Origin of the sequence: Ramlibacter sp., from assembly GCF_041916345.1 — a bacterium.
In the GTDB taxonomy this organism is placed as follows: domain Bacteria; phylum Pseudomonadota; class Gammaproteobacteria; order Burkholderiales; family Burkholderiaceae_C; genus Ramlibacter.
Map to the genome: position 1 here is coordinate 1 of NZ_JAYRZR010000013.1, position 45,674 is coordinate 45,674.

The window sequence follows — 45,674 nt, forward strand, 5'->3', positions numbered from 1 at the left end:
ATTCTAAGGGGCGGCCCGCCTGCGGGCCGCGCGTCCGGTTCAACGGCTGGCGTAGAAGATGGGCGCCCAGCTGTGGCCCCAGTCCGTCAGCTTCTGCACGTAGGCCTGCCTGGCGGGATCGGCTTCGATGCGGGACTTGTGCCATTCGCTCGCGGCCCAGCTGGTGGCGGCACTTCGCTGCCCCTCCTCGAGCGGGTCGAAGTAGTAGAACACCGTGGCATGGCCGCGCGGCGTCGAGCGATGGAACCCCACGTTGATGAAGACCGAAGAGGCCTGGATGCCACGCTGCTCCAGCTCGAGCTGCGCCGACCGGAACAGGTTGTGATCGCCCCAGATGCTCGTGGCATGGTTGATCCACCAGCACTGCGCCATGTCGGCGCCGCCCGTGGGATTGCTGTTGAACAGGATGTCCTGCCGCACGCAGGATCGCGGCAGCGCGGGGCGTGTCCCGGGACCCGCCTGCGCGACCACCAGCCGCCGAAGCGTCTTGCGGGCAAGCTGGCCGAGCACCATGCTGTCCAGTTGGCCGCCCGCGCCCCCCTTGAAGTGGGCCAGCACCGTCCAGGGGCCATCCGGCAACGGCACGCTCTGGCTTCCCACTTCCACCGATCCCTGCATCACCTTGCCGATGAGCGTGTCGATCGGTGGCGGGGCCGCGGCTGGCATGGCCCGCGCCGTGGCAGGAGCCACCGACGTGGCACCTGCCGCGATGGCGCGACCGGTGGTGCCATACGAGTCGAAGCCCGCCGGCAGGGCGTACTTGAACTTCTGCCCGCCGAAGTTGGCGATCCAACGGTCGCTGTCCGGCGTGCCGTCGCGGCCCGGCTTGGCAGCCTCTGCGAACGCGAAGAACTGTTCGCCGGGCGCCAGCTTCATCTGCGTGCCACCCGCCTCCCCTGGCACGCCGTTGCGCCACTGGCCGTTGTGTCCCCAGAACATCAGCCGCTTGTCGACATCGAGCGCGAACATCAGCACATCGCCGTTGACGATCGACCGGTCGCGGCCGGGCGTGATCTGGAACACCGTCGAGGTGTCCCGCGAGCCCTTGATGCGGAAGATGAGGTCCCTGGCCTCGTCCTCGGGCTTGCGGGCCACGACGCCCGCGGCGGTCCATGTCGAGGCGAAAGGCTCACCGGGCTGCACCGCGAGCATCACCTCCCAGTAGTGGCGGCCCGAGCTCAGGCCCTTGGTGGCGACCGCCGGCGCGGAGCCGCCGCCTGGCAGGCTGCTGGTGATCAGGCCACCGCCAGAGATCGGCGGTCCGCCTATCGGCCCCGTGGACATGGCCCACACGACCGTGCTGGGCGATTGCCGCTGGGCCGTCACGGGCGGCGGCACGGCCGGCGCGGGCGTCGGTGAGGGGGCCGGCGTGGCCGGCTGCGCCACGCGAGACGGTGCCTGCGCATCAGAGCCGGCCGCCTGCGGTGACGTCTGCGCTGGTGTCACGGCCGTGGACGTCGGCGCGCCCGCGCCCGGTGGCGGCGCCGGGGCGGCCGGTGGTGCATAGGTGGCCGGACCGCCGGACGTGGGCACGTTCGCTCGCCAGGGCGACCCCAGCAGGCCCAGCCCGGCGGAGACGATGGCGAGCACGACGATCCAGCGCCACGAGGACGCTTCGCGCCAGAGGCTCGCGCGCGGCGTCACGGACGGGGCTTCGCGACGGGCTCCGCCCACGCGCGCGCCTTCACCTTGCCGTCCTCCATGCGCAGCTCGATGGTGCGGTAGCCGAGCTGCTTGGCCTTGATCAGCGAGTCCGCAATCGACTCCTCCAGGGCCCGCACGACATCCCGCGAGGACGCCGCGGTGCCCATGCGCCGGTAGCGCTGCATCAGCTGCACGATGATGTCGGGGTCGACCCCGCCGCGCGCCACGTCGAGCCCGTAGCCCCGGATCATGGCCTCCATCTCGAGTGCGCAGACGCGGGCGACGTCCAGGCCCGCCAGCGGCGCGAAGACGAACAGCCGGTCGATCCGGTTCAGCACCTCCGGGGCGAAGCCCTGCTCGCGCAGCGCGCTCACCGATGCCATGCGCAGGCCATCCGGATCGGAAGCCAGGTCGCGCTGGAGCTGGGACAGCGCATCCGTCGCGGCGTTCGACGTCAGGATGAAGATCGCGTGCGTCGTCGGGATGTGCTTGCCGTCGGAGGCCTCGGTCACGAAGCCGTCGTTCCAGGCCGTGAGGAAGCCCTTCAGGACCTCCGGGTGCGCCTTCTCGATCTCGTCGAGCAGCACCACGGCCGCCGGATGGTCCCGCAGGCCGCCGGTCAGCTTGCCGTAGCTGTCGCTGCCCACGTAGCCCTTGGTCATGCCGAACAGCTGCGTGGCCGAGTGCGACCCCGCGGCGAACTGCGTCATGTCGAAGTGCAGCAGCTTGCGCGACAGCTCCGCGGCCAGGACCTTGGCGAGGTAGGTCTTGCCCGTGCCGGGCGGCCCGGCGAACAGGAACACCCCGATCGGCTTCGAGCGCTGCAGCAGGGCCATGCGCCGCCGCACCTGCTGGGCCAGGTCTTGGCAGACCGCGTTCTGGCCCACCACCTTGGCCTGCAGCGACGCGGCCAGGCTGTCGGCGTCGATGACGAGCGCCTCGTCGTCCATGCGCGCGGCAGCCTCTTCCACCTGCTGCTTGTTGGTCAACCGGTCCAGTATGTCCATGGATATCACCCGATAAAGCCAGGCGGGCGCCTTGCCCTGCCAATGCACGCGACAGGCCCAGGCCAGCGCGCCGAGAAGAAGGCCGAGCGCGAGGAAGTACCACCCCCACGCATGCAGGAACGCCCGCATGGCCGCGAACGCGCTGGCCGAGGGCCAGACCTGCCTGAGGAGCTGCGCGATCATCAGCAGCACGCTGATGGCGATCAGGAGCGGCAGATTCCGGCTCAACCAGGCCCGCATGGAATCATCCTACCGGAGGCGGATGCCGAGGTTCAGCACCTGGCCCGGGCTCATCACCGGCATCAGCATGGCATTCTGCGGGCCGCGAACGCCCAGGGTGATGCCACCGCCCCCGTCATGCACACCCTGGATCTGCAGCACCCCCGAGCCATCGACAGGGACGAACACCACCGTTGGCGTCCTCGACAGGACGACATCGCGGCTGAAGCCGGCGCTGCGCACGCGCACGACATCGCCATCGGGCGAGTGCGTGTCCCACAGCACGACCTCCACCAGCTGGCGGGCGCTCGGATCCGGCGCCAACTTGGCGGTCGGCGCTGGCGCTGGCACCTGGGCCTGGGCAGGCAACGGGGCCGTGGCCGGCGCCGTCGCGATCCCGAGGTCACTTCGCAAGGCGTCCTTCTGCGCGGCCGGCATGTCCATGGCCGAAACGACGGCGTCCGCCTTGTCACGCGGGATCGACTGCAGCAGCAGGGGCTGCGCCCGGGCGAAGTCCTGCAGGCGCGCGTCGGCCTCCTGGGGTGTCACCCGGTCCGCCGCGGAAGGCGGGAAGAAGAACGTCAGGCCGAAGCCGGCGCCACCGGCCAGCAGGATGATCAGGGCCGCCAGCTTCCAGAGGGAGGGCTTTCGCGCCGGCTGACGCTGCCGGTCGCGCCGCTCGCGCGGCTGCATTTGTTGGGGTTCGAGGTGGCGCATGCCGTCAGGATTGGGCGGGATTCTGCCATGCATGAATGCAAAGGTGCTCGAAAGCAGGCCCGCAGGCGTTCGTATACTCGCGGCCGACCCGCGGCGCCGCCGCATCCACCCACTCCCGCGTGCACGCCCTGCTCCCCGCCATCACCGCGCTCATCCAGGCCGGACGACTCGACGACGCGCGGGCGATCTGCCTGCAACTCGTGCGGCAGGAGCCGCGTGCCGCCGAGCCCCGCACCTGGCTGGGCACGCTCGCCGCCCAGGCCGGCCGCTACGAAGAGGCGGTCACCTGGTTCGAGGCGGCCGTAGCCCTCGCGCCGGCGCAGGAGCAGATCCGCAACAACCTCGGCGTGGCGCTGCGGCGGGTGGGCCGCATCGACGACAGCATCGGCCACCTGCAGGCGGCCGTGGGCCTGCGCCCCTCGTACGCGGAGGCGCACGTCAACCTGGGCAATGCCCTGCGCGACGCCGGCCGGCTCGAGGAAGCGCGCAGCGCCTATCGCACCGCCGTCGGCCTGATGCCACCGCATGCCGGCACCTGGAACGCCATCGCCCGCGTCTGCCTGGATCTGGGCCGCCCCGACGAGGCACTGGACGCCGGCCTGCGCGCCACCACGCTGGCGCCGGGCGATGCCGACACGTGGCTCAACTTCGCGGGCGCGCTGGGGCAGTGCGGTCGCCACGAGGAGGCCTTGGCCGCGCTCGACAGGGCCCTGGCGCTGCGGCCGGACGACCCGGCGATCCATGCCGATCGCGGCAACGCGCTGATGGCCTTGCAGCAGCACGCCCGCGCCATCGAGGCCTTCGACCGCTCGCTCGCCCTGGCTCCCCTGCAGCCCGACGTGCTGGAGGCGCGGGCCGACTGCGCGCTCAAGGCCGGCCAGCCGGATGCGGCGGCAGAGGGCTTCGCGCGGCTGCTGGCCGTGGCGCCGGATCAGCCCAGCGCCGCCGGCAACCTGCTGCACGCGCGCATGCTCGGCTGCGACTGGCGCGACCATGACGCCACCCTCGCCGCCATCGACACCGCGCTGCGCGAGGGCCAGCCCGCGGCAGAGCCCTTCGGCTACCTCGGCATCGCGACCGATGAGGCGCGGGCACGCACCTGCGCCGAGCTGTTCAGCACGCGCGAGTTTCCGGCCCGTGCGCCCCTGCGGACCACGCGTGCCAGGCCCGACGCGCCCCGCATCACCATCGGCTACCTCTGCGGCGAGTTCCGGCGTCACGCCACCACGCTGCTGATGTGCGGCGCCTACGAACAGCACGACCGCGGCCGCTTCCGGCTCGTCGCGCTCGACAACGGCTGGTCCGACGGCAGCGACGAGCGCGCCCGCGTGGAGGCCGCCTTCGACGAGATCGTGCCGATCCGCGCGCTGAGCACCGACGAGGCCGCCCGCCGCATCGCCGGCCTGGGCGTGGACATCCTGGTCAACCTGAACGGCTACTACGGCGAGCACCGCATGGACGTGCTGGCGCGGCGGTCGGCGCCCATCCAGGTGAGCTACCTGGGCTTCCCGGGCACGCTGGGTGCGCCCTACATCGACTACGTCATCGCCGACCGCGTGGTCCTGCCCGAGGCCGCGTGGCCCCACTTCAGCGAAAGCGTGGTCTGGCTGCCGGACAGCTACCAGATGAACGACGACCGGCGGGCCGTCGCGCCTTCGGCCGGCACCCGCGCCGACCACGGGCTGCCGGCGCAGGGCCTCGTGTTCGCCTGCTTCAACAACAGCTACAAGGTGACGCCCGCCACCTTCTCGGTCTGGATGGGCATCCTGCGTGCCGTGCCGGGCAGCGTGCTGTGGCTGCTGCAGCCGCCGGGCTCGGGCGCGGCCCGCCTGCGGGCGGAGGCCGCGGCACGCGGCGTCGACGCCAGCCGACTGGTGTTCGCCACCTGGGCGCCGCCGGCCGACCACCTGGCGCGCATCGCCCACGCAGACCTGTGCCTCGACACCCTGCCCTACAACGCGCACACCACCGCCAGCGACGCCCTCTGGGCCGGGGTGCCGTTCGCCACCTGCGTGGGGACCACCTTCCCCGGCCGGGTCGGCGCCAGCCTGCTCGGCGCCATGGGCCTGCCGGAACTGGTGGCGTCCGACCCCCACGCCTATGAACGGCTGGTCGTGCAGCTGGCACTGGACCCAGGTCGCCTGGCGGCACTGCGCGAGCGGATCGGCGCCTTGCGTCGCACCAGCGCGCTTTTCGACACCCGCCGCTCGACGCGCCACCTCGAAGCCGCCTATCAGCAGATGGTGGATCGGCTCGCCGCCGGCCAGCCGCCCGCACCCTTCGCCGTCGCTCCGGCCTGAGCCCCGGCGCAGCGGCGGCCCCGGCGGTAGAATGCGCGCTGACGGGCCTCCTCGCATGGTGAAGCGGCCAACCGGGTCAGGTGGGGAACCAAGCAGCCCTAACTGTGGAGCCAGTGCCGGGGGTAAGGCTCGTCAACTCCCCCTTCAGCATCCTTGCGCCGTCCGCCGTGGCACGGCCGCATCAGCCCTGAGCGCGTCCACGCGCCCCTGGGCCACAATCGGCCCATGGCCGACACGCCCACGCCGACCGATCCCGCCTCCCCCGCCACGGCCCTGGTCGTGGAAGACGACGACCACATCGCGCACCTGCTGCGTTTCATGCTGGAGCGCGCCGGCTGGCGCGTGACCCTGGCGCGCGACGGGCGCGAGGCTCAGGCCTGCATCCAGCAGCTGGCCCCGCCCGACATCGTGCTGCTTGACGTGATGCTGCCCTTCATGGACGGGCTGGCCCTGCTCGCCCTGCTGCGCCGGCAGCCGGGCTGGGCGCAGGTGCCGGTGCTAATGCTCACCGCCAAGACGCAGGAGCGCGACATCGTGCGCGCGCTCGATGCCGGCGCCAACGACTACATCCTCAAGCCGTTCCAGCCGGAGGAGCTGCTGGCGCGCGTGCGCCGCTTCGCCCGTGCCCGGCCCGCCAGCGCATGAAAGCCCACACACCGTTCCACCCTCATGCGCGCCGTTCCGCCGCGGCGCTTGGCCTGGCGGCCGCGCTGGGGGCCACCCTGCCCGCCACCGCGGTGGCGCAGGCTGCCGCCGGGCCAGCCTGGCGCGCCACGGCCAGCACCGAGTACAGCCTCCTCGACCGCGGCCTGCCCGCGTGGCAGAGCCAGACGCTTCGCCTGGGCCGTCACTGGCAGGCCCGGCAGTGGGTGGAAGTGGAGGCGACGCACACCCGCCGCTACGACCAGGACGACACCGAACTCGCGCTGGCCGGCGCCGTGCCGGTGGGCGACACCCTCACGGCGACGGCGCGGGTCGCGCACAGCCCCACGCACCGCGTGCTGGCCCGCGACACGCTGGCGGCCGGGCTGCAATGGGCCGTGGCGCCCGCCTGGCTGGTGCACGCCGGCCTGCGCCACACCCGCTACACCGACAACCGCGTCGAGCAGGCCACGCTGGGCGTGGAGCACTACTTCGGCGCCTTGGGCGCGACGCTGCTCGCGCACCAGTCCCGCGGGCTGGGCCGAAGCACCGGCGCGGGCGAACTGCGCCTGGCCTGGTACTACGCCGACGCCGCTTCGGTGACGCTGTTCGCCGGCAGCGGCGACGAAGCCACTGCCGTGGGCGCCGGCGCGGTGGCGCTGGCGCGCGTGCGTTCGCTCGCGCTGGCGGGCCGCCACCCGCTGGCGCCGGGCTGGTCGCTCGAATGGGGCCTGCACCGCGTGCGCCAGGGTGACTTCCACCGGCGCGGCGGCGCCACGCTCGGTGTTCAGCACACTTTCTGACCCCATCCTGCGGCTGGCGCTGGGCATCGGCCTCGTGGCCGTGGCCCTGACGGGCCTGCTCACGCTGGCCATTGTCTTCCTGCGGCTGCGCCTGACCGTGCGCGAACGTCGCTGGGAGGCATTCGTCGCCCGCTGGCGCCCCCCCTTGCTGCAGGCCGCCCTGGAGGGGCCGGATGCCGCGTCGCTGCCGGCGCTCGCCGCCAGCGAGCACGGCCTGTTCCTCCGCCTGTGGACTTACCTGCACGAGTCCTTGCGTGGCGAGGCCGCCGACCGCCTGAACGAGACGGCCCGGCGCCTGGGCCTGGACGCCAGCGTGCGCCATCTGCTGCTGCATGGCTCGCGGGCAGAGCGCCTGCAGGCCACGCTGGCGGCCGGCTACCTGCGGGATGCGGCGGCCTGGGACGCCCTGGTGGCGCTGGCGCGCGAGCGGGACGCGCTGATTGCCGTGCATGCCGCGCGGGCCCTGGTGCGCATCGAACCCCTGCGGGCCGTCAACGGCCTGCTGCCGCTGCTGCTGGATCGCGTCGACTGGGACTTGAGCCGCGTCGCCCTGGTGCTGGCCGAGGCGCGCCAGCCGTTCTGGCTGCTGCTCGCCAAGGTGCTGCCGCGCCTGGCGCCGGAGCGGTTGCCGCGCGCGCTGCAGCTGGCCGAAGCCGTGCGGATCCAGCCGCCGGCGGCCACGCTGGCGCGCCTGCTGCAGCCCGCGCAGCCACCCGAGGTGCTGCGCGCCGCGCTGCGCCTGTGCGACAGCCCCTCGCTGGGCAACGAAGTGCGTGCCTGCCTGACCCATGCCGACGCCGGCGTGCGCGCCGAGGCGGCGCGGCACATGGCCCGCCTCGGCGCGCCGGGCGACGTGGCGCGGCTGGCCGCGCTGCTGGACGACGCCGACTGGGACGTGCGCATGGCGGCCGCCCAGGCGCTGGGCCGCCTGCCTTTCCTCGCCGACACGGAACTCGCGCGCCTCGCGCATTCCCATCCGGCGGCCGAGCCGCTGCTGCGCCAGGTGGCGGCGGAAAGGGGCCTGGGATGAGCGTGCAACTGGCGGTCGAACTCGCGACCTGGTTCATCCTGCTGTACTTCGCGCTGCTGAACGGCGGCTACCTGCTGCTGAACGCGCTGTCGCTCACGCGGCTGGCACGCGGCCTGCAGGAGCAGGTGCTGGACGAGCTGCCGCAGGCCTTCAGCGGACTGGAGCCGCCCATCAGCATCCTGGTGCCGGCCTACAACGAGGAGGCCTCGATCGTCGCCTCGGTCGGCTCGATGCTGCAGCTCGCCTATCCGCAGTTCGAGATCATCGTCATCAACGACGGATCGAGCGATGCCACGCTGGAGCGCCTGCGCGAGGCCTTCGACCTGGAGCGCTTTCCGCAGGCGGTGAACGAGCGGCTGCCCACCCAGCCGGTGCGCGCCATCTGGCGCTCGCGCACGCACGCCCACCTGCGCGTGATCGACAAGGCCAACGGCGGCAAGGCCGACTCGCTGAATGCCGGCATCAACCTGGCGCGGCACCCGCTGTTCTGCGGGGTCGACGCCGACTCGGTGCTGGCGCGCGACAGCCTGCACCGCGTGGTGCGCCCGTTCCTGCGCGATCCGCGCGTGGTGGCCAGCGGCGGCACCGTCCGCGTGGCCAACGGCTGCGACATCCAGGGCGGCTTCCTCACGCGCGTGGGCCTGCCGAGCAACCCCTGGGCGCTGTTCCAGGTGGTGGAGTACCTGCGCGCCTTCCTGTTCGGCCGCCTGGGCTGGTCGCAGCTCAATGCGATGCTGATCATCTCGGGCGCCTTCGGGCTGTTCCGCACCGACGTGGTGGTCGCCGCCGGCGGCTACCGCACGCGCACCATCGGCGAGGACATGGAGCTGGTGGTGCGCATGCACCGCATGCTGCGCGCCCAGGGCACCGACTACCGCATCGAGTTCGTGCCCGATCCGGTGTGCTGGACCGAGGCGCCGGAGGACCGGCAGACGCTGCGCAACCAGCGCATCCGCTGGCAGCGCGGCCTGTCCGAGAGCCTGGCCCCGCACTGGGGCCTGGTGTTCAGCCGCCGCGGCGGCCCGCCCGGCTGGCTGGCGTTTCCCTTCATGGTCGCCTTCGAGTGGCTGGGCCCGCTGGTGGAACTGGGCGGCTACCTCTTCATGGCCTTCGCCTACGCCACCGGCCTCATCTCGTGGCAGGCGTTCGCCGTCTTCCTGTTCCTGGCCATCGGCCTCGGCATCCTGCTGTCGGCCTCGGGCCTGCTGCTGGAGGAACTGGCCTTCCACATCTACCCGCGACCCGCGCAGCTCGCCATGCTGGCCGTGGTGGTGGTGGCCGAGAACCTGGGCTACCGCCAGCTCAACACCTGGTGGCGCCTGATCGGCCTGTGGCGCTGGGCAACCAACCGGCAGTCGACCTGGGGCGCAATGAAGCGCAAGGGGCTCTAGGCTTCGCCCTCGCCGGCCAGCGGCAGCCTGAACCAGAACTCGGTACGCACGTCCGGCTCGCTCAGGAAGCCGACGTTGCCGCCATGCGCCTCCACGATGCTGCGGCAGATCGAGAGGCCGAGGCCGGTGCCGCTCTTCGCGCGGCGGTCGGAGCTGTCGGCCTGCGCGAAGCGTTCGAAGATGCGGTCCCGGAAGGCCGCCGGAATGCCGCTGCCATGGTCGATGACGGCCACACGGGCCATGCCGTCGCGCAGCCCGATCTCGACCTCCACCGCGCCGCCCCGCGGCGAGAACTTGGCCGCGTTCGAAAGCAGGTTGACGCACACCTGCACGATGCGGTCGCCGTCGGCCAGCACCTCGGCTTCCGGGCCGTCGGCCAGCACGAGCCGCACGCCCAGGCCCTCCGCATAGGCGGCCGTGTCGCGCAGCGCCTGCGCCACCAGGGGCCGCAGCGGCTGGCGTTCCAGCCGGTAGTCCAGCTTGCCCGAGGCCATCTTCTCCAGGTCCAGCAGGTCGTTGATCAGCCGGATCAGCCGCTCCGTGCTCTCGTGCGCGATCGCCAGCAGCTGGCGCGCGTCCGCCGGCAGATCCCGCGCGAGCGGGCCGATCAGCAGATCGAGCGAGCCGTAGATCGAGGTGAGCGGCGTGCGCAGTTCGTGCGACACCGTGGAGACGAACTCGTCCTTCATGCGCTCCACCTCCTTGCGCTCGGAGATGTCGTGCACGAAGGCACCGAAGAACTCCTCACGGCCGGTGGCCACGTAGCCGACCTTCACCTCCACCGGGATCTCGCGCCCCTGCCGGTCGACCATGAGGCGCTCGATGGGCCGGTGCAGCATGTCACCCTCGCGCGCCTGGCGGAAGCCGCGCAGCGCCCGCTCGAAGGCTTCGGCATAGCGCGGCGGCACCAGGGTCTCGCCGACGCGGCGGCCGAGCACCTCTTCGCGCGCCCAGCCGAACACGATCTCGGCCTGCGTGTTCCAGTCGGTGATGCGCCCATCGAGGTCGACGCCGATGAACGGGTCCTGCGCGGCCTCCAGGATGGTCTGGATGCGCTGCTCGTTGGCGCGCACGCGCTCGAAGGCTTCCTGCAGTTCGTGCGTGCGGTCAGCCACCCGCTGTTCGAGGTCCACGTTCAGGTCGCGCAGCGCCTGCTGGTTGACATGCAGCTCGCGCAGCAGGGTCGACAGCGAGGAGGCCAGGCTGTCCACCTCGCGATACGCGCCCGGCTGCTCCACCAGCTCCCCTTGACCGGTGCCGACGGCCCGCGCCGAATCGGCCAGGCGCTTCAGCGGCCGCGTGATGCCGTGCGCGGCGAGCAGACCGACCAGGCTGAACAACGCCGCCAGCACCAGGCCGGCGGCCCACACCTCGTGCTTCAGCGCCAGCAGCGGCGCATTCGCCTCGGCCAGTTCCTGGCGCACCAGCACCGTCCAGCCCAGCCCGGGGGAGTCCTGCCAGCCGCGGCTGCGGGCGAAACCCACCACATAGCGCTCGCCATCGGGCCAGGTCTCCACCTCGAAGCCGGTCTCTCCGGCCAGGGCCCGCCTCACACTGGCCAGATGCAGCCGCTGGTCCATCACGTCGCGCGGCCCCAGCAGCACCACGCCGGCGGACGACAGGATGAGCGGGTCCACCTCGTGGGCGCGGCCGATGGGCCGGAAGACGGCGGCCCGGACATCCTTCGCCCAGTCCCAGTTCACATGCGCGCCGAGCACACCGCCGTCACGCAGCGGGAAGGCGATGTCATAGAAACGCGGCGGCTCCTCGCCCGCGCGGCCCATCAGGCCGGCGAGCAGCTTGGCCTCATGCACGTCGCCCAGGTGCACGCCCCGCAGCGCCTGCTGGAACCAGGGGCGGCTGCTGACGTCCGCGCCTGCCAGCAGGCCGCCGCTGGCCGCCCGCACGCGCCCCTGCGCGTCGGTCACGCCGATCCAGGCGTAATAGGCATAGCTCGCCTGCACCGTGTCCAGCTCGGCCTGCAGGGTCCGGGTGTCGGCCAGCGTCTCGACGCGGCGGGCCAGCAGGCGGATCTCGCGGTGGCGCTCATGCATCGAGCGATCCAGTCGCGTCACGGTCTGGTTGGCCAGCTCCGCCAGGTAGGCGCCGGCATCGCTGCCGATCTGCACGCTCGCGCGACGGTCGATGACGAGCGAGAGCACGAAAGCCAGCAGCACCGCCAGCATCGAGAAGGCGAAGGCCAGCAAGGCCCCCAGGCCGGGCCGCAGGACAGAGGGCTCGCGCGGCGGCGTCATTCGATCTCCAGCCAACGGCCCTGGCCGTTGATGAAGGCGGCGCGCACCACGCCGCCCTCGAGCGCTGCGCCCACCGCCTCGCGGTAGCGGCGCAGCTGGTTCACCAGCGCCACGTCGTCCTGCGGACGCAGCGCCGACTTGTAGTCGATCACCCACCAGCCGCCGTCGTCACGCCGCCGCACCAGGCGATCCAGCCGCAGCAGCGTGCCGGCGTGATGAAGCTCGACCTCGTTGCCATGCCAGTCGATGACAGCCGGGTCCCACGCCCACGCGGCTTCGCCGTGCAGGATGCGACCGGCCATGTCGGCGGCGCGGCGGATCGCCACGGCGTCCAGGCCGAACTCGCGCTGGGCCTGGCGCAGCCGAGCCGGTGACTGCGCAACGCCCGGGGCGTCGGCCCACTCCAGCAGGCGGTGCAGCGCGCTGCCAAAACGCGCCGCCTCGGCATCGGCGGTCTCCCCGGCATCTGCTGGCGGTGGCGCGGGCGGCGGTGTCCAGGCCGGCAGATCCGGCATGGGCCAGGCCGCGTCGGACTGCGGCGCGCGGTCCGGGGCCGCTGCGGGCTGCGTCGGCGCGGCGTGGGGTTGCAGGCGCTGCCACCAGGTCACCGTCGCGCGGCGATGCGGCTCCAGCGACGACAGAACGAGCCGGCGACGGGCGCGCGTGAGCGCCACGTACAGGGCATTCAGCTCCTCGCGGCCGCGCGCCTCACGCTCGGCCGCGAGCGCCTCGGCGCAGCAGGCGGGCGGGCGCTGCTCGCTGGCCAGGAACACGAAGCGCCGTGGCGCGGGCGCCTCCACCGGCCAATCGCACAGCACGCCCATGGACTCGGTGGCTGGCGGCGGTGCGTCGGTGTCCAGAAGCAGCACCACCGAAGCCTCCAGGCCCTTGGCGCGATGCACGGTCAGCAGTTGCACGGCGTCCGCCGCGCGGCGCGCCGGCGCCTCGATGGGCGCGGTCTTCAAGGCCCGCACCAGCGCATAGGCCGTGAGCTGCCGGCCCCCGCGGATTTCCAGCGCAGCACCCGGCACCGCGCTCACATGGGCGGCCACCGCGGGACGCAGGGCAGCCGGCGCGGCGGCGGTGAAGCGCGCCACCACGTCGCCATCGCGGTAGATCGCCGCCAGCGCGTCGTGCGGCGGCAGCTCGTCCAGCCAGGCGCGCCAGCGCAGCAGCCGCTGCGCCACGGCCTCGAACTCGCGCGGCCCCTCCCGCGCATCGGTGAGCACCTCGAACCAGCTGCGGCCCGGCGTCGCCTGTGCGCGGACAGCGGCCGCGAGCCGCGCGAGCGCCGCGTCGTCCAGCCCGAACAGCGGCGAACGCAGCGCGCGCGCCAGCGACAGATCGTGCCCCGGCGACACCAGCACGTCGAGCAGTGCGACCACGTCCTGCACGGCCGGCTGCTCGCGCAGCAGCGCTGCATCCGGCTGCTGGGCGGGGATGTGCAGGGCGCGCAACTCGGCCTCCATCTCGGCCAGGCGATCACGCCGGCGCGCCAGCACGAGGATGTCGCCCGCCCGTGTGCCGGCGGCGATCTCGCCGGCGATCCACGCCGCGGCCTGCCGGGCCTCCACCGTCACCAGCCGCTCCTCCTCGGTCTCGCGCGGGGTCGACAGGCTGTCACGCCACACGGGTGCGGCGTCGGCCGCCGCTTCCCGCTCAGGCCGGGGCACCTGTGGCAGCGCGAGCACCTCGCCCGCCTCGTCCGACTCGGTCGTGTGCACGCGGAAGCCGAGGAACAGGCCCTCGCCCTGGGCGACACCGAAGACGGCGTTCACCGCGGCCAGCACGGCCTGCGCATTGCGCCGCGTGTGGTCGCAGGCGAGGTGGTCGCCGCCGAGCGCCTCGCGCACGAAGGCCTGTGCCTGGCTGAACACGCGCGGCTCGGCGCGGCGGAAGCGGTAGATGCTCTGCTTCGGGTCGCCGACGATGAACACCGCGGGCGCACCGGCGCCCGCGCCCGCGTAGGCCGCCAGCCACTGGGCCAGCGCCTGCCACTGCAGGGGATTGGTGTCCTGGAATTCGTCGACGAGCAGGTGGCGCACGCGAGCGTCCAGCCGCTCCTGCACCCAGCCGGAGACGACCGAATCGCCCAGCAGCGTGAGCGCGCCGTGCTCCAGGTCGTTCATGTCCACCCAGCCGTGATCACGCTTGAGGGCGGCGTACTCGCGCAGCAGCAGGCGCGCCAGGCGCGCCATGCGCTGCTGGTGCAGCCAGCCCTCGTGCTGCTGCACCGCCGCCGCGAGCTGCTCGGCCAGCGCCTGCGCGGCGCGCACCGTCTCCAGGCCGGCGACACGGTCGCTGAAGCGACGGGGCTCGCCCTTGTCGGTGAAGAGCGCGCCGCGGACGGCGGCGAGATCGCCTGCGCTCACGCCCTGCTCCAGCTCGACACCCTTGGCCGAGAAACTCGCTTGCGACGCGCGCCCCAGCACCAGGGCCGCCGCAAGCAGCGGCTCGCGCACCTGCGGCAGCGCCAGCAGCCCTGCCGGCTCGCCCACCCCGGCCCAGGCGGGAAACCGCTGGGCCATCGTCTCGACGGCATCGGCCACATGGCCCTGCTGGTCGGCCAGCGTGAATTCCACGCGGCGCTCCAGCGCCGCCGCCAGCGCCTTGCGCGTCAGCGTGCGCCCGTGCGTGGCGACGCAGGCCTCGAAATCAGCGCGCGCCTGTGGCTCGGCGGCCAGCGCGCGGTGGAAGCGGCGCCACAGGCGATCCGTCGCCTCGGTGTCATCCAGCAGCAGCTGGTAGTTGGCGGGCAGGCCCAGGCGCTCCAGCACCGCCAGCGGTGCCGCGCCCAGCAGGGCGCCGAACCAGCCATGGAAGGTGCGGATCTGCACCGTCTCGCCGCTCACGAGCAGGCGGTGCTGCAGCGTGCGCAGGGCCTCGGCCTCGGCCGGGCCGGCCGCCAGTCCGCGCTGCCGGAGTTCGTCCACCAGCCGCTGGGGGGACGCGTGCGCCCATTCGCCCAGCCAGTCGTCCAGCCGCTGGCGCATCTCGCCGGCGGCCTTGCGGGTGAAGGTGATGGCGAGGATCTCACCCGGCAGGGCACCCGCCAGCAGCGCCCGCACGATGCGCGAGACCAGCATCCAGGTCTTGCCGGCGCCGGCACAGGCCTCCACCGCCACGCTGCGGCGCGGATCGCAGGCCACGGCGTAGAAGGCCTCGCGGGTGACCGGGCGGCCGTTGTGCTCGTAGGCAGCCGCAGGATTGCTCATGCCCAGAAGTCCTTGCGGCAGAGTCCGCGGGCGGCGCACAGCTCGCACGTGCGGCCAGCGCCGATGGCCCGCAGCGGCGTGCCGGCCGCCACACGGGCCAGGTCATCCGCGATACCCACGGCGAGCGCTTCGCGCGCGGCCTCCAGCTCGCGATGCGGCACCAGCACGGTCTCGCCCCGTTCGCCCAGGTTGAGATAGGCCGCCTGTACCGCCTCGCCAGGGAACAGCAGCGCGTAGAAGGCGAGCTGCGTGTCCTCCAGCGGATCGCGCAGGCGGTCCCGCGTGGCCTGCAGGGCTTCCGTCTTGTAGTCGATCAGCAGGCGGCCGCCGGGGGCGCGGTCCACGCGGTCGATGCGGCCCTTGAGCCGAACCAGCCCGGCCGGCTCCTCGCGGGCCTGCTCGCCGGCCTCGAAGGCGTGGCCCGAGGCCTCGTGGCGACCGAGCCACGCGAGATAGCCGTCGCGCACGGCCGGCCAGGCGGCCTCGAACGGCAGGAAGTCACCGCCGGCCAGCCGCAGCCGCGCGACCTCCGCCTTCGCCAGCTCGTCCAACAGTGCCGCGCGCCCCGCGGCCGGCTCGCCCTGATCCCGCAAGTGTTCATGGAAGTGGCGCAGCACCGCATGCAGCCAGTCGCCGAAGTCGCGCTTGTCGGCCTCCGTCTCCAGTTCGTCCTCCTCGCGCAGCCCGAGCTGGCGCAGGGCATGGAAGCGATAGGGGCAGCGCCGCAGGTCCTCGTAAGCACTGGCCGACAGCGTGGCGGGCATCAGCGCCGAGCCATCGGCGCACGGCGGTGCCACCGGCGCCGGCGTGACGGCGCGCGGCGGTCGCGGGTCCGCGGCGCTGGCGACGCCATCGCCCGCGAGCAGCCGCACCAGCGGGCTGGCCAGCACCGCCTCCCCCTGTGCGTCGGTGGCGCGCCAGAGCACGTCGACCTCCGGCGTGGCCAACGCCTGCTGCCAGGCCGCCTGCTGCGCCTGCGCCAGCCGCTCGCGCGTGGGCAGACCGAGGGCCAGGCGTTGCGCCGGCGTCCAGTCACCCGGCGGCTGCGGTTGCGCGGGCAGGCGGATCTCGTCGCAGCCCGGTAGCACGGCGGCCGCGAACGCACGGCCCAGCATCTGCGCCAGCGGCAACACCACCACCTGCGCACCGGGCGGCGCTGGCGGCTGGAAGCTCGCGGCCTCCAGGACCTCGTCGACCCAGGCGCGGAAGGCGGCCGGCCGCAGGCGACGGTCGGCCTGCGGCAGGTCGCGCAAGTCGTCCGGGCCGCGCAGGCGCAGGGCCTCCAGCATCTGCACCCCCGCCGCGTCGCGGGCCAGCTCGGTGGCCAGGCCTGTCTCGTCGAGCACGCCCCGCAGCGCGTCGAGCCAGCCTGCGAGCGGCATGGCCTGCTGCAAGGCGCCGCGCCACGTCTCGATGCGCGCGTGCCAGGTGGCCAGCGATCCGTCCGGCTCGCCCAGATCCGAAGGGCGCACGGCCTGCCAGTCGCGCAGGCCGGCCCTGCGTGCGCGGCGCTCGATGGCGATGGTCACCCCTTGCGGCACCACGGGCAGGTTCTTCAGGGCGTCCAGCACCGCGTCGGTGGGCGCCTCGCGCTCGCTGGCGGCCAGCAGGGCCGCCAGCCGGGCCGCACTGCGCGTCGTGGAAAGCTTCCAGCCCTGTTCATCGTCGAGGGTCACGCCGGCCTGTCGCAGCAGCGCCGCGATGCGCCGCGTGAGCGCACGATCCGTCGCCGCCAGCGCCACCGGCAGGCGCCCCGCGGTGAGATGACGCAGCACGCAGGCGGCGGCGCGCTGGGCTTCGTCGGCCGCCTCCGCGCAGGCATGCAGCCCGATGCGGCCGTGCGCGGGCGCATCCTCCGCCAGCGGGAGCCGCTCGCCGCGCTCGCCCGCGGTGGCCAGCAGCGCGTCGTGCAGGGGCGGGTCGTGCAGGCCCTGCAGCACCACCAGCAGATCCACGCCGTCCAGAGCCTGCGGCTGCAGCAGCACGTCAGTGGCGTAGCCCGAGGCCGCCGCCCACTCCACGGCCACACGCGCCACGGCGGCCTCCAATTGCACGGCATCGGCTTCCATGCCCAGCGCCGCCGCCTGCCGGGCACGGGCAGCCCAGGCACCGCGCGCCGCTGGCGCCACCGCCGCGGCCAGCGGCGCCAGCTGCAGCGTGGCATCGAGCAGGCGTGCGGCCAGCACGTTCGCGCGCTCGCCGAGCCCGGCACGCGACAGCAGCGCCTGCGCGGTCAGCAGGTCACGTGCGCGGTCGAACGCGAGATCCAGCAAGGCGGGCTCGAAGGCCGCCGCGGCGGCCCAGTTGCGCGTGGTCTGGAACCGCGGCGCGAAGCCGCCCGGTTCGTGGCGGCCCCAGGCGGCGCGGCCGGCCGCCATGAGCTGCGCGTAGGGCACCAGCACCACCACGCGCGAAGGGTGGACACCCCGCTCGCGCACCCGCTCGCGCAGGCGCCCGATGGCGTGGTCCCACAGGGCCTCGGCTGGGTGGGCGGGGCCGGCGTCTAGCATGGCCCGGGACACTCGTCCCGCCTCCGGCGGGGACATGGGGTTTCTGTCACAATGCCTCGACTTTAGCGGGACAAGCACCGCCCCAGACGAGGAAATCATGGCCAGTGACCTGATCAAGCACATCTCCGACGACACCTTCGAAGCCGACGTCCTGAAGTCCGGCAAGCCGGTGCTGGTGGACTACTGGGCCGAATGGTGCGGACCGTGCCGCATGATCGCGCCCATCCTCGACGAGGTGTCCGAGACCTACAAGGAAAAGCTGCAGATCGCGAAGATGAACGTGGACGAGAACCGCGACATCCCCGCGAAGTTCGGCATCCGCGGCATTCCCACGCTCATGCTGTTCAAGGACGGCCAGCTGGCCGCCACCAAGGTGGGCGCGATGAGCAAGGCGCAGCTCACCGCCTTCCTGGACCAGCAGCTCGCCTGAGCACGCCCGCGCGGCGGGCAGCATGGGGCCCCGCGGGGCCCCTGCTTTTTTGCTCTATACTTTGACGCAGTTCACCGGTGCCCGGCCACGGGCGCCCGGTTCGATTTCCGGTCTGCAGGGCAGCCTCGCCCCGCATCAAGCCACCCCCCGAAAAGCCAACCAAGAACTCCCTGGAGGAGTCCCCCCATGCACCTGAACGAGCTCAAGGCGCTGCACGTTTCCGAAGTCCTGAAGCAGGCCGAGGAACTGGAGATCGAGAACACCGGCCGCATGCGCAAGCAGGAGCTGATGTTCGCCATCATCAAGAAGCGTGCGCGGGCGGGCGAACAAGTCTTTGCCGACGGCGTGCTGGAGATCCTGCCCGACGGCTTCGGCTTCCTGCGCAGCCCGGACACGAGCTACACCGCGAGCACGGACGACATCTACATCTCGCCCTCGCAGGTGCGCCGCTTCAACCTGCACACCGGCGACATGATCGAGGGCGAGGTCCGCACGCCCAAGGACGGCGAGCGCTACTTCGCGCTCACCAAGCTCGACAAGGTCAACGACGGCCCGCCCGAGGCGAACAAGCACAAGGTGATGTTCGAGAACCTCACGCCGCTGTTCCCGCGCGAGCAGATGCGCCTGGAGCGCGACAACTTCAAGGGCGAGGAGAACATCACCGGCCGCGTGATCGACATCATCGCGCCCATCGGCAAGGGCCAGCGCGCGCTGATCGTGGCGCCGCCCAAGAGCGGCAAGACGGTGATGATGCAGAGCATCGCCCACGCCATCGCCGCCAACCACCCCGACGTGCACATGATGGTGCTGCTGGTGGACGAGCGCCCCGAGGAAGTGACCGACATGCAGCGCTCGGTGAAGGCCGAGGTGATCGCCTCCACCTTCGACGAGCCCGCCGCCCGCCACGTGCACGTGGCCGAGATGGTGATCGAGCGCGCCAAGCGACTGGTGGAGCTGAAGAAGGACGTGGTGATCCTGCTGGACTCCATCACCCGCCTGGCCCGCGCCTACAACAACGTGGTGCCCTCCTCCGGCAAGGTGCTCACCGGCGGCGTGGACGCCAACGCGCTGCAGCGGCCCAAGCGCTTCCTGGGCGCGGCGCGCAACGTGGAGGAAGGCGGCTCGCTCACCATCATCGCCACCGCGCTGATCGACACCGGCAGCCGCATGGACGAGGTGATCTTCGAGGAGTTCAAGGGCACCGGCAACTGCGAGCTGCACCTCGACCGCCGCCTGTACGAGAAGCGCGTGTTCCCGTCCATCCAGCTCAACCGCTCGGGCACCCGCCGCGAAGAGCTGCTGCTCGCCCCCGAGATCCTGCAGAAGACCCGTATCCTGCGCCAGTTCATGTACAACATGGACGAGATCGAGGCGATGGAGATGGTGCTGAAGTCGATGAAGGCGACCAAGACCAACGTCGAGTTCTTCGACATGATGCGCCGCGGAGGGTGAACCCCCGCGACGCCCTGCGCCGCCGCCTCACGAACCCCCTCACCCCGGCCCTCTCCCCCGACGGGGCGAGGGGAGCCTGCGCCGCGCTGGCGCACCATGACCGTGCATGCGCGCGCACGATTCTTGCGTGTCAGCACGCATGGATCCCCGGCTGTCCAACGACTTCTCGACCCTGTTCGACCTGCTGCCCATCGGGGCCTACCGGGCCGGCGCGCAGGGGCAGCAGTGGCGCGTGAATGACGCGCTGGTGCGCCTGTACGGTTTCGCCTCCGAAGCGGCCGCCCTGGCCGCCTTCAATGACCCCACGACCCGCTGGTACGTGGAGCCGGGCCGGCGCGAGACCTTCCGCGCCCAGCTGCGCACCCACGGCAGCGTGCGGCACTTCGTCTCCGAGGTGTACCGCCACGACAGCGACGAGACGCTGTGGGTGGCAGAGAACGCGCACGTGGTGCGTGGCAACGACGGCGAGATCCTCTACTACGAGGGCACGGTCGAAGACATCACCGAGCTGCGCCGCGCCGAACAGGCACTCGTAGCAGCCCGCGACGCCGCCGAGGCTGCCGGCCGCGCCAAGGCCGAGTTCCTGGCCAACATGAGCCACGAGATCCGCACGCCGATGAATGCCGTCATCGGCATGAGCGACCTGCTGCTGGACACGCGCCTCGACGAGACGCAGCGCGAGTTCGCGGAGACCATTCGCACCAGCGGTGACCAGCTGCTGGCGCTGATCAACGACATCCTCGACTTCTCCAAGATCGAATCCGGCTTCATGCAGCTCGAGCGCGTGCCGGTGGGCCTGGCCGAGTGCGTGGAGGGCGCATTCGACCTGACCAGCCGCACCGCCAGCGCCAAGGGGCTCGACCTGCTGTACTGGATCGAGGACGAGGTGCCGCGCACCATCTACGCCGATCTCACGCGGCTGCGCCAGGTGTTCATCAACCTCGTCAACAACGCCGTCAAGTTCACGCCCCAGGGCGAGGTGTTCGTTCGCCTGTCGCGACGGACCGGCGAGGACGGCCAACCCCTGCTGCACGCCAGCGTGCGCGACAGCGGAATCGGCATTCCTGCCGCCGCGATGGACCGGCTGTTCAAGGTGTTCAGCCAGGTGGACGCCTCCACCACGCGCCACTTCGGCGGCACCGGCCTGGGCCTGGCGATCTGCAAGCGCATCATCGACCTGATGGGCGGCCGCATCTGGGTCGAGTCCGAGGAGGGCAAGGGCTCCAACTTCCAGTTCGAGATTCCGCTGGAGGCCGCGCCCACGCCGGCGCTGGCCCCGCGCCGGCCGGTGGGGCTGGCGGCCCGCCGGCTGCTCATCGTGGACGACAACGCCACCAACCGGCGCATCCTCACCTTGCAGACGCAGCGCTGGGGCATGCGGGCGCAGGCGGCCGGATCGGGCGAGGAGGCCTTGGCCTGGCTGGACGCCGGGCAGGCCTTTGACGCCGCGATCATCGACGTGCAGATGCCGCGCATGGACGGCTACATGCTCGCCGCCGAGCTGCGCAAGCGCCTGCCGGCGCGCCGCCTGCCGGTCCTGGCGCTCACCTCGCTCGGCGACCCGGGCCAGCGCTTCGCCGGCCTCGGCGTGGCCCAGACGCTGACCAAGCCGACCAAGGCCTCGGTGCTGTTCGACGCGCTGTGCGACCTGTTCGAGCACACGCCGCCGGCCCCCGCGCCGGCTGCCGCCGAAGAGGGCAAGCCGCGCGAACCGAAGCTGGGCGAGCTGATGCCGCTGAAGCTGCTGCTGGCCGAGGACAACCAGGTCAACCAGCGCGTGGCCCTGCTCATGCTGCGCGGCCTGGGCTTCGACGCCGAGGTGGCCGCCAACGGCGTGGAGGCCGTCCGTGCGGTGGATCGCGCCATCGATGAGCGGGCCCCGTTCGACGTGGTGCTGATGGACGTGCAGATGCCCGAGCTCGACGGCCTGGCCGCGACGCGCCAGATCGCGGACCGCCACGATGGGGCCGATCGCCCCTGGATCGTCGCCATGACCGCCAATGCCATGGAGGGGGACCGCGAGACCTGCCTCGCCGCCGGCATGGACGACTACCTGAGCAAGCCGATCCGCGCGCCCCTGCTGGCCGAGGCCCTGCGTGCCGCGGCCGGCGAGCTGGACCATCGGCGCCCCGAGCGCCAGACCCGGCGCTTTCACGCTAGCCAGGCGGCTGACGCCTCGCTATAATCGCGCCTTTTGCGGAAAGTACGCCGGATGTCCCGGCGCGGCTGCCGCGCACGCAGAGGCATATGAAAGAAGGCATCCACCCCAACTACCGCGAAGTGCTCTTCGTGGATCTCTCCAACGGTTTCAAGTTCGTCACCCGCTCCTGCGTGGCGACGCGCGAGACGGGCAAGACCGACGACGGCCGCGAGCTGCCGCTGTACAAGCTGGACACCTCCAGCGAGTCGCACCCGTTCTACACCGGCACCCAGAAGTCCGTCAACGACATGGGTGGCCGCGTCGACAAGTTCTTCAAGAAGTTCGGCAAGACCGGCGCCAAGTAAGAAAACGCGTTCTCCAGTCCCTCAAGGCCGCCCGCAGGGGCGGCCTTTTTTTTCCGTGACGCCAACTGCCGTGCCGCGCCGGAAACTGCGGCACACTCCCAGCGCGTGAACCAGCCGACGCCCGCCATCGTTGCCCAGAGCGCCGTGCGCCGCCTGCCGCGCACGGCGCTGCTGCTGCTGTGCGCGGCCTACGTGCTGGCCGGCTTCATCGGCCGCGGCCCCTGGAAGAACGCCGACATCGCCACGCTGGGCTACATGCTGGAGCTGGCCGATGGCCGCGCCGACTGGCTCGCCCCCACGCTGCTGGGTCTGCCACCCGAGTTCGACGCCCTGCTGCCCTACTGGCTGGGGGCATGGGCCGTGCAGCTGGCCCCCGCCGGTCTCGACGCAGCGCTCGCCGCCCGCCTGCCCTTCATCGCCCTGCTGGTGGCCACCCTGCTGGCCACCTGGTATGCCGTCTACTACCTCGCGCGCACGCCCGGCGCCCAGCCCGTGCCCTTTGCCTTCGGCGGCGAGGCCCACCCCACCGACTATGCACGCGCGCTGGCCGACGCCGGCCTGCTGGCCCTGGTGGCCTGCTTCGGCCTGGCGCAGCTCTCGCACGAGACCACGCCTTCGCTGGCGCAGCTCGGCTTCACCGCCCTCGCCTTCCACGGGCTGGCCGCGTTGCCCTATCGAAGCGCGGTGCCGCTCGCCACGCTGGCCGCGGGCCTGATCGGCCTGGCCTTGAGCGGTGCGCCCGCCATGGGCACCCTGTTCGCGCTGGGCGGGGCCCTCACCCTGCTCCTGGATCCGCCGTCCGACGCCACCGGCCTCACGCCCCGGCGCGCCGCCGCGGCCGTGCTGGCGGTCGCTGCCGTGGCCGCGCTGGCGGCCGTGGCCACCGACGCCTGGCACTGGCGCCTGGCCAGCATCAGCGGCCCCCCGCGCGAGTGGCAGTCGCTCGCGCGGCTGCTCGTGTGGTTCACCTGGCCGGCGTGGCCGCTGGCCCTGTACACGGCCTGGCGCTGGCGCGGCCAGCTGCGCCGGCGCCACCTGGCGCTGCCGCTGTGGTTCGCGCTCGTGGCGCTGGGCACGGCGTTGCTGTCGCCCAGCCCGGACCGTGCGCTGCTGCTGGGCCTGCCGGCGCTGGCCACGCTGGCGGCCCTGGCGCTGCCCACCTTCAAGCGCAGCGTGTCGGCCCTGATCGACTGGTTCACGCTGCTGTTCTTCAGCTTCTGCGCGCTGGTCATCTGGGTGATCTGGATCTCGCTGCAGACCGGCGTGCCGGCCAAGCCGGCCGCCAACGTCGCGCGGCTCGCCCCCGGCTTCGTGCCGGAGTTCGCCCTGCTGCCCTTCCTGCTGGCGCTGGCCGCCACCCTGGCCTGGCTCTGGCTCGTGCGCTGGCGCACCAGCCGCCACCCCGAGGCGCTGTGGAAGAGCCTGGTGCTGCCGGCCGGCGGGGCCACGCTGGGCTGGCTGCTGGTGATGACGCTGTGGCTGCCGGTGCTGGACTACGCGCGCAGCTACCGGCCGGTGGTGCAGCGGCTCGGCCAGCTCATGACGCCGCCAGGCTGCGTGGAGGTGCTGGGCCTGTCCCGCGCCCAGCTCGCCGCGCTGCGCGCGCATGCCGGCCGCGAGCTGCACGCGCCCTCGCGCACGCCGCGCTGCCCGTGGCTGGTAGTCACGCCGGATGCGCAGCCGGCCGTCGCCGCCGTGCTGGGTGCCGACACCTGGCTGCCGGTGGCCACCGTCCGCCGCCCCACCGACGCCTCCGACAACCTCGTGCTCTACCGCCGGGCGGCACGCTGATGTCGGAGCGTGGGGTGATCGCCCGCCACGCGGGCACGGTCCTCGCCGGTCAGCTGGCCGTGATGGCCTACGGCATGACCGACACCATCGTCGCCGGGCGCTATGCGCCCGAGGCCCTGGCGGCCCTTTCGGTGGGCTCGGCCGTGTACATCACGGTGTTCGTCGCGATGATGGGCATCCTGCAGGCCCTGCTGCCCGTGTGGGCCGAGCTGCATGGCGCTGGCCGCGGGCACGAGGCCGCGCTCGGCCGTTCGGTCCGGCAGGCGCTGTACCTGGCCGCCATCGCGTCCATCGCCGGCGTGGCCGGCCTGCTGGCACCCGGCTTCCTGCTCGACGCCACCGGCGTGCCGCTCGCGCTGCAGGGCGAGGTACGCCGCTACCTCGCCGTGCTCGCGCTGGCCCTGCCGGCCGCGCTGCTCTTCCGCATGTACAGCACGCTCAACCAGAGCCTGGGCAAGCCGAAGATCGTGACCTGGCTGCAGATCGGCTCGCTGGGCCTGAAGGTGCCGCTGACCATCTGGTTCGCCTTCGGCGGGCTGGGCCTGCCGGCCATGGGCGCCGTGGGCTGCGCGTGGGCCACGGTGGTCGTGAGCATCGCCCTGCTGGTGGTCGCCGTCTGGCTGCTGCGCACCGATGACCTGTACCGGCCCTACGCCATCTGGTCGCGGATCGAGCCGCCGGACTGGGCCGCCATCGGCCGCTTCGCGCGCATCGGCGTGCCGGCCGGCCTGACCATCATGGTGGAGGTCACCTCGTTCACCCTGATGGCGCTGTTCGTCTCGCGCCAGGGCACGGTGGCGGCCGCCGCGCACCAGATCGTGAGCAACCTGGCCGCGGTGATGTTCATGACGCCGCTGTCGCTGGCCATCGCCACCAGCGCGCGCGTGAGCTACTGGCTCGGCGCCGGCCAGCCCAAGCAGGCGCGCGCGGTCATCCGCACCGGCTTTCGCATCGGGCTGACGCTGGCGGTGGCGATGGCAGCGACCCTGGCCCTCACGCGGCACGGCATCGCCGCCATCTACACCTCGGATCCGGCGGTGGTGGCCGTGGCCACCGGCCTGCTCGGCTGGCTGGCCCTGTTCCACCTGGGGGATGCCACGCAGGGCCTGTGCGTGTTCGTGCTGCGTTGCTACCGCGTCGCGGTGCTGCCGCTGGTGCTGTACAGCCTGCTGCTGTGGGGCGTGGGCCTGGGCGGCGGCTACCTGCTGGCCTATGTGGGCATCGGCCCCTGGGCCGCGATGCATACGCCGGCCGCCTTCTGGATCGCGGCCACTGTCTCGCTGGCGCTGCTGGCGCTCATCCTGCCTGTGATTCTGTGGCGGGCCGCTCGGCGCTGGCCGCCACCTGGGGCGCCCGCACACGCACAGCCGGCATCGTGATGGCGAAGGTGGAGCCCTGGCCGGGCGTGCTGTCGATGCGCAGCTCGCCACCATGCCGCTGCACCACATGCTTGACGATGGCGAGGCCCAGCCCGGTGCCGCCAGTCTCGCGCGAGCGGCTGCGGTCCACGCGGTAGAAGCGCTCGGTCAAGCGAGGGATGTGCTCGGGCGCGATGCCCGGGCCGGTGTCGCGCACGGCCAGTTCCAGGCGGCCGCCATCGAGCAGCCGCAGCAGCACCTCGATGCGCCCGCCCGCGGGCGTGTAGCGCACGGCATTGCTCACCAGGTTGGACAGGGCGCTCTGCAGTTCATGCGGCGCGCCCCCGAGCTGCACCGCCGGCGCCGGCACGAACCGGAGATCGAGCGACTTGCCGGAGGCCGCCGCGAGCGCACGGGCCTCCTGTTCGCACTGTGCCACCAGGGTGGCGGCGGGCGTCCAGTCCGTGCTGCCCGGCAGCGGGCTGCCCTCCAGCCGCGACAGGGTGAGCAGGTCATTCACCAGCGTCTGCATGCGCTGCGCCTGCTGGCCCATCAGGCCCAGGTAGCGCCGCCGGTCCTCGGCCGGCAGGTCCAGGCTCTGCAGCGTCTCGATGAAGCCCGACAGCACGGTCAGGGGGGTTCGGATCTCGTGCGAGACGTTGGCCACGAAGTCACGCCGCATGGCCTCGGCCTGCTCCACCGCGGTGACGTCGCGGGCCAGCAGCATCATGCGGCCCTCGCCGTAGGGGTGCAGGTGGACCGACAGGCGCCGCGGCCGCGAGGGTGAACTGCCGGGCGCCGCGAGGCTCACGTCCTCGCCGAAGCTGGCGCCGTGGTAGTAGGCCGCGAAGTCCGGATCGCGCACGAGGTTGAGCACGTGCTGCTGCAGGTCGCGCTCGGTGTCCAGCCCGAACTGGCCGGCTGCCGTCTCGTTGAGCCATTCGATGCGACCGGCGGCATCGAGCAGCACCACGCCATTCGGCGAGCGGCGGATGGCATCGAGGAAGTCCTCCAGCCGCCGGTGGGCCTCGGTCGTGGCGCGCTCGCGGGCAACCAGGCCGCGCCGCATGCGGTCCGCGGCCTGGCCCCACAGGCCGCCCACCGAAGGCGTGTTGCGGATGTCACCGTCGCGCAGCCAGCGCAGCACGCGCAGGCCGCGCAGGCTCTCCAGCGCGAACCAGGCCACGGCCCCGACGGCCAGACCCAGTTCGGCGCCAGTGTCCCCTGCCACCCACCAGCCCGTGGCGCCACCGACCACGAGGCACAGGGTGAAGGCGATCAGGCGCGCGGTCATTCCACGATTGTGATGCCCCAGGACAGGGGCACCGCTGTCAGGCCGCCACGCGCGAGGCGTTGGCCGGCTGGGCCGTGATGCGGTAGCCGGCGCCGCGCACCGTCTCCACCAGCACGCCCGCCTGCGGGCCCAGGGCCTCGCGCAGGCGCTTCACGTGCACGTCGACCGTGCGCTCCTCGATGAACACGTGGTCGCCCCAGACCTTGTCCAGCAGCTGCTGGCGGCTGTGCACGCGCTCCGGGTGCTTCATCAGGAAGTGCAGCAGCTTGAACTCCGTCGGCCCCACCTTCACCGGACGGCCCTGCCACGACACGCGATGGGCCGCGGCATCGAGCTGCAGCTCGGCGATGCTCACCGTGTCCTCCACCCGGTCTGGCGCACGCCGGCGCAGCACGGCACGGATGCGCGCCAGCAGTTCCTGCGTGGAGAAGGGCTTGGTGATGTAGTCGTCGGCGCCGGCATCGAGGCCGGCCACCTTGTCGGGCTCGTCGCCACGGGCGGTGAGCATGAGGATGGGCACGCCGCGCGTGCGGGCGTCGGCGCGCCACTTGCGCGCCAGCGCCAGGCCGCTCTGGCCGGGCAGCATCCAGTCGAGCAGGATGGCGTCCGGCAGCACGGCATCGATCTCGCGCTGGGCGGCTTCGCCGTCCTCCGCCCACAAAGGCGCCATGCCGTTGTGGCGCAGGTTGACCGCGACCAGCTCGGCGATGGCCGGCTCGTCCTCCACGATCAGGATGCGGGGCAGGTGCTTCACGTCGCCTTCACTCGATGGCCGCCTGGATCGACTCCAGCGGCAGGTGCCGCACGTCGGCGCCCTTGACCACGTAGATGATGAACTCGGCGATGTTCTTCGCGTGGTCGCCGATGCGCTCGATCGCCTTGGCCACGAACAGCAGGTCGAGGCTGGGCGAGATGGTGCGCGGGTCTTCCATCATGTAGGTGATGAGCTTGCGCACGAAGCCATCGAACTCCTCGTCGAGCAGGTCGTCGCCGCGCAGGATGGCGACCGCGGCCGAGACGTCGAGCCGCGCGAAGGCGTCCAGCGCCTTGCGCAGCTGGTCGGAGGCCAGATCGGCCGCCACGCGCAGCTCGGTCGACGGCAGCGCACGGACGGATCCGCTCTTGTCGATGATGGAGATCACCATGCGGGCGATCTTCTCGGCCTCGTCGCCCACGCGCTCGAGATTGGCCGTCGTCTTGGAGATCGCCATCAGCAGGCGCAGGTCGCGCGCGGTCGGCTGGCGGCGGCCGATCACGGAGGCCAGCTCGCGGTCGATCTCGACCTCCATCGCGTTGACGCGCACCTCGGTCTCCACCACCTTGCGGGCGGCGTCGCCGTTGAACTGCGCCAGCGCATAGACGGCCTGGCGGATCTGCGACTCGGCCAGGCCGCCGAGCTCCATGACCCGCGACGACAGGCTGTTCAGCTCGGAGTCGAACTGCGTGGACAGGTGTTTTTCTGGCATGGGTCCCCCTGGGTGTGACAGCTCAGCCGAAGCGGCCGGTGATGTAGTCCTCGGTCTCCTGGCGCTTGGGCTTGAAGAAGATCTGCTCCGTCTCGCCCACCTCGATCAGGTCGCCGAGGTACATGTAGGCGGTGTAGTCCGAGACGCGTGCCGCCTGCTGCATGTTGTGGGTGACGATGACCACGGTGTAGTCGTCCTTCAGCTCGGCAATCAGCTCCTCGATCTTGCCGGTGGAGATGGGGTCCAGCGCGGAGCACGGCTCGTCGAGCAGCAGCACCTCGGGCTTGATGGCGATGCCGCGCGCGATGCACAGGCGCTGCTGCTGGCCACCGGACAGGCCGGAGCCACTTTGCTGCAGCTTGTCCTTGACTTCCTCCCACAGCGCCGCCTTGCGCAGCGCCCACTCGACGCGCTCGTCCATGTCGGCGTCCGACAGGTTCTCGAACAGGCGCACGCCGAAGGCGATGTTGTCGTAGATGGACATCGGGAACGGCGTGGGCTTCTGGAACACCATGCCGACCTTGGCGCGGATCAGCGCCACATCCTTCTTGGACGTGAGCAGGTTCTCGCCGTCCAGCACGATCTGGCCCTCGGCGCGCTGCTCGGGGTACAGCTCGTACATGCGGTTGAAGGTGCGCAGCAGCGTGGACTTGCCGCAGCCCGAGGGACCGATGAAGGCGGTGACCTTCTTCTCCGGAATGTCCATGTTGATGCCCTTGAGCGCATGGAACTTGCCGTAGTAGAAGTTCAGGTCGCGCACGCTCAGCTTGGCGGGCGCGGTCTTGGTGGCGGAGGTCGATTCCATGTCGGGCCTAGATCTTGTTGCGGGTCAGGACGCGGGCGAGGATGTTCAGGCCCAGCACGGCCAGCGTGATCAGGAACACGCCGGCCCAGGCCAGGTGCTGCCAGTTCTCGTACGGGCTCATCGCGAACTTGAAGATGGTCACCGGCAGGCTGGCCATCGGCTCGTTCATGTTGGTGCTGAAGAACTGGTTGTTGAGGGCGGTGAAGAGCAGCGGCGCCGTCTCGCCGGCAATCCGGGCGACGGCCAGCAGCACGCCGGTGACCACGCCGGCACGCGCCGCGCGCAGCGTGATCTTGACGATCACCTTCCACTTCGGCGCGCCCAGCGCATAGGCGGCCTCTCGCAGCGCGGAAGGCACCAGCATCAGCATGTTCTCGGTGGTGCGGATCACCACCGGGATCACGATCAGGGCCAGGGCGATCACGCCCGCCCAGCCGGAGAACTGCTTGAAGCGCGCCACCACCACCGCGTAGACGAACAGGCCGATCACGATGGAGGGCGCCGACAGGAGGATGTCGTTGACGAAGCGCGTGGTCACGCCCAGCCAGCCCTTCACGTCGTACTCGGCCAGGTAGATGCCGGCCATGATGCCGATGGGCGTGCCCACGAAGGTGGCCAGCATCACCATCAGGAAGGAGCCCCAGATGGCGTTCAGGATGCCGCCGGCCTCGTTCGGCGGCGGCGTGTTCTGCGTGAACGTGGCGACGCTCAGGCCCCCCACCCCCAGGAGGATGGTCTCCAGCAGGATCCAGATCAGCCAGAACACGCCGAAGGCCATGGCCGCCAGCGAGAGCGCCAGGGCGATCTTGTTCACGCGCTTGCGCGCCATGAACTTGGCTTCGCGCGCGGCCTGGGCGTCGGCCGCGGCCATCAGTCGGGCGCCGGTGCCGCTCATGACTTGGTTCCTTCGTTGCGCTGCAGGCGGGCCAGCAGCAGCTTGGACAGGGACAGCACCACGAAGGTGATGAAGAACAGCACCAGGCCCAGGTAGATCAGTGCCGCCTGGTGCAGGCCGGTGGAGGCCTCGGCGAACTCGTTGGCCAGGGCGGAGGTGATGCTGTTGGCGGCCTGGAACAGGCTGAGCGAGTCGAGCTGGTTGAAGTTGCCGATGACGAAGGTCACTGCCATCGTCTCCCCCAGCGCGCGGCCCAGCCCGAGCATGATGCCGCCCACGACGCCGCTCTTGGTGTAGGGCAGCACGACCTTCCACATCACCTCCCAGGTGGTGGAGCCGAGCGCGTAGGCGGACTCCTTGAGCATGGGCGGGGTGACGTCGAACACGTCACGCATCACGGCCGCGATGAACGGGATGATCATGATGGCCAGGATGATCCCGGCCGACAGGATGCCGATGCCCACCGGCGGCCCGGAGAAGAACGTGCCCAGCAGCGGCACGTTGCCGAACACTGACTGCAGCGGCTGCTGGACGTACTTCGCCAGGATGGGACCGAAGACCAGCAGGCCCCACATGCCATAGACGATCGAGGGCACGGCGGCCAGCAGCTCGATGGCCGTGCCCAGCGGGCGCTTGAGCCACGCGGGGGACAGCTCGGTCAGGAACAGCGCGATGCCGAAGCTCACCGGCACCGCGATCAGCAGCGCGATGAACGAGGTGGCGAGGGTGCCGTAGATCATGACCAGGCCGCCGAACTCCTCGGCGACCGGGTCCCAGACCGTGCTGGTCAGGAAGGAGAGGCCGTACTTGCTGATGGCCGGCCAGGCGCCCACGACCAGCGACGCGAGGATGCCCAGCAGCAGCGACAGCGTGAGGATGGCCGCAGCCTTGGCCGCCCAGCCGAACAATCGATCCATGAGCGCACCGGAGCCCGCGCCACGCGCCGGTGGCGGCGTGCGGGAGGTGGCTCGCGGCATCATGTCCATGGGGGCCTTTCCGGCCGGAAGTGTAGAGGACACGCGGGCCCCTCCCTCTTTCAGTCTGCTTGCGGACGACGATCAGCGGTAGGCGATGGGCTTGCCGGAAGCATCCTTCAGCTCGGTCTGCCACAGCTTCTCGATCTGCGCCTTCACGCTGGCGGGCATGGGCACGTAGTCGAGGTCATCGGCCGTCTTGTCGCCATTCTTGAACGCCCAGTCGAAGAACTTCAGCGTGGCCACCGCGTCCGCCGGCTTGTCCTGCACCTTGTGCATCAGGATGTAGGTCGGGTTGGTGATGGGCCAGGCTTCCTTGCCCGGCTGGTCGGTCGTGATCTGGTAGAAGGTCTTCGCCCAGTCCGCGCCGGCGGCGGCCGCCTTGAAGGCCGTGTCGCTGGGCTGGACAAACTGGCCGTCGCGGTTCTGCATCAGCGTGTACGTCATCTTGTTCTGCTTGACGTAGGCGTATTCCACGTAGCCGATGGAGTTGGGCAGGCGGCCCACGAACGCGGCCACGCCCTCGTTGCCCTTGCCACCCGCACCCGTGGGCCAGTTGACGGCGGTGCCCTCGCCCACCTTGGCCTTCCACTCGGCGTTCACCTTGGACAGGTAGTTCGTGAAGATGAAGGTGGTGCCCGAGCCATCGGCACGGCGCACGACGGCGATCGCGTCATCCGGCAGGTTCACGCCGGGGTTGATCGCCTTGATGGCGGCGTCGCTCCACTTGGTGATCTTGCCCAGGTAGATGTCACCCAGCACCTGACCCGTGAGCCGCAGTTGGCCGGGCGCGATGCCGCGGATATTGACCACGGGGACCACGCCACCGATCACGGTGGGGAACTGGATCTGGCCCTTCTTGGCCAGTTCCTCGTCCTTCAGCGGCATGTCGGAGGCACCGAAGGCGACCGTCTTCGCGTCGATCTGGCGGATGCCGGCACCCGAGCCGACCGACTGGTAGTTGATCTTGACGCCGGTCGCCTTGTTGTAGTCGGCGGCCCACTTGGCGTACAGCGGCGCCGGGAAGGTCGCGCCGGCGCCCGTCACGTCCTGGGCAGAAGCGGTGGCCGCGAAGGCCAGGGCGGCCAGGCCGAGGGTCGCGATGCGATAGCTGGAAATCATTCAGTCACCTCTGGGGTTGGGGATCGATTGCGCCGGACTCTAAGACCGTTGTGTGACAGCGCGGTGACATGTCGGCCGCTCCGTCACTCCCTCGCAGGCGTCACGCAACCGTCACGCCCCTGTCACGCCCCTTCCCTAACCTCCGGCCGCAAACCCAACCCAACCGGAGGAACCCCATGAACCGCCGTCTTCTCGCCCTCATCCCGGCCGCCCTGCTGCTGGCCGCCTGCGCCAGCCAGCCCGGCAGCAGCCCCGCTTCCGTGGCCGACACCATCGCCCGCGATCCGCAACTGAGCACGCTGAACGGCCTGGTGCAGCAGGCCGGCCTGGCCGACACCCTGAAGGCCGCCGGCCCGGTCACCTTGTTCGCGCCCACCAACGATGCCTTCAAGGCCGTGCCGGCCAAGACGATGGAAGCCCTGGGCAAGGACCCGGCCCAGCTGAAGGCCGTGCTCGCCTACCACGTCGTCCCCGCCAAGGTGACCGCCGCCGAGGTCAAGCCCGGCAACGTAAAGAGCGCCCAGGGCGCCAACCTGGCGCTGGCCCGCGCCGGCCAGTTCGTCACCGTGGAGGACGCCATGGTCGAGAAGGCCGACATCCTGGCCACCAACGGCGTGGTGCACAAGGTCGACCGCGTGCTGATGCCGCCCCGCCGCTGATGCGTCGCCGCACCCTGCTCGCGGCCGGCCTGGCCGCGGGTACCCCCTTTCCCGTGCTGGCGCAGGCGCGCCAGCGGCCGGTCGTGGTGGCCCAGGTCTTCGACGCGTCCCCGCAGGAGCAGGACGTGGCCAAGGACTTCCTGATCGGCTCGCGCGCCGCCTGGCAGGACATCAACGCCCGTGGCGGCCTGCGCGGCCGGCCGGTGCAGCACCTGAACGTGGAGGTGGACGGCACGCCCGCCTCCATCCGCAAGGCCTGGCAGGAGCTGAAGGACAACGAAGCCTGCATTGCCCTGAGCGGCACTGTCAGCGACCCGGTGGCGACGCAGCTCACCGCGCTGCTGCGGCAGGACGCCCAGGCCATGGCCCATGTGGCGCCATGGCTGCAGAACGCCAGCGTCGAGGCCGACGACCGCACCTTCCCGATCTTCGCTTCCCGGCAGGATCAGATCGCGCATGCCCTGAAATCGCTCTCCGTGATCGGCGTGAGCGAGGTCGGCGCCGTGTTCGCCTCGGCGCGCGAGCATGACCTGTCCCGCGACGACGTGGCCCGCAGCGCGGCGGAACTCAAGCTGCGCATGGTCCCCTTCCGCAACACGGGCGACCTGTCGCGCCTGGGCCAGGGCCTGGGGCCCGGCAGTCCGGCGCTGCTGCTGTTCGTGGGTGGAACGCCCGAGCTGGTGCAGTTCACCCAGGGCCTGGACCGGCAGTCGCGCCAGCGCTATGTGATCGCGCTCGCGGACGTCAACCTGCAGACCGTGACGCAGATGGGCGGCGGCCGCACCACGCCCATCATCGCCACCCAGGCGGTGCCCATGGTCACGGCCTCGCTGCCGGTGGTACGCCGCTACCGCGAGGTGATGGCCAGGCTGTTCGACGAACCGCCGGTGGCCCTGAGCCTGGCGGGCTTCATCGCCGCGCGCTACACCTTCGAGGTGCTGCAGAAGATCGACGGCGCCCTGACGCGGCAGAGCGTGCTGGCCGCCTTCCAGCGCCGCGCCGAGATGGATGTGGGCGGCTACCGCGTCGCCTTCAACGAGCAGCGGCGCAGCGCCACCTTCGTGACCCAGACCTTGCTGACCGCCGATGGCCGCGTTGTGGGTTGAGCGCCGGCCGCAGCGCGCGGCGCCCCGGGCGCGGTGCTATGCTGGCCGCGACCCCGCTCCCACCCCCGCGCCCCGCATGCAAGACGGTACCCTGCTCGCCGCCATCGACCTCGGCTCCAACAGCTTCCGGCTGGAGATCGGGCGCGTCGACCACGGGCAGGTCCAGCGGGTCGAGTACCTGAAGGAGACGGTGCGCCAGGGCAACGGCCTCGACGAAGCCCGCAACCTCACGCTGGAGGCGCTGGAGCGCGGCTGGGCCTGCCTGGCCCGCTTCTCCGAGCGACTGGCCGGCTTCAAGCCGCGGCAGGTGCGCGCCGTCGCCACCCAGACGCTGCGCGAAGCGCGCAATCGGGATGTGTTCCTGGATCGCGGCCGCCAGATCCTGGGCTTCCCGATCGACGTGATCTCCGGCCGCGAGGAAGCGCGCCTCATCTACCAGGGCGTGGCGCACCTGCTGCCGCAGTCGGACGAGCGCCGGTTGGTGGTGGACATCGGCGGCCGGTCGACGGAGCTGATCCTGGGCCGGCAGTACGTGGCCGGCACGATGGAGAGCTACCGGGTCGGCAGCGTGGCGTGGTCCATGAAGTATTTCGGCGACGGCCAGTTCACAGCCGCCGCGTTCGAACGCGCGGAGATCGCGGCACAGGCGGTGCTGGACGAGGCCCTCAACCTGTACACGCCCGGCGCGTGGGACGTGGCCTATGGCTCCAGCGGCACCATCGGCGCCGTAGGCGACGTGCTGTGGGCCGCCGGCCATGAACCGGGCTTCATCACGCGCACCGGCCTGGACTGGCTGCGCGACCAGCTGCTGGCGGCCCGCTCCAGCGACCGGGTGCGCCTGCTGGGCTTGAAGGACGACCGGCGCCCGGTCATCGGCGGCGGACTGGCCGTGCTGCGGGCGCTGTTCGACCTGCTGCGCATCGACCGCATGCAGCCCGCCGTGGGCGCGCTGCGCCAGGGTGTGCTGTTCGACATGCTGGACCGCGAGCACGCCGAGACCGACGTGCGCGACGCCACCATCCAGCGCCTGGCCACCCGCTTCGAGGTGGATGCCGGCCAGGGCGAGCGCGTGGCCCGCGTGGCGCGCCAGCTGCTGCGCGACCTGCGCGGTGCTGAAGCCACGCCGGAGCTGCAGCGCCACGAGCGCAAGCTCGGTTGGGCCGCGCGGCTGCACGAGATCGGCAGCCTCATCTCGCACAGCGACTACCACAAGCACGGGGCCTACATCCTCGACAACGTGGATGCGCTGGGCTTCGCCCAGCCCGAGCTGCACCGCCTGAGCCTGCTGGTGCTGGGCCACCGCGGCAAGCTGCGCAAGCTGGAGGTGGACTTCGACGACGAGCTGTTCATGCACCAGCTGCTGTGCCTGCGCCTCGCCGTCATCCTGTGTCACGCCCGGCGCGACCCGGACCTCAGCGGCCTGCGCATCCGCGCGGGCGAGCGCGAGGTGACGATGAGCGTGAAGCCGGAATGGGCGCGCCAGTACCCGCAGTCGGCCCACCTGCTGCGCGAGGAAGTGGTCGCCTGGCAGAAGACACCCTGGGCCTTCGCGGTGGCCTGAGCCACCGCCCTGGCGGATCAGGGCGGGCCGGCGCGCAAGGCCAGCAAGCCATTCAGCAGATCCTGCTCGGTCTCCACCACCGACTGCACCAGGCCGAGATAGACGCCGCCTTCGTCGCCATCGAGCGTGATCACGTCGTCGGCCAGCAGTTCACGGCCACCCAGGCGCACACGCTGCCGGGCCATGTCGATCTCCAGGCCCGGGCAGCCGACCAGGCAGACCTTGCCAAGCTGGCGCGCCACCACGGCCGCATGCGAGGTGCGCGCGCCGCGCGCCGTGAGCAGGCCGGCCGCGTGGTCCAGCGCGGCGATATCGGCGGTCTCGGCCGTCTCGCGCACCAGGATGGCGGGCCGGCCGGCATCGTGCGCGCGCTTCGCCGCCGCCTCGTCCAGCGCGATGCTGCCCGAAGCCACGCCGGTGCAGGCGCTGGTGGCACGCGCCAGCAGGTTGGCCTGCGCGCCGTCGGAAGCGGCGACGCGATGCCGCTGCAGGTCTTCCGCGCGCAGCTCCCGCGTGCGCGCGCGAGCTTCTTCACGGGAGAGGAGGCCCTCACGCAGCAGGTCGAGCGTGATGCGCGCATGGGCCAGCGGCGTGCGCTTGCCGTTGCGCGTCTGCAGCAGGTACAGCTTGCCGGCCTGCACCGTGAACTCGAAATCCTGCATGTCGCGGAACTCATGCTCCAGCCGGCCGAGGGCGTCACGCAACGCGGCCCAGACCGCAGGCGCACGCACGGCCAGCTCGTCATGCCCGTGCGCCGTGCGGCGGCCCGAGACGACGTCTTCGCCCTGCGCATGCAGGAGGAAGTCCACCCAGGGCACCGGCTCGCCGGTGGACGGATGGCGGGTGAAGCCGACCCCCGCGCCGGACATGCCGCCCGCGTTGCCGAACACCATGCGCTGCACGGTCACGGCCGTGCCCATGGCATCCGGCAGGTCCCGGAGGCGCCGGTAGGCGACCGCGCGGGCGCTCTGCCACGAGTCGAATACCGCGCGGATGGCACCCGCCAGCTGCTCGCCCGGATCCTGCGGGAACGGGGTGCCGGCATGCGCCAGGGTCTCCTGGTGTCGACGGGTCAGCGCGCGCAGCTGGGCGAAGTCCAGCGCCCGCTCGGCCACGCCGCCCGCGATGGCCGCGAGGTCCGCCTCGAAGGCCGCCGCCGGCACGCCAAGCACGACTTCGCCATAGCCCGACACGAGCCGGCGGTAGGAATCCCACACCAGGCGCGGATCGCCCGTCAGGCGCAGCAGGCCGGGCACCGTGACATCACACAACCCGATGTTCAGCAGCGTCTCCATCATGCCCGGCATCGACACGGGCGCGCCCGATCGCACCGACAGCAGCAGGGGCCGCCGCGCATCGCCGACGCGCAGGCCGCAGGCGGACTCCAGCGCGCGCAGCGGCTCGGCCCATTCGGCGGGCGTGAGGGTGTCGCCGCGGCCGCACCAGTCGGTGCCGAGCACGAAGGCCGGCGGTACCGGCAGGCCCAGCGCCGCCATGCGCGCCAGATTGTGTGCCTTGCCGCCGATGGCCTGCGCGGGCGGGGGTGGCCCCTCGTTCGTGCCGCACCCGATGGTCCAGGGGCGTGCGGGCCGGCTCATCGCGTGACCACCAGGCTGCGGAAGGCATGGTCGCGCAGCCGGAAGCCGAATGACAGCAGCCCGTCCGAGGCCGACTCCAGCGCCTGGGCCAACTCGTTGCAAAGCACCAGCGAAGGCGCGTCCTGCAACGCGCTGGCGGCCACGCGCCGCAGCTGCCGGTGCAGTTCATCGCCGAGGCGCTCGGCCTGCAGCACGCGCCACAGGGCATCGAGGTAGTCGCCATGATCCGCCGCGTCGCTGCCCTCGCCCAGGCCGGCGGCCACCGCGACGGCGCGCACATGGTCTTCCATCGCGCCCATCACCGTGCCGGCCAGCGCCCGCAGCAGCTGCCGCACTTCGTCCGTCCAGCCCTTGTGATGGCCTTCGCCGATGACACTCAGCACGAAGGCCGCTTCCTCCAGCGCGTCGGCAATGTCGTCGGCTTCCTCCAGCAGGCGCGTGAAGGACTGCCAGCGCGGCTGCCGCTCCGCGTGGGCGCGGGCCCGCTCCACCAGCTCGTCGGCGGAGCGCTCCCAGTCCTTGGCACGCAGCGCGAGGCGGGCCACGGCAGCCGCATCCTGTTCCCAGCCCTGCTCCAGGGCCTCCAGCAGGCCAGCGGCCAGCGCGTGGCACAGGGCCGCGTGCTCCTGCAGCAGGCCGAAGCCCATGTGGCGCCCGGCGAGGCAACGGGTCAGCAGCAGTCTCGCCTCGTCGGCCACATAAGCATCGGGCAGGCGCCGCTGAGCGGCGTCCCAGGCGAGCGCCAGCACCTGCACCAGGTAGTCGCGCGCGGCCGCCTCGGGCAGCACATCGTCGAGCCGGTCACCGAGCCGGAAGTCGGCGTCGGCCTGGCCGCTCATGGCGTTCCACACCAGCCGGTCGGCGCCCGCCTTCAGCCACGCGATGTGGCCCACTTCGCGCCGCGCGGCCTCACGCAGCACGGCCACGGCCGAGGCCTTGCCCACCAGGGGCACGAGCCGCTTGCGCGCACGGTTCCAGTCGATCACGAACACGATGCGCGACGCCAGGGCCTCCAGCCGCTCGCACAGGGCCTTCTCGTCCGCCGCCGTGAAGGTGGCGGTACCCAGGGTGTAGGCCGCGCCCTCGTTCAGGCCAGGGGTGGTGCGGGACTCGGCCTTCGTCCATTGCGCGCCCGCCTCGGCCAGCAGGTCCTGGAAGAAGGCGAAGCGCTGGCGGTGCAGATCCGAGTAGGTGACGGTGATGCGGTTGGCCTCCACCTGCACGACCAGCACGTGGGCATCGCTGGTGCCGATGTCGTTCTGGATCAGCAGCCGCTCGCCGTCACGGGTGGCCGAAGTCTCCAGGCCCGGGTGATCCAGCTTCAGCGGCGCCGTGCGGGAAAGGCCGCGCATGAACGCCGCCACGCGCGGCTCGTCGGCGCCGTCCGGGGCGAGCTGCCAGACATGCGCGCCCTCCACCAGGCGTGTGCTCAGTTCGGCGGCGAGACCGTTCAGCGCGCGATGGAGGTCCATCACCAGCAGGTGCAGGCTGTCGCCATCGGCTCGCCGCCCGTGCACCAGCGAGGCCAGATCGGCCAGCGCGAGGAAGGGGGCCGCGAGACTGTCGAGCCGCGCCGACCAGGTGCTCACGCGCTCGGCCAGGCCGGCGGCCGCCTCGTCCAGCAACGGCGCCGCCATGGCCTGCAGGTCGGTGCGCAGACGGGCCATCAGCCGTGGCAGCTCCGGCGCGTGCAGGCCGGCCGTGCCGAGGGTGAAGGCGCCCGGCAGGTTGCGCAGCCAGGCCGGGTCTTCCCAGCGGTCGATGTCGGTGGCGCCGATCTCGCGCGCGAGATCCGGCACCGGCTCCTGCGGCGCCTGCGCGTGGGACGCACCGGCCTGCAGCAGCGTGAGCACCAGCTTGAGCCGGTCATTGGCCTTGAGCGCCTCGCGCAGCCGCGCGGGCCGCAGCAGCCGCTGCTCGCCCAGGGACGCCACGGCATCCTGCTTGATCAAGTTCGTTCTCCTTTCGAGGTCTGGACCGACGCCGGCCTTGCCGCAACCGCGCCGGCCCGAACCATGACTGTCGACGCCACGCAGCGCATCCGGTTGACGCGCGTCAAGTGCGTGCCACGCGGCCCGCGACGAGCGAGGGAACGATCATCCATGCGCGGGCTCTGACGGGATAATCGATTCGAGGGTTGCGGCGGCCTGGGCCGGCGCAGCCTTAACGATATATACTGTTTATACGGTTTAAGAAGAGGAGCATCCGACCATGGCAACTGACACCCCCGCAAGCCCCGCCGCCGCGAGCCCCGTGGCAGAAGTCCGCAAGGCCGCCAAGGCGCCGGTGAAGACCGCGCCCAAGGCGAAGGCGGCCAAGACTTCGCGCGCCGCGGCGCCGAAGAAGGTCACCGTGAAGAAGGCCGCCGTGAAGAAGGCCGCCGCGAAGCAGGTCGGCGTGAAGAAGCCTGCTCCTGCCAAGCCGGTTGTGGCCCCGCCCATGGTCAAGGCCGCTGCCTCCAAGGCTGCTGCACCGAAGCCCATGGCCGCCAAGCCGGCAGCCCCCAAGGCGGACAAGCCCAAGAAGCCCAAGCTCGTGCGCGACAGCTTCACCATCCCGAAGGCGGAATACGCCGTGCTGGATGAACTCAAGGCCCGCGCCGCCAAGCTGGGCCGCCCGGCCAAGAAGAGCGAGGTGCTGCGCGCCGGCCTGAAGGCGCTGGCCGTGATGTCCGATTCGGCGCTGGCGACCTGCCTGCAGTCGGTGCCTGCGATCAAGACCGGGCGCCCGGCGAAGGACTGAGGGGGTTGCCCTTCGTCACGCAGGGACGAAGGGCTGCCACTCAGAGCGTCTCGGGCGTCTGCACCGCCCACAGCAGCGTCTGCTCCTGCCCATCGCGTTCACGCGTGCGCAGCCACCAGGCGGCGCCCTTGCGGATGGAGCAGCCACCCGCCTCCATGCGCAGCAGCCGGGCCGCCGTCTCACCCAGGGTGGGCTGATGCCCGATCACCAGGACCAGCTGCCGCGCATGCGGCCACTGGGCGGCCTCCAGCAGGTCATCCACCGAGCCCCCGGGTGCCAGCGCGTCCCGGATCTTGAACTTGCGGCCCAGCGCCAGCGCCGTCTGCTCGCAGCGGCGCGCAGGGCTGCACAGGATGCGCGCACCCTCGGGCAGGTGGCGGTCCAGCCAGGCGGCCATGCGCGCGGCCTGTTTCTCGCCACGGGGCGTGAGGGCGCGTTTCAGGTCGTGCTGGCCGTCGGCCTCGTCTTCGGCCTCGGCATGGCGCCAGAGGATCAGGTCCATCTCTCTCCTTCCTCGCCGTTCGGCGCGGCATAGCGGGTCATCAGCGCATTCTGCGCGCCATGGCTGTTGGGCTGGTCCGCGCCGCGCGCGCGGCGGTAGCTGCCATCGGGCTGCAGGTCCCAGGCGTCGCGGTGGTCGTGCAGGTAGGCCACCAGGCATTCATCGATCAGGCGCTGGCGCAGCACGGGGTCGTTCACCGGCCAGGCGATCTCCACCCGGCGCAGCATGTTGCGGTTCATCCAGTCGGCGCTGGAGAGGTACAGGCACTCCTGCTCGCCGGCGCGGAAGTAGAAGACGCGGGAGTGCTCCAGGAAGCGGCCGATGATGGACCGCACGCGGATGCGTTCGGTCAGGCCCGGCACGCCGGCGGGCAGCATGCAGGCGCCGCGCACGATGAGGTCGATGGTCACGCCGTGGCGGCCGGCGCGCACCAGCGCCTGCATCAGCGCCTCGTCGGTGAGCGCGTTCATCTTCAGCACGATGCGCGCATCCTGGCCAGCGGCCGCCGCGGCGCCTACCATGTCGATACGCTCGATCAGCCGCCGGTGCAGGTGAAAGGGCGCCACCCAGATGTGGTTCAGCTTCGGCAGGCGGCTCTGTCCGGCCAGGTGCACGAAGACCTGTTCCACGTCGGCGGTGAGCTTCGCATCGGCCGTGAGCTGGCTGATGTCGGTGTACAGGCGGGCCGTGCGCGGGTTGTAGTTGCCGGTGGAGAGATGGGCATAGCGCACCAGCTCCCGCCCTTCGCGACGCGTGACGAGCAGCATCTTGGCGTGCGTCTTCAGGCCGACCACGCCGTACACCACCTGCGCGCCCACCGCTTCCAGGTTCTCGGCCCAGTTGATGTTGGCTTCCTCGTCGAAGCGGGCCTTGAGCTCCACCACGACCATCACTTCCTTGCCGCGCCGCACCGCCTCGCGCAGCAGATCCATCATCTCGCTCTGGGCGCCGGTGCGGTAGATGGTCTGCTTGATCGCCAGCACGTCCGGGTCTTCGACCGCCTCGCGCAGGAAGGCCATCACGCCGTCGAAGCTCTCGAACGGCTGGTGGATCATCACGTCGCCGCGCTTCAGTTGCTCGAAGATGGACCGGCCCGCCTCCAGATGGCGGGGATAGGCAGGGCGGAAGGCCGGGAACAGCAGCTTGGGCGCCTCCACCAGATCTACCATCTGCTGCAGGCGCACGAGATTCACCGGACCGTGCACACGGTACAGGGCCGCCGGCGGCAGGCCGAATTGCTTGAGCAGGAAGTCCGACAGCGCCGGCGCACAGGCGTCCGACACCTCCAGCCGCACCGCCTGGCCGTAGTGCCGATGCTGCAGGCCCAGGCGCAGGGCCGTGCGCAGGTTGCGCACGTCCTCCTCGTCGACCGCCAGATCCGAATGGCGGGTCACTCGGAACTGCGAGAACTGACCCACCTCGCGACCGGGGAACAGGGTGTCCAGATGCGCACGGATCACGCTGGACAGCAGCACCAGGCCCGTGCCCTTGCCCGCCACCTTGGCCGGCATGCGGATCACCCGCGGCAGGACCCGCGGCACCTTGACGATGGCGATCTCGTTCTCGCGGCCGAAGGCGTCCTTGCCACCCAGACGCACGATGAAATTGAGCGACTTGTTGGCCACCTGCGGGAACGGGTGGGCCGGATCCAGCCCCACCGGCACCAGCAAGGGGCGGACGTCACGCTCGAAGTAGTCGCGCACCCAGGCCCGTTGCCGGGCATTGCGATCCCCATGCGCCAGCAGGCGGATGCCCTGGCGTGCCAGGGCGGGCATCAGCTCTTCGTTGTACAGGCGGTATTGCGCCGCGACCAGTTGCTGGACCTCGGCGGCGACGCGTTCGAACGAGGCCACCGTGTAGGCGCCCTTCTGCTCACCGGCGAGCGCGGCGGTGATGTGCGGCTCCGAGCGGACCTCGAAGAACTCGTCGAGGTTGGAGGAGACGATGGTCAGGAAGCGCAGCCGCTCCAGCAGCGGCACCCGGGGACGATGCGCCCAGTCCAGCACCCGGCGGTTGAAGGCCAGGATGCTGTGGTCACGGTCCAGGAACGGGACGGCCAGCGAAGCGGTATCGGGCATGCATGACGAAGGAGTGACGGATTGATGACAGTGTTCATCTTGTTTGTGACAGTGTCTTGACAGTCGTCAAGCCGGGCGCGGATGCACCCCGCGCCTGCGTCAGGCCCCGAGAAAGTGCTTGCGGTAGCGCGGCGGCAGATCCTGGATGCGCATCATCATCGGCAGGTCGGCCGTGTTGAAGTCCGGGTCCCAGGCCGGCGCGCCCAGCACCTTCGCGCCCAGGCGCAGATAGCCCCGGATCAGCGCGGGCGGCTCCACCGGCAGGCTGTCGTCGAGCTGCTCCACCGGCAAGGCCAGGCGCGGCGTCACCTGATGCTCGATCGGCGCCAGGTGCGTCTCGCGCAGTTGGCGCCAGATGCTGGCGGCCGCGTCGCCGCTGACGGCGCCGTTGTGCAGCATCGGGATGCTGGCGCAACCGATCATCGTGTCGAGACCGTTGCGGACCATGAATTCGGCCAGCGCACCCCACAGCGCGAGGATCACGCCGCCATGGCGGTGATCGGGATGCACACAGCTGCGACCCAGCTCCACCATGCGGCTGCGCAACTGCCGCAGTCGCACCAGGTCGAACTCGGTGTCGCTGTAGAAGCTGCCGGCACGGCGGGCCTGTGCCGGGGTGAGCAAGCGGTAGGTGCCGATCACCTCGTGCGTGGCCGAGTCGCGCACCAGCAGGTGCTCGCAGTAGTCGTCGAACAGGTCGATGTCATGGCCTTCCAGCGGCGTCTGCAGCCGCGCGCCCATCTCGCCCGCGAAGACGTCGAACCTCAGACGCTGGGCCTGGCGGACTTCGTCCTGCGTGCGGGCCCAGGCCACCGTGATGCCGCCGCTCCCCGCCGGATCCACTGTCGGACCCGGGCGATGAAGTGACCCCCTGGGCAGGGAGATGGGTGACAGCGGTAGGGTGGGGTTGGGCAGTTCGTTCATCAGGGCTCCTGCGTTTCTGCGCGCAGTGTCGACAACGGCCATGACGACCAGGTGGCAATTCGATGGCAGATCGGTGACGCGGCCCCACCCCTGTCGAATCGCGTCACGGTTCCGTCACGACAGCGCCATGCCGGTGTCATGCGCGCTTCCTACGCTCGCGGGCTGTTCCGAACGACAACCCACGAAAGGCAGGACATCCCCGCATGAACACGCTCACCAAGAAGGAACTGCGCCATCACGGCGATGAAGACTGCAACCGCAGCGACAACCCCTCGCTGATGGACATCGTCGACGCCCGCCTCTCCCGCCGCAACATGCTGCGCGTGGGCCTCGGCACCGCCGGCGCGGCCGTGCTGGGCAGCTTCCCGCTCACCGGCTGCGGCGGCAGCAGCAGCACACCGATCTCCCTGGGCCACTTCACCGCCGTCGCCAAGAGCGTGGCCGACGTGGTGAGCGTGCCGGCCGGCTACACGGCGAAGATCATCTACGCCCTCGGCGACCCGCTCAACGCCGCCACGCCGGACCACAAGAACGATGGCACCGACACCGGCTTCGAGAACCGCTCGGGCGACCATCATGACGGCATGGAGTACTTCGGCCTGAACGCCGCCGGTACCGCGCGCGATGTGGCGGGCTCCGAACGCGCCATCCTGGCCATCAACCACGAGGCCATCACCGACCAGTTCCTGCACGCCGCTGGCGTGACGGCCAACCCGCGCCCGCCGGCGGAAGCCGACAAGGAGATCGCTGCGCATGGCGTCTCGTTCGTCGAAGTGCGCAAGACGAATGGCCAGTTCGCCACCGTGCGCGACTCTGCCTACAACCGCCGCGTGACGCCGCTCACGCCGGTGCAGATCAACGGCCCGCTGCGCGGCAATGCGCTGGCGAAGACGAAGTACTCACCCAATGGCACCGACACGCGCGGAACCATCAACAACTGCGGCACCGGCTACACGCCCTGGGGCACGCTGATCACCGGCGAGGAGAACTGGGCAGGCTACTTCACCCGCGCCGCCGCCGATGACGCAGCGCGTGGCGGCAGCACCGCGAAGAGTGTGGTCTCCCTGGTGCGCTACGGCCGCGCGCAAGGCGCCGCCAGCCGCCACGGCTGGGAGACGGCGGGCACGGACGACCCGTACGCGCGCTGGAACATCAGCCAGACGAGCGCGGCGGACGCCACCGGCGACTACCGCAACGAGCTGAACACGTACGGCTACATGGTCGAGATCGACCCCTACGACAAGGCCGTCGCGCCGCGCAAGCGCACCGCGCTCGGCCGCTTCGCGCACGAGAGCGGCGCCTTCGGCCTGCGCACCAGCGGCAAGCCGCTGGCCGTGTACATGGGCGACGACTCGCGCGGCGAGTACATCTACAAGTTCGTGTCCGCGGCGAACTGGGACAACGCCGATGCCAACGCGTCCAACCGCATGGCCGCCGGTGACAAGTACCTGGACAACGGCAAGCTGTACGTCGCGAAGTTCAACGCCGACGGCACCGGCCAGTGGATCGAACTGGCCCTCAGCAACAGCGCCATCGCCAACTACGCCGCCTACAAGTTCGCCGACCAGGCCGACATCTGCGTCAACACGCGCCTGGCCGCCGACGCGGTGGGTGCCACCAAGATGGACCGCCCCGAGTGGTGCGCGGTGCATCCGGTCACCGGCGAGGTGTACTACACCCTCACCAACAACAGCAACCGCAAGGTGGAGCCCTCGGGCTCCTCGCAGACGGCGGTGGATGCGGCCAACCCGCGCGCCTACACCGACGCGCCCACGGCCGCCACCTCGCCCGGCAACGTGAACGGCCACATCATCCGCATGAAGGAAACCGGCGGCGAGAGCGCGGCCACCTCGTTCACCTGGGACATCTACCTGTTCGGCGCCGAGGCCGGCGCGGACGGCGGCAAGGTGAACCTGTCCGCCCTGACCGCCGACAACGACTTCTCCAGCCCCGACGGTCTGTGGTTCAGCCCCAAGACCGGCCTGTGCTTCATCCAGACCGACGACGGTGCCTACACCGACGTGACCAACTGCATGATGCTGGTCGGCAAGGCCGGCACGGTGGGCGACGGCGCCACGCAGGCCATCGAGTACACCAAGGCCGACGGCAGCAAGACGACGGTGACCACGCGCGTGGGCGCCAAGCCGACCACGGCCAACCTCAAGCGCTTTCTGGTGGGCCCGAAGGATTGCGAGATCACCGGCATCTGCGAGACGCCCGATGGCCGCGCGATCTTCGTCAACATCCAGCATCCCGGCGAGACGATCTCGAAGGCGAACATCGCCGATCCGTCCAAGTACCTGAGCCACTGGCCCGGCAACGCGGGCTATGGCCCGGGCGGCGCCAACGCGCGCCCGCGCTCGGCCACCATCGTGATCACCCGCAATGACGGCGGGCTGATCGCCGCCGACGGTGACGAGGTGCTGAACAACTATTGATCGAGCTTCAGGCTGTTGCCTTTCACGGGGTCCGGGCAGCCGGACCCCTTTTTTGCATTCGGGGAACCCCATGATGAAGGACGAGGAAGAGATGAAGCGGCGCCTGCAGCTGGAGGCGCTGGACAGCTGGGACGAGGAACTGGAGCTGGAGCAGGAGGACGACGCCTTCGACGCCCTGGGCCAGGTGGTGCCGCGGACCCCCGGCGCACGCGCGGACACGCCGGGGGTAGTAGGGCGGCAG

General features: G+C 71.3%; 34 protein-coding genes and 1 other RNA gene. 17 read left to right on the forward strand and 18 right to left on the reverse strand.

Annotated features, from left to right (window positions below; genetic code table 11):
• Positions 1 to 39: 39 nt before the first annotated feature.
• From ACE3T5_RS05975 to ACE3T5_RS05985, 3 genes are read right to left on the reverse strand one after another with little or no spacing between them, the layout of a single operon-like run.
• A complete protein-coding gene (locus ACE3T5_RS05975; protein WP_374665494.1) occupies positions 40 to 1,644 on the reverse strand; it encodes a hypothetical protein in 1,605 nt (534 codons plus the stop codon).
• Complete coding sequence (locus tag ACE3T5_RS05980) at positions 1,641 to 2,891, reverse strand: AAA family ATPase (RefSeq protein ID WP_374665496.1); 1,251 nt, start codon at positions 2,889 to 2,891, stop codon at positions 1,641 to 1,643. The genes ACE3T5_RS05975 and ACE3T5_RS05980 overlap by 4 nt, the downstream gene beginning before the upstream one ends.
• 9 nt (positions 2,892 to 2,900) lie before the next feature.
• Positions 2,901 to 3,587: a hypothetical protein gene (locus ACE3T5_RS05985; RefSeq protein ID WP_374665498.1), complete on the reverse strand. Its 687-nt coding sequence runs from the start codon at positions 3,585 to 3,587 to the stop codon at positions 2,901 to 2,903.
• Positions 3,588 to 3,706: 119 nt separating this feature from the next.
• Here ACE3T5_RS05985 and ACE3T5_RS05990 point away from each other — a divergent pair, with 119 nt between their 5' ends.
• The 6 genes from ACE3T5_RS05990 to ACE3T5_RS06015 all read left to right on the forward strand — a co-directional run bounded on the left by ACE3T5_RS05990 (position 3,707) and on the right by ACE3T5_RS06015 (position 9,753).
• Complete coding sequence (locus ACE3T5_RS05990) at positions 3,707 to 5,887, forward strand: tetratricopeptide repeat protein (protein WP_374665499.1); 2,181 nt, start codon at positions 3,707 to 3,709, stop codon at positions 5,885 to 5,887.
• Between the two features lie 40 nt (positions 5,888 to 5,927).
• Positions 5,928 to 6,024: signal recognition particle sRNA small type (gene ffs / locus ACE3T5_RS05995), an RNA gene on the forward strand.
• A gap of 88 nt (positions 6,025 to 6,112) precedes the next feature.
• The gene (locus ACE3T5_RS06000; RefSeq protein ID WP_374665500.1) at positions 6,113 to 6,532 is read left to right on the forward strand and encodes a response regulator transcription factor; all 420 of its coding nucleotides are present in this window, start codon (positions 6,113 to 6,115) and stop codon (positions 6,530 to 6,532) included.
• Positions 6,529 to 7,332: a YaiO family outer membrane beta-barrel protein gene (locus tag ACE3T5_RS06005; protein ID WP_374665501.1), complete on the forward strand. Its 804-nt coding sequence runs from the start codon at positions 6,529 to 6,531 to the stop codon at positions 7,330 to 7,332. Before ACE3T5_RS06000 ends, ACE3T5_RS06005 begins: the two co-directional genes overlap by 4 nt.
• Complete coding sequence (locus ACE3T5_RS06010) at positions 7,313 to 8,362, forward strand: HEAT repeat domain-containing protein (protein WP_374665502.1); 1,050 nt, start codon at positions 7,313 to 7,315, stop codon at positions 8,360 to 8,362. Before ACE3T5_RS06005 ends, ACE3T5_RS06010 begins: the two co-directional genes overlap by 20 nt.
• Positions 8,359 to 9,753: a glycosyltransferase family 2 protein gene (locus ACE3T5_RS06015; protein ID WP_374665503.1), complete on the forward strand. Its 1,395-nt coding sequence runs from the start codon at positions 8,359 to 8,361 to the stop codon at positions 9,751 to 9,753. Before ACE3T5_RS06010 ends, ACE3T5_RS06015 begins: the two co-directional genes overlap by 4 nt.
• On the opposite strand, the gene ACE3T5_RS06020 is transcribed toward ACE3T5_RS06015, so the two are convergent.
• From ACE3T5_RS06020 to ACE3T5_RS06030, 3 genes are read right to left on the reverse strand one after another with little or no spacing between them, the layout of a single operon-like run.
• The gene (locus tag ACE3T5_RS06020) at positions 9,750 to 12,008 is read right to left on the reverse strand and encodes an ATP-binding protein (RefSeq protein ID WP_374665504.1); all 2,259 of its coding nucleotides are present in this window, start codon (positions 12,006 to 12,008) and stop codon (positions 9,750 to 9,752) included. The genes ACE3T5_RS06015 and ACE3T5_RS06020 overlap by 4 nt on opposite strands.
• Positions 12,005 to 15,223 (reverse strand): UvrD-helicase domain-containing protein, encoded by a 3,219-nt coding sequence (locus ACE3T5_RS06025; RefSeq protein ID WP_374665505.1) that lies wholly within the window; start codon positions 15,221 to 15,223, stop codon positions 12,005 to 12,007. The genes ACE3T5_RS06020 and ACE3T5_RS06025 overlap by 4 nt, the downstream gene beginning before the upstream one ends.
• The gene (locus ACE3T5_RS06030) at positions 15,220 to 17,733 is read right to left on the reverse strand and encodes a PD-(D/E)XK nuclease family protein (protein ID WP_374665507.1); all 2,514 of its coding nucleotides are present in this window, start codon (positions 17,731 to 17,733) and stop codon (positions 15,220 to 15,222) included. Before ACE3T5_RS06030 ends, ACE3T5_RS06025 begins: the two co-directional genes overlap by 4 nt.
• A 97-nt stretch (positions 17,734 to 17,830) precedes the next feature.
• Between ACE3T5_RS06030 and trxA the strand changes: the two genes are divergently transcribed.
• The 6 genes from trxA (at position 17,831) to ACE3T5_RS06060 (ending at position 25,290) form a co-directional block, all read left to right on the forward strand.
• Positions 17,831 to 18,163, forward strand: a complete 333-nt coding sequence (gene trxA, locus ACE3T5_RS06035; RefSeq protein ID WP_374665509.1) for a thioredoxin TrxA — start codon at positions 17,831 to 17,833, stop codon at positions 18,161 to 18,163.
• 186 nt (positions 18,164 to 18,349) lie between these two features.
• Entirely contained in the window at positions 18,350 to 19,615 is a 1,266-nt protein-coding gene (gene rho, locus ACE3T5_RS06040; RefSeq protein WP_374665512.1) for a transcription termination factor Rho, read from the forward strand.
• A gap of 127 nt (positions 19,616 to 19,742) precedes the next feature.
• Positions 19,743 to 21,800, forward strand: coding sequence for a response regulator (locus ACE3T5_RS06045; RefSeq protein ID WP_374665514.1), 2,058 nt, complete (start codon positions 19,743 to 19,745; stop codon positions 21,798 to 21,800).
• A gap of 62 nt (positions 21,801 to 21,862) precedes the next feature.
• On the forward strand, positions 21,863 to 22,120 hold the full coding sequence (locus tag ACE3T5_RS06050) for a type B 50S ribosomal protein L31 (RefSeq protein WP_374665516.1): 258 nt from the start codon (positions 21,863 to 21,865) through the stop codon (positions 22,118 to 22,120).
• A gap of 105 nt (positions 22,121 to 22,225) precedes the next feature.
• Positions 22,226 to 23,911 (forward strand): hypothetical protein, encoded by a 1,686-nt coding sequence (locus ACE3T5_RS06055; protein WP_374665518.1) that lies wholly within the window; start codon positions 22,226 to 22,228, stop codon positions 23,909 to 23,911.
• Positions 23,911 to 25,290: an MATE family efflux transporter gene (locus tag ACE3T5_RS06060; RefSeq protein WP_374665520.1), complete on the forward strand. Its 1,380-nt coding sequence runs from the start codon at positions 23,911 to 23,913 to the stop codon at positions 25,288 to 25,290. Before ACE3T5_RS06055 ends, ACE3T5_RS06060 begins: the two co-directional genes overlap by 1 nt.
• On the opposite strand, the gene phoR is transcribed toward ACE3T5_RS06060, so the two are convergent.
• The 7 genes from phoR to pstS form a co-directional block, all read right to left on the reverse strand.
• Entirely contained in the window at positions 25,208 to 26,563 is a 1,356-nt protein-coding gene (gene phoR / locus ACE3T5_RS06065; RefSeq protein ID WP_374665523.1) for a phosphate regulon sensor histidine kinase PhoR, read from the reverse strand. The two genes, ACE3T5_RS06060 and phoR, sit on opposite strands and share 83 nt — an antisense overlap.
• A gap of 37 nt (positions 26,564 to 26,600) precedes the next feature.
• Positions 26,601 to 27,317, reverse strand: coding sequence for a phosphate regulon transcriptional regulator PhoB (phoB, locus tag ACE3T5_RS06070; protein ID WP_374665525.1), 717 nt, complete (start codon positions 27,315 to 27,317; stop codon positions 26,601 to 26,603).
• A gap of 7 nt (positions 27,318 to 27,324) precedes the next feature.
• Positions 27,325 to 28,029, reverse strand: coding sequence for a phosphate signaling complex protein PhoU (gene phoU / locus ACE3T5_RS06075; RefSeq protein ID WP_374665527.1), 705 nt, complete (start codon positions 28,027 to 28,029; stop codon positions 27,325 to 27,327).
• 22 nt (positions 28,030 to 28,051) lie between these two features.
• On the reverse strand, positions 28,052 to 28,834 hold the full coding sequence (gene pstB / locus ACE3T5_RS06080; protein ID WP_374665530.1) for a phosphate ABC transporter ATP-binding protein PstB: 783 nt from the start codon (positions 28,832 to 28,834) through the stop codon (positions 28,052 to 28,054).
• Positions 28,835 to 28,841: 7 nt separating this feature from the next.
• Positions 28,842 to 29,705: a phosphate ABC transporter permease PstA gene (gene pstA / locus ACE3T5_RS06085; protein ID WP_374665586.1), complete on the reverse strand. Its 864-nt coding sequence runs from the start codon at positions 29,703 to 29,705 to the stop codon at positions 28,842 to 28,844.
• Between the two features lie 20 nt (positions 29,706 to 29,725).
• Positions 29,726 to 30,715 carry a phosphate ABC transporter permease PstC gene (gene pstC, locus ACE3T5_RS06090; protein WP_374665532.1) on the reverse strand — a complete coding sequence of 330 codons (990 nt, stop codon included), beginning with the start codon at positions 30,713 to 30,715 and terminating at the stop codon, positions 29,726 to 29,728.
• A 72-nt stretch (positions 30,716 to 30,787) separates the two neighbouring features.
• A complete protein-coding gene (gene pstS, locus ACE3T5_RS06095; protein ID WP_374665534.1) occupies positions 30,788 to 31,825 on the reverse strand; it encodes a phosphate ABC transporter substrate-binding protein PstS in 1,038 nt (345 codons plus the stop codon).
• 176 nt (positions 31,826 to 32,001) lie between these two features.
• Between pstS and ACE3T5_RS06100 the strand changes: the two genes are divergently transcribed.
• The 3 genes from ACE3T5_RS06100 to ACE3T5_RS06110 all read left to right on the forward strand — a co-directional run bounded on the left by ACE3T5_RS06100 (position 32,002) and on the right by ACE3T5_RS06110 (position 35,151).
• On the forward strand, positions 32,002 to 32,484 hold the full coding sequence (locus ACE3T5_RS06100; RefSeq protein WP_374665536.1) for a fasciclin domain-containing protein: 483 nt from the start codon (positions 32,002 to 32,004) through the stop codon (positions 32,482 to 32,484).
• On the forward strand, positions 32,484 to 33,590 hold the full coding sequence (locus tag ACE3T5_RS06105; protein ID WP_374665538.1) for an ABC transporter substrate-binding protein: 1,107 nt from the start codon (positions 32,484 to 32,486) through the stop codon (positions 33,588 to 33,590). The genes ACE3T5_RS06100 and ACE3T5_RS06105 overlap by 1 nt, the downstream gene beginning before the upstream one ends.
• Positions 33,591 to 33,666: 76 nt before the next feature.
• The gene (locus ACE3T5_RS06110) at positions 33,667 to 35,151 is read left to right on the forward strand and encodes an exopolyphosphatase (protein ID WP_374665540.1); all 1,485 of its coding nucleotides are present in this window, start codon (positions 33,667 to 33,669) and stop codon (positions 35,149 to 35,151) included.
• Between the two features lie 17 nt (positions 35,152 to 35,168).
• Here ACE3T5_RS06110 and ACE3T5_RS06115 read toward each other — a convergent pair whose 3' ends face one another.
• Together ACE3T5_RS06115 and ACE3T5_RS06120 are read right to left on the reverse strand one after the other, a co-directional pair.
• A complete protein-coding gene (locus ACE3T5_RS06115) occupies positions 35,169 to 36,749 on the reverse strand; it encodes a PEP/pyruvate-binding domain-containing protein (RefSeq protein ID WP_374665542.1) in 1,581 nt (526 codons plus the stop codon).
• Complete coding sequence (locus tag ACE3T5_RS06120; protein WP_374665544.1) at positions 36,746 to 38,701, reverse strand: DUF47 family protein; 1,956 nt, start codon at positions 38,699 to 38,701, stop codon at positions 36,746 to 36,748. Before ACE3T5_RS06120 ends, ACE3T5_RS06115 begins: the two co-directional genes overlap by 4 nt.
• Before the next feature lie 259 nt (positions 38,702 to 38,960).
• Between ACE3T5_RS06120 and ACE3T5_RS06125 the strand changes: the two genes are divergently transcribed.
• Entirely contained in the window at positions 38,961 to 39,491 is a 531-nt protein-coding gene (locus ACE3T5_RS06125; RefSeq protein WP_374665546.1) for a hypothetical protein, read from the forward strand.
• 40 nt (positions 39,492 to 39,531) lie between these two features.
• On the opposite strand, the gene sixA is transcribed toward ACE3T5_RS06125, so the two are convergent.
• From sixA to ACE3T5_RS06140, 3 genes are all read right to left on the reverse strand, one after another.
• A complete protein-coding gene (sixA, locus tag ACE3T5_RS06130; RefSeq protein ID WP_374665548.1) occupies positions 39,532 to 39,993 on the reverse strand; it encodes a phosphohistidine phosphatase SixA in 462 nt (153 codons plus the stop codon).
• A complete protein-coding gene (ppk1, locus tag ACE3T5_RS06135; protein ID WP_374665550.1) occupies positions 39,984 to 42,071 on the reverse strand; it encodes a polyphosphate kinase 1 in 2,088 nt (695 codons plus the stop codon). The genes sixA and ppk1 overlap by 10 nt, the downstream gene beginning before the upstream one ends.
• Positions 42,072 to 42,170: 99 nt before the next feature.
• Positions 42,171 to 42,995 (reverse strand): GNAT family N-acetyltransferase, encoded by an 825-nt coding sequence (locus ACE3T5_RS06140; RefSeq protein WP_374665552.1) that lies wholly within the window; start codon positions 42,993 to 42,995, stop codon positions 42,171 to 42,173.
• A 203-nt stretch (positions 42,996 to 43,198) separates the two neighbouring features.
• On the opposite strand from ACE3T5_RS06140, the gene ACE3T5_RS06145 reads away from it, so the two are divergent.
• Positions 43,199 to 45,433 (forward strand): PhoX family phosphatase, encoded by a 2,235-nt coding sequence (locus tag ACE3T5_RS06145; RefSeq protein ID WP_374665554.1) that lies wholly within the window; start codon positions 43,199 to 43,201, stop codon positions 45,431 to 45,433.
• Positions 45,434 to 45,674: the final 241 nt, after the last annotated feature.

Excerpts from the sequence above, each read along its gene's own strand:
- rho (WP_374665512.1), top strand. The coding sequence starts at position 18,350 with ATGCACCTGAACGAGCTCAAGGCGCTGCACGTTTCCGAAGTCCTGAAG.
- ACE3T5_RS06125 (WP_374665546.1), top strand. The coding sequence starts at position 38,961 with ATGGCAACTGACACCCCCGCAAGCCCCGCCGCCGCGAGCCCCGTGGCA.
- ACE3T5_RS05980 (WP_374665496.1), bottom strand. The coding sequence starts at position 2,891 with ATGCGGGCCTGGTTGAGCCGGAATCTGCCGCTCCTGATCGCCATCAGC.
- ACE3T5_RS05985 (WP_374665498.1), bottom strand. The coding sequence starts at position 3,587 with ATGCGCCACCTCGAACCCCAACAAATGCAGCCGCGCGAGCGGCGCGAC.
- ACE3T5_RS06140 (WP_374665552.1), bottom strand. The coding sequence starts at position 42,995 with ATGAACGAACTGCCCAACCCCACCCTACCGCTGTCACCCATCTCCCTG.
- trxA (WP_374665509.1), top strand. The coding sequence starts at position 17,831 with ATGGCCAGTGACCTGATCAAGCACATCTCCGACGACACCTTCGAAGCC.
- ppk1 (WP_374665550.1), bottom strand. The coding sequence starts at position 42,071 with ATGCCCGATACCGCTTCGCTGGCCGTCCCGTTCCTGGACCGTGACCAC.
- ACE3T5_RS06050 (WP_374665516.1), top strand. The coding sequence starts at position 21,863 with ATGAAAGAAGGCATCCACCCCAACTACCGCGAAGTGCTCTTCGTGGAT.
- pstS (WP_374665534.1), bottom strand. The coding sequence starts at position 31,825 with ATGATTTCCAGCTATCGCATCGCGACCCTCGGCCTGGCCGCCCTGGCC.
- sixA (WP_374665548.1), bottom strand. The coding sequence starts at position 39,993 with ATGGACCTGATCCTCTGGCGCCATGCCGAGGCCGAAGACGAGGCCGAC.
- phoU (WP_374665527.1), bottom strand. The coding sequence starts at position 28,029 with ATGCCAGAAAAACACCTGTCCACGCAGTTCGACTCCGAGCTGAACAGC.
- ACE3T5_RS06100 (WP_374665536.1), top strand. The coding sequence starts at position 32,002 with ATGAACCGCCGTCTTCTCGCCCTCATCCCGGCCGCCCTGCTGCTGGCC.
- ACE3T5_RS06115 (WP_374665542.1), bottom strand. The coding sequence starts at position 36,749 with ATGAGCCGGCCCGCACGCCCCTGGACCATCGGGTGCGGCACGAACGAG.
- pstB (WP_374665530.1), bottom strand. The coding sequence starts at position 28,834 with ATGGAATCGACCTCCGCCACCAAGACCGCGCCCGCCAAGCTGAGCGTG.
- ACE3T5_RS06110 (WP_374665540.1), top strand. The coding sequence starts at position 33,667 with ATGCAAGACGGTACCCTGCTCGCCGCCATCGACCTCGGCTCCAACAGC.
- phoR (WP_374665523.1), bottom strand. The coding sequence starts at position 26,563 with ATGACCGCGCGCCTGATCGCCTTCACCCTGTGCCTCGTGGTCGGTGGC.
- ACE3T5_RS06030 (WP_374665507.1), bottom strand. The coding sequence starts at position 17,733 with ATGCTAGACGCCGGCCCCGCCCACCCAGCCGAGGCCCTGTGGGACCAC.
- ACE3T5_RS06025 (WP_374665505.1), bottom strand. The coding sequence starts at position 15,223 with ATGAGCAATCCTGCGGCTGCCTACGAGCACAACGGCCGCCCGGTCACC.
- ACE3T5_RS06015 (WP_374665503.1), top strand. The coding sequence starts at position 8,359 with ATGAGCGTGCAACTGGCGGTCGAACTCGCGACCTGGTTCATCCTGCTG.
- pstC (WP_374665532.1), bottom strand. The coding sequence starts at position 30,715 with ATGGACATGATGCCGCGAGCCACCTCCCGCACGCCGCCACCGGCGCGT.
- ACE3T5_RS06000 (WP_374665500.1), top strand. The coding sequence starts at position 6,113 with ATGGCCGACACGCCCACGCCGACCGATCCCGCCTCCCCCGCCACGGCC.
- ACE3T5_RS06060 (WP_374665520.1), top strand. The coding sequence starts at position 23,911 with ATGTCGGAGCGTGGGGTGATCGCCCGCCACGCGGGCACGGTCCTCGCC.
- pstA (WP_374665586.1), bottom strand. The coding sequence starts at position 29,705 with ATGGCCGCGGCCGACGCCCAGGCCGCGCGCGAAGCCAAGTTCATGGCG.
- ACE3T5_RS06145 (WP_374665554.1), top strand. The coding sequence starts at position 43,199 with ATGAACACGCTCACCAAGAAGGAACTGCGCCATCACGGCGATGAAGAC.
- ACE3T5_RS06020 (WP_374665504.1), bottom strand. The coding sequence starts at position 12,008 with ATGACGCCGCCGCGCGAGCCCTCTGTCCTGCGGCCCGGCCTGGGGGCC.
- ACE3T5_RS06105 (WP_374665538.1), top strand. The coding sequence starts at position 32,484 with ATGCGTCGCCGCACCCTGCTCGCGGCCGGCCTGGCCGCGGGTACCCCC.
- ACE3T5_RS06005 (WP_374665501.1), top strand. The coding sequence starts at position 6,529 with ATGAAAGCCCACACACCGTTCCACCCTCATGCGCGCCGTTCCGCCGCG.